Annotated in this window: 55 protein-coding genes and 2 pseudogenes (2 of these 57 only partly in view); 21 read left to right on the top strand and 36 right to left on the bottom strand. The window is 63.1% G+C overall.

Features of this window, described 5'->3' with window-relative positions; genetic code table 11:
• Positions 1 to 2373, top strand: the 3' portion of a protein-coding gene (locus V1273_RS18810; protein ID WP_334410527.1) for an adenylate/guanylate cyclase domain-containing protein. It extends 972 nt beyond the left edge of the window; 2373 of the gene's 3345 nt are visible here — the last part of the coding sequence; its start codon lies beyond the left edge, outside the window; it ends in the stop codon at positions 2371 to 2373.
• A 119-nt stretch (positions 2374 to 2492) separates the two neighbouring features.
• Here V1273_RS18810 and V1273_RS18815 read toward each other — a convergent pair whose 3' ends face one another.
• The 4 genes from V1273_RS18815 to V1273_RS18830 all read right to left on the bottom strand — a co-directional run bounded on the left by V1273_RS18815 (position 2493) and on the right by V1273_RS18830 (position 7255).
• A complete protein-coding gene (locus V1273_RS18815; RefSeq protein ID WP_334362812.1) occupies positions 2493 to 3002 on the bottom strand; it encodes a hypothetical protein in 510 nt (169 codons plus the stop codon).
• A 189-nt stretch (positions 3003 to 3191) separates the two neighbouring features.
• Positions 3192 to 5918, bottom strand: a complete 2727-nt coding sequence (gyrA, locus tag V1273_RS18820; RefSeq protein ID WP_334382141.1) for a DNA gyrase subunit A — start codon at positions 5916 to 5918, stop codon at positions 3192 to 3194.
• 203 nt (positions 5919 to 6121) lie between these two features.
• On the bottom strand, positions 6122 to 6520 hold the full coding sequence (locus V1273_RS18825) for a DUF2306 domain-containing protein (protein WP_334382140.1): 399 nt from the start codon (positions 6518 to 6520) through the stop codon (positions 6122 to 6124).
• Between the two features lie 246 nt (positions 6521 to 6766).
• The gene (locus V1273_RS18830) at positions 6767 to 7255 is read right to left on the bottom strand and encodes a single-stranded DNA-binding protein (protein WP_057841921.1); all 489 of its coding nucleotides are present in this window, start codon (positions 7253 to 7255) and stop codon (positions 6767 to 6769) included.
• A 505-nt stretch (positions 7256 to 7760) separates the two neighbouring features.
• Between V1273_RS18830 and V1273_RS18835 the strand changes: the two genes are divergently transcribed.
• The 4 genes from V1273_RS18835 to V1273_RS18850 all read left to right on the top strand — a co-directional run bounded on the left by V1273_RS18835 (position 7761) and on the right by V1273_RS18850 (position 13514).
• Positions 7761 to 8540 (top strand): outer membrane protein, encoded by a 780-nt coding sequence (locus tag V1273_RS18835; protein ID WP_334362814.1) that lies wholly within the window; start codon positions 7761 to 7763, stop codon positions 8538 to 8540.
• A gap of 278 nt (positions 8541 to 8818) precedes the next feature.
• Positions 8819 to 9475 carry an outer membrane protein gene (locus V1273_RS18840; RefSeq protein ID WP_334368910.1) on the top strand — a complete coding sequence of 219 codons (657 nt, stop codon included), beginning with the start codon at positions 8819 to 8821 and terminating at the stop codon, positions 9473 to 9475.
• A gap of 265 nt (positions 9476 to 9740) precedes the next feature.
• Positions 9741 to 12722: an excinuclease ABC subunit UvrA gene (uvrA, locus tag V1273_RS18845; protein WP_334362815.1), complete on the top strand. Its 2982-nt coding sequence runs from the start codon at positions 9741 to 9743 to the stop codon at positions 12720 to 12722.
• A gap of 6 nt (positions 12723 to 12728) precedes the next feature.
• Positions 12729 to 13514, top strand: coding sequence for a hypothetical protein (locus V1273_RS18850; protein WP_334362817.1), 786 nt, complete (start codon positions 12729 to 12731; stop codon positions 13512 to 13514).
• Positions 13515 to 13607: 93 nt separating this feature from the next.
• Here V1273_RS18850 and V1273_RS18855 read toward each other — a convergent pair whose 3' ends face one another.
• Positions 13608 to 13934, bottom strand: a complete 327-nt coding sequence (locus tag V1273_RS18855; protein WP_334362818.1) for a PRC-barrel domain-containing protein — start codon at positions 13932 to 13934, stop codon at positions 13608 to 13610.
• A 252-nt stretch (positions 13935 to 14186) separates the two neighbouring features.
• Positions 14187 to 14957 carry an AAA family ATPase gene (locus V1273_RS18860; protein WP_334362819.1) on the bottom strand — a complete coding sequence of 257 codons (771 nt, stop codon included), beginning with the start codon at positions 14955 to 14957 and terminating at the stop codon, positions 14187 to 14189.
• 79 nt (positions 14958 to 15036) lie between these two features.
• Between V1273_RS18860 and V1273_RS18865 the strand changes: the two genes are divergently transcribed.
• Together V1273_RS18865 and V1273_RS18870 are read left to right on the top strand one after the other, a co-directional pair.
• On the top strand, positions 15037 to 15360 hold the full coding sequence (locus tag V1273_RS18865) for a hypothetical protein (protein WP_334362820.1): 324 nt from the start codon (positions 15037 to 15039) through the stop codon (positions 15358 to 15360).
• A gap of 329 nt (positions 15361 to 15689) precedes the next feature.
• Entirely contained in the window at positions 15690 to 16355 is a 666-nt protein-coding gene (locus V1273_RS18870) for an outer membrane protein (RefSeq protein WP_334362821.1), read from the top strand.
• A gap of 154 nt (positions 16356 to 16509) precedes the next feature.
• On the opposite strand, the gene V1273_RS18875 is transcribed toward V1273_RS18870, so the two are convergent.
• Positions 16510 to 17367 (bottom strand): PCC domain-containing protein, encoded by an 858-nt coding sequence (locus tag V1273_RS18875; protein ID WP_334362822.1) that lies wholly within the window; start codon positions 17365 to 17367, stop codon positions 16510 to 16512.
• Positions 17368 to 17371: 4 nt separating this feature from the next.
• Positions 17372 to 19009 carry an acyl-CoA synthetase gene (locus V1273_RS18880; RefSeq protein ID WP_442894097.1) on the bottom strand — a complete coding sequence of 546 codons (1638 nt, stop codon included), beginning with the start codon at positions 19007 to 19009 and terminating at the stop codon, positions 17372 to 17374.
• A 133-nt stretch (positions 19010 to 19142) separates the two neighbouring features.
• Between V1273_RS18880 and V1273_RS18885 the strand changes: the two genes are divergently transcribed.
• On the top strand, positions 19143 to 19286 hold the full coding sequence (locus V1273_RS18885; protein ID WP_334362825.1) for a hypothetical protein: 144 nt from the start codon (positions 19143 to 19145) through the stop codon (positions 19284 to 19286).
• A gap of 63 nt (positions 19287 to 19349) precedes the next feature.
• On the opposite strand, the gene V1273_RS18890 is transcribed toward V1273_RS18885, so the two are convergent.
• Positions 19350 to 19751, bottom strand: coding sequence for an SPW repeat protein (locus tag V1273_RS18890; RefSeq protein WP_334362826.1), 402 nt, complete (start codon positions 19749 to 19751; stop codon positions 19350 to 19352).
• A 383-nt stretch (positions 19752 to 20134) separates the two neighbouring features.
• Between V1273_RS18890 and V1273_RS18895 the strand changes: the two genes are divergently transcribed.
• Entirely contained in the window at positions 20135 to 20407 is a 273-nt protein-coding gene (locus tag V1273_RS18895) for a GNAT family N-acetyltransferase (RefSeq protein ID WP_334410529.1), read from the top strand.
• Positions 20408 to 20564: 157 nt separating this feature from the next.
• Here V1273_RS18895 and V1273_RS18900 read toward each other — a convergent pair whose 3' ends face one another.
• Both V1273_RS18900 and V1273_RS18905 read right to left on the bottom strand, forming a co-directional pair.
• On the bottom strand, positions 20565 to 21356 hold the full coding sequence (locus V1273_RS18900; protein ID WP_334410530.1) for a fumarylacetoacetate hydrolase family protein: 792 nt from the start codon (positions 21354 to 21356) through the stop codon (positions 20565 to 20567).
• 158 nt (positions 21357 to 21514) lie between these two features.
• Entirely contained in the window at positions 21515 to 21895 is a 381-nt protein-coding gene (locus V1273_RS18905; protein ID WP_334382135.1) for a DUF3597 domain-containing protein, read from the bottom strand.
• Positions 21896 to 22191: 296 nt separating this feature from the next.
• Between V1273_RS18905 and V1273_RS18910 the strand changes: the two genes are divergently transcribed.
• From V1273_RS18910 to V1273_RS18930, 5 genes are all read left to right on the top strand, one after another.
• Positions 22192 to 23097, top strand: coding sequence for a DUF2189 domain-containing protein (locus V1273_RS18910; RefSeq protein WP_334410531.1), 906 nt, complete (start codon positions 22192 to 22194; stop codon positions 23095 to 23097).
• Between the two features lie 220 nt (positions 23098 to 23317).
• The gene (locus V1273_RS18915; protein ID WP_334382133.1) at positions 23318 to 24130 is read left to right on the top strand and encodes a lytic murein transglycosylase; all 813 of its coding nucleotides are present in this window, start codon (positions 23318 to 23320) and stop codon (positions 24128 to 24130) included.
• Positions 24131 to 24623: 493 nt separating this feature from the next.
• Positions 24624 to 24776 (top strand): DUF1127 domain-containing protein, encoded by a 153-nt coding sequence (locus V1273_RS18920; RefSeq protein WP_074278622.1) that lies wholly within the window; start codon positions 24624 to 24626, stop codon positions 24774 to 24776.
• 132 nt (positions 24777 to 24908) lie between these two features.
• The gene (gene trmFO / locus V1273_RS18925) at positions 24909 to 26342 is read left to right on the top strand and encodes a methylenetetrahydrofolate--tRNA-(uracil(54)-C(5))-methyltransferase (FADH(2)-oxidizing) TrmFO (protein ID WP_334410533.1); all 1434 of its coding nucleotides are present in this window, start codon (positions 24909 to 24911) and stop codon (positions 26340 to 26342) included.
• A 3-nt stretch (positions 26343 to 26345) separates the two neighbouring features.
• Positions 26346 to 27440: a serine/threonine protein kinase gene (locus tag V1273_RS18930; RefSeq protein WP_334382131.1), complete on the top strand. Its 1095-nt coding sequence runs from the start codon at positions 26346 to 26348 to the stop codon at positions 27438 to 27440.
• A gap of 116 nt (positions 27441 to 27556) precedes the next feature.
• Here V1273_RS18930 and V1273_RS18935 read toward each other — a convergent pair whose 3' ends face one another.
• Genes V1273_RS18935 through yajC form a run of 5 tightly spaced genes read right to left on the bottom strand, consistent with a single transcriptional unit; the run spans position 27557 to position 31850 of the window.
• The gene (locus V1273_RS18935; protein WP_334410534.1) at positions 27557 to 28420 is read right to left on the bottom strand and encodes a phytoene/squalene synthase family protein; all 864 of its coding nucleotides are present in this window, start codon (positions 28418 to 28420) and stop codon (positions 27557 to 27559) included.
• Positions 28417 to 28800 carry an Mth938-like domain-containing protein gene (locus tag V1273_RS18940; RefSeq protein WP_334382129.1) on the bottom strand — a complete coding sequence of 128 codons (384 nt, stop codon included), beginning with the start codon at positions 28798 to 28800 and terminating at the stop codon, positions 28417 to 28419. Before V1273_RS18940 ends, V1273_RS18935 begins: the two co-directional genes overlap by 4 nt.
• 2 nt (positions 28801 to 28802) lie before the next feature.
• Positions 28803 to 29825 (bottom strand): protein translocase subunit SecF, encoded by a 1023-nt coding sequence (gene secF, locus V1273_RS18945; RefSeq protein WP_334362836.1) that lies wholly within the window; start codon positions 29823 to 29825, stop codon positions 28803 to 28805.
• Between the two features lie 9 nt (positions 29826 to 29834).
• Positions 29835 to 31433, bottom strand: coding sequence for a protein translocase subunit SecD (gene secD / locus V1273_RS18950; protein WP_334410536.1), 1599 nt, complete (start codon positions 31431 to 31433; stop codon positions 29835 to 29837).
• A gap of 54 nt (positions 31434 to 31487) precedes the next feature.
• Complete coding sequence (gene yajC / locus V1273_RS18955; protein WP_028345926.1) at positions 31488 to 31850, bottom strand: preprotein translocase subunit YajC; 363 nt, start codon at positions 31848 to 31850, stop codon at positions 31488 to 31490.
• A gap of 194 nt (positions 31851 to 32044) precedes the next feature.
• On the opposite strand from yajC, the gene V1273_RS18960 reads away from it, so the two are divergent.
• Positions 32045 to 33043 (top strand): ATP-binding protein, encoded by a 999-nt coding sequence (locus V1273_RS18960; RefSeq protein WP_334410537.1) that lies wholly within the window; start codon positions 32045 to 32047, stop codon positions 33041 to 33043.
• 140 nt (positions 33044 to 33183) lie between these two features.
• Here the strand turns inward: V1273_RS18960 and V1273_RS18965 are convergent.
• Both V1273_RS18965 and V1273_RS18970 read right to left on the bottom strand, forming a co-directional pair.
• Positions 33184 to 34564 (bottom strand): annotated as a pseudogene (locus V1273_RS18965) (peptidoglycan DD-metalloendopeptidase family protein).
• Positions 34565 to 34673: 109 nt separating this feature from the next.
• A pseudogene (locus V1273_RS18970) lies at positions 34674 to 35319 on the bottom strand (protein-L-isoaspartate(D-aspartate) O-methyltransferase).
• A gap of 258 nt (positions 35320 to 35577) precedes the next feature.
• On the opposite strand from V1273_RS18970, the gene V1273_RS18975 reads away from it, so the two are divergent.
• Positions 35578 to 35955 (top strand): response regulator, encoded by a 378-nt coding sequence (locus V1273_RS18975; protein WP_334410538.1) that lies wholly within the window; start codon positions 35578 to 35580, stop codon positions 35953 to 35955.
• A 209-nt stretch (positions 35956 to 36164) separates the two neighbouring features.
• Here the strand turns inward: V1273_RS18975 and surE are convergent, their stop codons facing one another.
• The 3 genes from surE to serS all read right to left on the bottom strand — a co-directional run bounded on the left by surE (position 36165) and on the right by serS (position 38713).
• Complete coding sequence (gene surE, locus V1273_RS18980; protein WP_334410539.1) at positions 36165 to 36932, bottom strand: 5'/3'-nucleotidase SurE; 768 nt, start codon at positions 36930 to 36932, stop codon at positions 36165 to 36167.
• A gap of 96 nt (positions 36933 to 37028) precedes the next feature.
• Complete coding sequence (locus V1273_RS18985) at positions 37029 to 37310, bottom strand: hypothetical protein (RefSeq protein WP_334412239.1); 282 nt, start codon at positions 37308 to 37310, stop codon at positions 37029 to 37031.
• A 71-nt stretch (positions 37311 to 37381) separates the two neighbouring features.
• The gene (gene serS / locus V1273_RS18990) at positions 37382 to 38713 is read right to left on the bottom strand and encodes a serine--tRNA ligase (protein ID WP_334410540.1); all 1332 of its coding nucleotides are present in this window, start codon (positions 38711 to 38713) and stop codon (positions 37382 to 37384) included.
• 292 nt (positions 38714 to 39005) lie between these two features.
• On the opposite strand from serS, the gene V1273_RS18995 reads away from it, so the two are divergent.
• A complete protein-coding gene (locus V1273_RS18995) occupies positions 39006 to 39983 on the top strand; it encodes an IS110 family transposase (RefSeq protein WP_334408422.1) in 978 nt (325 codons plus the stop codon).
• 190 nt (positions 39984 to 40173) lie between these two features.
• On the opposite strand, the gene tatC is transcribed toward V1273_RS18995, so the two are convergent.
• The 9 genes from tatC to V1273_RS19040 form a co-directional block, all read right to left on the bottom strand.
• On the bottom strand, positions 40174 to 40995 hold the full coding sequence (tatC, locus tag V1273_RS19000) for a twin-arginine translocase subunit TatC (protein ID WP_213287475.1): 822 nt from the start codon (positions 40993 to 40995) through the stop codon (positions 40174 to 40176).
• Positions 40992 to 41507 (bottom strand): Sec-independent protein translocase protein TatB, encoded by a 516-nt coding sequence (tatB, locus tag V1273_RS19005; protein ID WP_028345917.1) that lies wholly within the window; start codon positions 41505 to 41507, stop codon positions 40992 to 40994. The genes tatC and tatB overlap by 4 nt, the downstream gene beginning before the upstream one ends.
• A gap of 121 nt (positions 41508 to 41628) precedes the next feature.
• Positions 41629 to 41868 (bottom strand): twin-arginine translocase TatA/TatE family subunit, encoded by a 240-nt coding sequence (locus V1273_RS19010; protein WP_028345916.1) that lies wholly within the window; start codon positions 41866 to 41868, stop codon positions 41629 to 41631.
• Between the two features lie 168 nt (positions 41869 to 42036).
• Complete coding sequence (gene scpB / locus V1273_RS19015) at positions 42037 to 42768, bottom strand: SMC-Scp complex subunit ScpB (RefSeq protein ID WP_334410541.1); 732 nt, start codon at positions 42766 to 42768, stop codon at positions 42037 to 42039.
• Positions 42769 to 42786: 18 nt separating this feature from the next.
• Entirely contained in the window at positions 42787 to 43614 is an 828-nt protein-coding gene (locus V1273_RS19020) for a segregation and condensation protein A (RefSeq protein ID WP_334362846.1), read from the bottom strand.
• Positions 43611 to 44633, bottom strand: a complete 1023-nt coding sequence (gene nagZ, locus V1273_RS19025) for a beta-N-acetylhexosaminidase (RefSeq protein WP_334410542.1) — start codon at positions 44631 to 44633, stop codon at positions 43611 to 43613. The genes V1273_RS19020 and nagZ overlap by 4 nt, the downstream gene beginning before the upstream one ends.
• A gap of 47 nt (positions 44634 to 44680) precedes the next feature.
• Positions 44681 to 46156 (bottom strand): SPOR domain-containing protein, encoded by a 1476-nt coding sequence (locus V1273_RS19030; RefSeq protein ID WP_334410543.1) that lies wholly within the window; start codon positions 46154 to 46156, stop codon positions 44681 to 44683.
• A 119-nt stretch (positions 46157 to 46275) separates the two neighbouring features.
• Positions 46276 to 48069 (bottom strand): arginine--tRNA ligase, encoded by a 1794-nt coding sequence (gene argS, locus V1273_RS19035; RefSeq protein ID WP_334410544.1) that lies wholly within the window; start codon positions 48067 to 48069, stop codon positions 46276 to 46278.
• Between the two features lie 9 nt (positions 48070 to 48078).
• Positions 48079 to 49287 (bottom strand): deoxyguanosinetriphosphate triphosphohydrolase, encoded by a 1209-nt coding sequence (locus V1273_RS19040; protein WP_334382116.1) that lies wholly within the window; start codon positions 49285 to 49287, stop codon positions 48079 to 48081.
• Between the two features lie 104 nt (positions 49288 to 49391).
• Here V1273_RS19040 and erpA point away from each other — a divergent pair, with 104 nt between their 5' ends.
• The gene (erpA, locus tag V1273_RS19045) at positions 49392 to 49721 is read left to right on the top strand and encodes an iron-sulfur cluster insertion protein ErpA (protein WP_028345909.1); all 330 of its coding nucleotides are present in this window, start codon (positions 49392 to 49394) and stop codon (positions 49719 to 49721) included.
• Between the two features lie 205 nt (positions 49722 to 49926).
• On the opposite strand, the gene V1273_RS19050 is transcribed toward erpA, so the two are convergent.
• Complete coding sequence (locus tag V1273_RS19050; protein ID WP_334362851.1) at positions 49927 to 50832, bottom strand: LysR family transcriptional regulator; 906 nt, start codon at positions 50830 to 50832, stop codon at positions 49927 to 49929.
• Between the two features lie 227 nt (positions 50833 to 51059).
• Here V1273_RS19050 and V1273_RS19055 point away from each other — a divergent pair, with 227 nt between their 5' ends.
• Together V1273_RS19055 and V1273_RS19060 are read left to right on the top strand one after the other, a co-directional pair.
• A complete protein-coding gene (locus tag V1273_RS19055) occupies positions 51060 to 52133 on the top strand; it encodes a tartrate dehydrogenase (RefSeq protein ID WP_334410545.1) in 1074 nt (357 codons plus the stop codon).
• Between the two features lie 78 nt (positions 52134 to 52211).
• The gene (locus tag V1273_RS19060; RefSeq protein ID WP_334410547.1) at positions 52212 to 53180 is read left to right on the top strand and encodes a tripartite tricarboxylate transporter substrate binding protein BugD; all 969 of its coding nucleotides are present in this window, start codon (positions 52212 to 52214) and stop codon (positions 53178 to 53180) included.
• A gap of 75 nt (positions 53181 to 53255) precedes the next feature.
• On the opposite strand, the gene V1273_RS19065 is transcribed toward V1273_RS19060, so the two are convergent.
• From V1273_RS19065 to V1273_RS19075, 3 genes are read right to left on the bottom strand one after another with little or no spacing between them, the layout of a single operon-like run.
• The gene (locus tag V1273_RS19065; RefSeq protein WP_334410549.1) at positions 53256 to 53480 is read right to left on the bottom strand and encodes a GDCCVxC domain-containing (seleno)protein; all 225 of its coding nucleotides are present in this window, start codon (positions 53478 to 53480) and stop codon (positions 53256 to 53258) included.
• Positions 53481 to 53484: 4 nt separating this feature from the next.
• Entirely contained in the window at positions 53485 to 53769 is a 285-nt protein-coding gene (locus V1273_RS19070) for a cation transporter (RefSeq protein WP_334362855.1), read from the bottom strand.
• Positions 53770 to 53782: 13 nt separating this feature from the next.
• Positions 53783 to 54169, bottom strand: a complete 387-nt coding sequence (locus V1273_RS19075; RefSeq protein ID WP_334410550.1) for a mercuric transporter MerT family protein — start codon at positions 54167 to 54169, stop codon at positions 53783 to 53785.
• 48 nt (positions 54170 to 54217) lie between these two features.
• On the opposite strand from V1273_RS19075, the gene V1273_RS19080 reads away from it, so the two are divergent.
• The gene (locus tag V1273_RS19080; RefSeq protein WP_334410551.1) at positions 54218 to 54643 is read left to right on the top strand and encodes a MerR family transcriptional regulator; all 426 of its coding nucleotides are present in this window, start codon (positions 54218 to 54220) and stop codon (positions 54641 to 54643) included.
• 23 nt (positions 54644 to 54666) lie between these two features.
• On the opposite strand, the gene V1273_RS19085 is transcribed toward V1273_RS19080, so the two are convergent.
• A complete protein-coding gene (locus V1273_RS19085; protein ID WP_334410552.1) occupies positions 54667 to 55521 on the bottom strand; it encodes an amidohydrolase family protein in 855 nt (284 codons plus the stop codon).
• Positions 55518 to 56122 carry the 3' end of an efflux RND transporter permease subunit gene (locus V1273_RS19090; RefSeq protein ID WP_334410553.1) on the bottom strand. Its footprint extends 2524 nt past the window's final position, so only the last 605 of its 3129 coding nucleotides appear in the window; its start codon lies beyond the right edge, outside the window — the gene reads right to left on this strand; its stop codon occupies positions 55518 to 55520. The genes V1273_RS19085 and V1273_RS19090 overlap by 4 nt, the downstream gene beginning before the upstream one ends.

Consider the following 56122-nt stretch of genomic DNA (forward strand, 5'->3'; position numbering starts at 1 on the left):
CTTCAAGCCGAACCGTACTCGCGCTTGCGCTGCTTCTGCTCGCCGCACTACCAGGGCAGCGCGCTGTACCCCGTCATCAAGCAACTGGAGCGGGCGGCCCGGTTTACCCGGGACGATCCGCCGATGGTCAAGTTGGACAAACTCGAGGCGCTGTTGGCGGGCGCAGCGACCGCCACCGAGGACGTGCCGCTGTTGGCGGAACTGCTGTCGTTGCCCTCCGACCGCTATTGCCCGGTGTCGCTCAGTCCGCCAGCGAAGAAGGAGCGCACGCTTCAGGCGCTGGTCCGGCAAATGGAGGACCTGTCTCGGCGCAACCCCGTGCTGTGGGTCTTCGAAGATGTGCACTGGATCGACCCGACCTCGCTCGAGCTCCTGCAGGTGATGGTCGACCGCGTGCAGCACCTGCCGATTCTGCTACTCCTCACCTTCCGACCGGAGTTCCCGCCACCGTGGATCGGCCAGCCGCACGTCACGATGCTGGCGCTCGGCCGCCTGAACAGGCGTGACACCGCCGCCCTCGTGGAGCGGGTGGTCGGCGACAAGGCGCTTCCCCCTGCGATTGTTCATGAGATCGTCGACCGCACGGACGGCGTGCCGCTGTTCGTGGAGGAACTGACCAAGGCTGTGCTAGAAGCGGGAGCCGAAGGGGATGGCAGGGCCGTGCTTTCGCGAACCTCGCCGGGTGCACTCGCCGTCCCGGCTACCCTGCACGCCTCGCTCCTGGCCCGTCTCGACCGTCTCAGTCCGGAAGCCAAAGAAATCGCCCAGAGCGGTGCGGCCATTGGCCGGGAGTTCACCGACGATCTGATACGGACCGTGTCGCCGCTGCCGGAGGCGCCCTTGCAATCGGCCCTCGAACAGCTCGCTGCATCACAACTGATTTTCCGTCGTGGCTCATCGGCTTACAGCTTCAAGCACTCCCTCGTTCGGGACACTGCCTACGGCACGTTGCTGCGCGGCAAGCGGCAAGCGCTGCACGCGCGCATCGCCCGGGCGCTCGAGGAGAAGTTCGCGGACATTGCGGCTACCCAGCCAGAGGTGCTGGCGCACCACTTCACCGAGGCTGACCTCACGGAACACGCTGTGGCCTACTGGCGCAAGGCTGGCCAGCGTGCGGCCGAGCGCTCGGCGCACGCGGAGGCGATCGCCCATCTCCGCAAGGGGCTCATGCTCGTCGATCGGATCGCCGAGCCAGCGGAACGCGCCCGCCGCGAACTCGACCTGCAGCTCGTGCTTGCGCCGGTGCTGATCAGCACCAAGAGCTGGTCGGCACCGGAGGTGGAGCAAGCCTACTTGCGTGCGCGTGACCTATGCCGGCAAGCCGGCGATGTGGCGCAGCTCTTTACCGTGAGCTGGGGGTTGTGGCTCGTTTACCAGCAACGCTGCGAGTTCAAAACCGCTCGCGATCTGCTGGACGAGCTGTTCGCACTCGCTCGGCGCAGCGCCGATCCGGCGCTCCTCCTGCAGGCGCATCATGCCGCATGGACAACTCTTCTCAATCTCCCGGATCTGACCGCGTGCAGGGCGCATCTCGAGGCGGGATTGGCGCTCTATCGGCCGGACGCGTACCGTGCCCATAAATTCCTCTATGGCAGCCACGACGCGGCTGTCTGCAACCGATACACCGCGGCAGCCGCGCTGTGGCCGCTTGGCTTCCCCGAGCAGGCGCTTGCCGCTGCGCGCGAAGCTGTGAGCATGGCTCGGGAGCTGTCGCATCCTTTTAGCCTTGTTCTCGCGCTTGTGTACGCGGCGATGATCTACCAGCATCGGCGGGAAGCGGAGCCGACCCGGGAGCAAGCGGAAGCCGCGATCGCGGTATGCGCCGAGCATGGCATCGCACCGCACCTGGCGGCGGCGGGAAGCATCTTGCGGGGCTGGGCGATCGCGGAACGCGGACAGGCTGTGGAAGGGATCGCGGAGGTTCGCGGCGGTCTCGTCGCCGTCGAGCCCACGGGCGTGCGCATCCGTCGGCCCTTTTATCTCGCGCTGCTGGCTGAAGCTTCGGCGCGCGCCGGAGAAATCGAGCAAGGATTGAATGCGCTAGCCGAAGCTGCGGCCGCTGTCGAGGAGACAGGCGAGCGGCGATGGGAGGCGGAAATTTATCGCTTGATTGGGGAGCTGACGGTGGCGAGGCCAGGCGGCGACAGGACCGAAGCGGAAGCGTACTTTCGGCGAGCGCTTGACGTGGCCGGTCGCCAGAGCGCGAAGACGCTGGAGTTGCGCGGCACCACGAGCTTGGCCCGGCTCTGGCGTGATCAGGGCAAGCAGCAGCAGGCCAGTGATCTCCTCGCGCCGACCTATGGCTGGTTCACGGAAGGGTTCGATACCCCTGATCTGCGGGAGGCCAAGGCGCTGCTTGATGCGCTCCAGTGACGCTCCTGTGCGTCAATCTGCGCCGAGGTTGAACCTAGATCGGCAATGCTCCGGAGAGTCCGGCGTGATCTGAAGTTTGTGCCAATCGCGGCAAAGCACCGACACGTTGGCAGGCCGGTTCAATTCTGTGACTGGGCTACGGGGCCGGCGCTCTCGCGAGGGTTGGAGGCGACTTGTGGCAAAGCAAGAGTGAAGGCATCGACCAGCCGGCGTCGCCAGGGTTGCGTTAGCATCGATAGCTTGCCTTCGAGCAGAGCTGCCCTTTCCCGGGCGCCCACGCTTTCCGTGCTCACTTTGAGCAGTTCGGCCAACAGCTTGTTCGTGCGTTCGCACTCTCTCTCAAAGTCGGCCCGGTGGCCGCTGGCAATCACCTTCATCTCTGCCAGCTCAGTCTGCAAGGCCTCAATTCGTTGCTTTAGGGCGGTGACCACCTGGTGACCGGCCTGCGTTTGCGGCTGACGGGGTATTGGCGAATGACTGAATTCGGTGAGATCGACCTGGACAAGCGTCTTGCCGTCGTTGGAGCGGGAGCGCGGCCATCGGTGTCGTTTCACCAGAGCGCGGGCGGCCTCTGGGGAAATCTTGAGCCGTTCGCCCAGATCGGCATACGTCAGCATCTCGACGGGCATGATATCCGCTCCCGTTTGGCCGGACGGTCACCACCCGGACACAGCAAATGTGTAGCAATCTATAGTTAAGGGCTGGTTTACCGCGTGCGCAGCACGCAGGCCCGGAACCCATCGCGCTGCAAACGCAAATGGCGGGATGGATTCCGGGCTCATCACATTCGCGATGCCCCGGAATGACGGTGGACGGCGCTAACCGCCGTTCCCGTTCACGCCGTTCTCGTCTTCCGAGATATGCTCGACCGACACCACGTGCTCGTCCTCCGCCGTATCGAACACGATGACGCCTTGGGTCGAGCGGCCGGCGATGCGGATGTCCTCGACCGGACAGCGGATGAGCTGGCCCTTGTCGGTGACCAGCATGATCTGATCGCTATGCTCCACCGGGAACGACGCCACCAGCTTGCCGTTGCGGTTGTTGACGCTCATCGCGACGATGCCTTTGCCGCCGCGGCCGGTGGTGCGGTACTCGTAGGACGAGGTGCGCTTGCCGTAGCCGTTGACGGAGACCGTCAGCACCACCTGCTCCTGCGCCGACATTTCGGCGTAGCGCTCCTGCGAGAGCTGCAGCGAACCCGAAGTCTCCTCGCCCTCGGCATCAACAGGCTCTTCAACCGCGGTTTCGCCGGCGACCGCGCGGCGCATCTTCAGGTAGGCCGACCGTTCGTCCGAGGTGGTCTCGACATGGCGCAGGATCGCCAGCGAGATCAATTTGTCGCCTCCCGCCAGCGCAATGCCGCGCACGCCCATCGAGGTGCGCCCCGTGAAGACGCGCACATCGGTGACGGGGAAGCGGATGCACTGCCCGCCGGCCGCCGTCAGCAGCACGTCGTCGCGCTCGGTGCAGATCTGCACGTCGACGATCGATTCACCCTCCCCGAGCTTCATGGCGATGATGCCGGAGCGGCGGACGTCGACGAAGTCGGACAGCTTGTTGCGGCGGACCGTGCCCCCGGTGGTAGCGAACATCACGTCGAGATTGCCCCAGGAGGATTCATCCTCCGGCAGCGGCATGATGGTGGTAATGCGCTCGCCCTGCTCCAGCGGCAGGATGTTGATCATCGCTTTGCCGCGGGCGTTCGGCGCCGCCACCGGCAGCCGCCAGACCTTTTCCTTGTAGACCTGGCCGCGCGAGGAGAAGAACAGCACCGGCGTGTGGGTCGAGGCCACGAACAGCCGGCTGACGAAATCCTCGTCGCGGGTCTGCATGCCCGCGCGGCCTTTGCCGCCGCGCCGCTGCGCCCGATAGGTCGAGAGCGGCACGCGCTTGACGTAGCCGGCGTGCGAGACCGTGACCACCATATCCTCGCGCTGGATCAGGTCCTCGTCCTCGACCTCGCCTTCCTGCTCGACGATCACGGTTTTCCGCGGGGTGGCGAATTCGTCTTTCACCGCGGCAAGTTCGTCCTTGATGATCGCCTGCACGCGCGCGCGCGAGCGCAAGATTTCCAGGTAATCGGCGATTTCCACCGCGAGCTTGTCGAGCTCTTCGGAAATCTCCTCGCGGCCGAGCGCGGTCAGGCGCTGCAGGCGCAGGTCGAGAATGGCCCGGGCCTGCTCCAGCGACAGCCGCGCAGTGCCGTCCGGCGCCATCCGGTGACGGGGGTCGTCGATCAGCGTGATCATCGCTTCGACGTCCTTGGCCGGCCAGTCGCGCGACATCAACGTATCCCGCGCCGTGTTCGGATCGGGCGAAGTTCTGATGACGCGAATGATCTCGTCGATATTCGCAACCGCAATCGCAAGACCGACCAGGATATGGGCGCGGTCGCGCGCCTTGTTGAGCAGGAACTTGGTGCGACGGGTGACTACCTGCTCGCGGAACGCGATGAACAGCGTCAGCAGATCCCTTAGGTTCATCGTCTGCGGGCGGCCGTTATCCAGCGCCAGCATATTGGCCGGGAAGTTCGATTGCAGCGGCGTGAAGCGATAGAGCTGATTCAGAACGACATCGGCCATCGCCTCGCGCTTCAACTCGACGACGACACGGAAGCCGTCGCGGTCGGATTCATCGCGCAGGTCGGCGACACCTTCGATCTTCTTTTCGCGCACCAGTTCGGCGATGCGCTCGACCATGGTGGCCTTGTTTATCTGATAGGGAATTTCAGTGATGATGATCGCTTCGCGATCCTTGCGGATGGTGTCGATCGTGACCTTGCCGCGCATCACGATCGACCCGCGGCCGAGGTGGTAGGCCGAGCGGATGCCCTGGCGGCCGAGGATGATGCCGCCGGTCGGGAAATCCGGCCCCGGAATGATGTTGATGAGATCGTCGATGCCGAGCGCAGGATTGTCGATCAACGCCACGCAGGCGTCGACGACTTCGCCCAGATTGTGCGGCGGGATGTTGGTTGCCATGCCGACGGCGATGCCGCCGGCACCGTTGACCAGCAGGTTCGGGAACCTCGCCGGCAGAACCGACGGCTCCTTCTCGGAATTGTCGTAGTTCGGCTGGAAATCGACAGTGTCCTTGTCGATATCGCCAAGAACTTCCAGTGCGGACCGGGTCAGACGGGCTTCGGTATATCGATAGGCCGCGGGCGGATCGCCGTCGACCGAGCCGAAATTGCCCTGGCCGTCGATCAACGGCACGCGCATGGAGAAATCCTGCGCCATCCGTACCATCGCGTCGTAAATCGACTGGTCGCCGTGCGGATGATATTTACCGATCACGTCACCGACGACGCGCGCGGATTTGACGTACTTCTTGTCCGGCGTGTGCCCCTGCTCGTACATCGAATACAGGATGCGCCGATGCACGGGCTTCAGCCCGTCGCGCGCGTCCGGCAGCGCCCGCGCCACGATCACGCTCATGGCGTAATCGAGGTAGGAGCGTTTCATCTCGTCGAGGATGGAAACGGGGCGAATGTCGGAGTGCTCCGGCGGCTCGCCGGGCTTGTCGTCTTCGTTGTCGGACAAAGGGGAATCCAGTCAGTTCTCAGCTAAGAATCATATAGCGCATCGAGGGTCTGATAACCACCCCGAAGCCGTCAGGAGGAAGCTGTTTTTCCGCTCGTTTTTTCATGGACTTACGAGGATCGGAGACAGCTCTCCCGAGCCCTGCCGGAACCACCGTTTCAGGGCCGGAAGACAGTGTCAAAAACGATGTTCCCACGACAGGCCTAGTGGCCGAAAACCACCGCATGCATGATCCGTCCCGGCAGGAAGGTGAACAAGCCGGCGACGACGAGCGCTCCAAAGAAGATCGACACCATCGCTTTGCGGTGACCGCCGACATTGTGCCGGCGGGCATGCAGGACCGCGAGCGTCAGCATGATCGGCACAAAGATCGACAGCAGATGGATCGGGCTGAACAGCCCGAACATCCGAATCTCATGGATCCAGAGCGAACTGATCGCGACCGCCGCCATCAGCACGACCCAGATCCAGCCGATGGTCCGGTGCGGCAGGGTTCCCTTCGGTGCTGCGAATTGCACGATGCCAAGCGCAAACGCCGCCATGGCTGCGAAGGCATGCAACGGGATCGTCCCGGGCGCCTCTAGCAGCGGTGCGAGGCTCATGGTGGGCGCTCCAGATCCGGTTGGCGTTCAAGGCTGGAGCAGTCTAAGTGAAATACCTCATGCGAATATTAATAGCATGACGGCTGAGCGAGCCGACCGCACACTCGGCGCAACGCGCCCGTAGATAGGTTTTCAGCCGAATGCAGCGGATTCCCGCGGCGGCACATTAGCTGTAATGGCAGGCGTGAACGCCCCCTCTCGCAAGCGAATTTCTTGCTAGCCGATGCGCCGGCCGAAGGCTCGGCTCTAGAACGGGATGTCGTCGTCCATATCGCTGTTGCGGCTGCCCGCTGCGACCGCCCGCCGCGGCGCCGAGCTAGCCGGACCGCTCGAGCCGAAATCACCGGAATCATCGGACCCGAAGCTGCCGCCCCCGCCGCCGCTGCGGCCGTCGAGCATGGTCAGGTTCGAGTTAAAGCCCTGCAGCACGACCTCGGTCGAGTATTTGTCGACCCCGCTCTGGTCGGTCCATTTGCGCGTCTGCAACTGACCCTCGATGTAAACCTTGGCGCCCTTCTTCAGATACTGTTCGGCGACCTTGCAGAGCCCCTCGTTGAAGATCACCACGCGGTGCCACTCGGTCTTTTCCTTGCGCTCGCCGGTGCCTTTGTCGCGCCAGGTCTCCGATGTCGCGATGCTCAGATTGGCGATCGGTCGCCCGTCCTGTGTCCGCCGGATTTCAGGATCCTTGCCGAGGTTTCCGACCAGAATCACCTTGTTCACGCTTCCCGCCATCGCCGCTCTCCACTCGATATCGCCGGCAAAAATCACTGGTTCGGCCGCTTCCGTGCCGGCCGTCTTCAATTCTTGACCTGTCGCTTGTCCGTTTCCGCGTCCGCTCCCGGACATCCGGACCTATACACTGACAGACCCCGCTGACTTGGCGATCCCTCGGCAAGTCGCCGGTTATCCACATATAGCATCGCCTACGTGCGCGTTCCAGCTTTGTTCCGGATAACGCCCTATATGCGCCTGCTGGCGGCTTTGCAATCTCCAAGCGAACCCCGGAAACCCACGGGAGAACCGAAAGAAGCGAAATGGAACCCGAAAGTTCCCGTCTCGGTTCCAATTATACCAGATAAATCATAAGCTTCGTTCCATAAACTTGGTTGGCGCCTGTTGCATCCAGGACACGCCATTTCCGGTCGAGTCGCGCTATAGAATGCTTCAGTGGCGCGGGCGCTCGCGTCACAACAACGCTTCAGGCCTAGCGGGAAGCGGACAAAACTGGGGATAGATCATGAAGAAGTATCTGTTAGCTTCGGTTGCTCTCATTGCGTTCGCTGCACCTGCGGCGGCGGCCGACCTCGCTGCGCGCCCTTACACCAAGGCGCCGCCTGCTCCGGTCGCTGCCGTGTATGATTGGACCGGCTTCTATATCGGTGCCAACGGTGGTTGGGGTTCGGGCCGCAAATGTTGGGACCTCACCGCCGACGCTGGGGGTCCGTTCATTCCGCCCGTGGCCGAAGGCTGCCACGATGCGACTGGCGGCACGGCCGGTGGTCAACTCGGCTACCGCTGGCAGGCCGGCACCTGGGTGTTCGGCGTGGAAGGGCAAGGCAACTGGGCTGACTTCACGGGTTCCAACACAAGTCTGGCCTTTGTCCCTCTCGTCGAGAATGAGTCGAGGATCAACGCGTTCGGGCTGATCACCGGTCAGGTTGGCTATGCCTGGAACAACGTCCTGCTCTACGTAAAGGGCGGTGCTGCGGTGACCAGCGACAAGTACAAGGGGTTCGATGTCGCGACCGGGCTGCTGATCGACAGCGCCAAGGAAACGCGTTGGGGCGGCGTCGTTGGTGCCGGTCTCGAAGTCGGCTTCGCCCCGAACTGGTCGGTTGGCGTCGAGTACAACCACCTGTTCATGGGTGACCGCGACGTCGACTTTGCTGCATCCGGCAACTTTGTTGGTGTTCCGGCCGGCTCGTTTTCGAGGACTAGTAACATCAGCCAGGACGTCGATCTCGTCACGGTCCGCGTCAACTACCGCTGGGGTGGCCCAGTCATCGCGAGGTACTGATCGCAAAGCCAGCGCGGTACTACGGAAAGGCCGGCTTCACGCCGGCCTTTTTGTTTGCGGTGATAACCAGCACTGAAAAGGCCGGCCTTGCGCCGGCCTTTTTGTTTGGTTGTAGACCGGCACACCCGACACCCGGAACGGTTGTATTTCCATGCTTTTGCCGCTGATGTGGTATTTCCGCGACAGCATTTTTCGGGAACTTCGCGCTATATCGCCAAGCAACCTCAAATTGACGGCTGAGGAAAGTTGCGTTGGAGAGCCGCGAAAGGAAAAAGAAAATGAAGAAGATTCTGCTGACCACCACTGGCCTGATCGCGCTTGGGATGGCGCCTGCGATGGCCGCCGATCTCGCTGCCAGGCCCTACACCAAGGCGCCGGCCGCAGCGATTGCGATCAATAACTGGACCGGCTTCTACATCGGTGCGATGGGCGGCTACGCACAACAAACCGATTCGACCCTGGGCCTGGGCAAGGTGAAGGGCGGCTTCGCCGGCGGTACGCTCGGCTACAACTGGCAGACCGGCAACCTTGTCCTCGGCGTCGAGGCCGATGCCGCCTGGGCGGATGTTGGCTTCACTGTGGGCAACCCGGCGCTTGCCGCATTCGAGACCCGGATTCGCGACATGGGCACCGTTCGTGGCCGCATCGGCTACGCCTTCGACCAGGTCCTCATCTACGGTACCGGCGGCTACGCCTGGGCCGACAACCGTGTAACGGCGTCGCTGGGCGGCTTGAGCGCATCGGATAGCAAAATTCACTCTGGCTGGACGCTCGGTGCTGGCGTCGAGGTCATGTTCGCACCGAAATGGTCGGTCAAGGCCGAGTACCTTTATCGCAGCTTCCAAGGCGAGACCTACTTCGCAGGCGTCGCTCCTCTTGCGAGCGGAACGCTCGATCTCAACAGCGTTCAGGTCGGCGTGAACTACCACTTCTAAGGCTTCCTGCTGAAGTGACAGCGCCTCCGTTCCGGCAACCCGGAACGGAGGCATTTTTGTTTTTGAGTATCTTCGATGAGATCTGCTGCCTGCTGCTGCCAAAAATATGACAGCACAAACAATCCGTTGATGATTCGCGCGCGGTACTGGAAATTCCCCGCCGTTCTTCCTATGTTCCGACTTTCAATCAACGGCGCCTGATCCCGGTCCCTCGCCGGCAATGCGCGCCCAACGTGGCGCGTGCCTCGCGCCTGGAAATGCCGATATGGATGAAGTGCTAAGGGCGAAGCGCCAACAGAACGCCGGCTCCGCATCGCGTGCGATCACCATACGCGGCGCACGCGAGCACAATCTCAAGAATGTCGATCTCGAGATTCCCCGCGACAAGCTCGTGGTGTTCACCGGCCTCTCCGGCTCCGGCAAATCCTCGCTCGCCTTCGATACCATCTATGCCGAGGGCCAGCGCCGCTACGTCGAATCGCTCTCGGCTTACGCGCGCCAGTTCCTGGAGATGATGCAGAAGCCGGACGTCGACCAGATCGACGGGCTGTCTCCTGCGATCTCGATCGAGCAGAAGACCACGTCGAAGAACCCGCGCTCCACCGTCGGCACCGTCACCGAGATCTACGACTACATGCGCTTGCTATGGGCGCGCGTCGGCGTGCCCTACTCGCCGGCCACGGGATTGCCGATCGAAAGCCAGGTCGTCTCGCAGATGGTCGATCGCGTGCTGGCACTGCCCGAAGGCACTCGGCTCTATCTGCTGGCGCCGGTCGTGCGCGGCCGCAAGGGCGAGTACAAGAAAGAGCTAGCCGAATGGCTCAAGAAGGGTTTTCAGCGCGTCAAGATCGACGGCACTTTCTATGAGTTGTCCGAGGCGCCGGCGCTCGACAAGAAATTCCCGCACGACATCGACGTCGTGGTCGATCGCATCGTGGTCCGTCCCGATCTCGGCCAGCGGCTCGCCGAAAGCTTTGAGACGGCACTGAAGCTCGCCGAGGGGCTCGCCGTGATCGAATATGCCGATGCGCCGGCGGGCGCGCCTGCGGCCGAGGACAAGAAGAAGACCGCCAAGATCCACGACAAGAGCGGGCCGGAGCGGATTCTGTTCTCGGAGAAATTCGCCTGCCCGGTCTCCGGATTCACGATTCCCGAAATCGAGCCGCGGTTGTTCTCGTTCAACAATCCCTATGGCGCCTGCCCTGCCTGCGGCGGCCTCGGCATCGAGCAGCATATCGACGAGGACCTCGTCATTCCCGACAAGGAATTGACCTTACGCAAGGGTGCGATTGCGCCCTGGGCAAAGTCGTCCTCGCCCTACTACATCCAGACGCTGACCGCGCTCGGCAAGTTCTACAAGTTCACGCTCGACACCAAGTGGAAGGACCTGCCGAAGAAGACGCAAGCAGCGCTGCTGCATGGCTCCGGCGACGACGAGATAAAGTTCTCCTACGAGGATGGCGTCCGCTCCTACGATACCAAAAAGCCGTTCGAGGGCGTCATCACCAACCTCGAGCGCCGCTACCGCGAGACCGAGAGCGAATGGGCGCGCGAGGAACTGGCAAAGTATTTCTCCGACATCCCCTGCGAGGCCTGCAAGGGCCATCGGCTCAAGCCCGAGGCGCTCTGCGTCAAGATCGGCGGCAAGCATATCGGCGAGATCTCCGAACTGTCGGTGAAGCGCGCCGGCGAATGGTTCGAAAGCGTGCCGAAGGCGCTCAACGACCAGCAAAACGAGATCGCCGCGCGCGTCTTGAAGGAGATCCGCGAGCGGCTGTCCTTCCTGCTCGACGTCGGCCTGAACTACCTCACGCTCTCCCGCTCTTCCGGCACGCTCTCCGGCGGCGAAAGCCAGCGCATCCGCCTCGCTTCGCAGATCGGCTCCGGGCTGACCGGCGTGCTCTACGTCCTGGACGAGCCCTCGATCGGCCTGCACCAGCGCGACAATGCGCGCCTACTGGAGACGCTGAAGCGGCTGCGCGACCTCGGCAATACCGTGATCGTGGTCGAGCACGACGAGGACGCGATACGTCTAGCGGACTACGTGCTCGACATCGGTCCCGGCGCCGGCATGCATGGCGGCCACATCGTGGCGCAAGGCACGCCCGCCGACATCATGCGGAATCCGAAATCGCTGACCGGCAAATACCTCACCGGCGAGTTGTCGGTGCCGATCCCCGAGCGCCGGCCGCCGAACCATCGCCGCACCATCAAGGTCGTCAACGCCCGCGGCAACAATCTGAAAAACGTCTCGGCGGAAATTCCGTTGGGGCTATTCACCTGCGTTACCGGCGTTTCCGGCGGCGGCAAGTCCACGCTGCTGATCGACACGCTCTACCGTGCCATCGCGCGCAAACTCAACAACGCCAGCGAAGGCGCCGCCCCCCACGACCGCATCGAGGGGCTGGAGCATATCGACAAGATCATCGATATCGATCAGTCGCCGATCGGCCGCACCCCGCGCTCCAACCCTGCAACCTATACCGGCGCCTTCACCCCGATCCGCGAATGGTTTGCCGGCCTGCCCGAAGCCAAGGCGCGCGGCTATGAGCCCGGCCGCTTCTCCTTCAACGTCAAGGGCGGCCGCTGCGAGGCCTGCCAGGGCGACGGCGTCATCAAGATCGAGATGCACTTTTTGCCCGACGTCTACGTCACCTGCGACACCTGCAAGGGCAAGCGCTACAACCGCGAGACGCTCGAGGTCCTGTTCAAGGGCAAGTCGATCTCGGACGTGCTCGACATGACGGTGGAAGAAGCCGCCGAATTCTTCAAGGCGGTGCCGCGTGTGCGCGAAACGTTCAAGACGCTGCACCGCGTCGGCCTCGACTACATCCATGTCGGCCAGCAGGCCACCACCCTCTCCGGCGGCGAAGCCCAGCGCGTCAAGCTCGCCAAAGAGCTCTCAAAGCGCGCCACCGGGCGCACGCTCTACATCCTGGACGAGCCGACGACGGGACTGCACTTCCACGACGTGGCAAAGCTCCTGGAAGTGCTGCACGAGCTCGTCGCCCAGGGCAACACGGTCGTCGTGATCGAGCACAACCTCGAGGTCATCAAGACCGCCGACTGGGTCATCGACCTCGGCCCCGAAGGCGGCGACGGCGGCGGCGAAATCGTCGCCTGGGGCCCGCCGGAGGACATCGTCAAGGCGCCGCGAAGCTATACGGGGAAGTTTCTGGCGCCGGTGCTGAAGAAGGCGGAGGGCAAGCCGCGGAAGAGTGCGGGAGCGAGTGAGGCGGCGGAGTAAGGACGCATGGCCGCAAAGAAACTGGAGCTTCGAAATTTTATCCAGATCGATGAAAAACAGATCGACTCAATCCTGGCTCAGCTTTCAACTTCGTATTCGGTGATTGAGAATCTCAAAGCTAAGTTCGGGTTTTCATATGCGAGCGCTACGTTTGAACTCGAAGCCAACTCAAGAAGAGACACAAGCGTGGTCAGGAAGATTGCTCGACTTGAGCGCTATTTGGAGCGCAACCGTCTCATCAGCACGGCACGCCCACGACGGATGCCGCACGCGCTTTTGAATTCATCCCAATATTGGTGGGTGAAGGAAACATTCACTGCGCGAAGAGTGACTATTCCGGCATCGTCCATACTCAAGACCTCTGGTGCCGAGGTACTGACGGTATGGGTATCTGACCCAAAGCGTGCTCCTAAGCCGAGGCACGAATGGGACTTCACTGGCAGCTTTTTATTCTTACCAACCATGCACTACGACGAAGGAAAGACTAGCACTGTCTGGTCTGGTTGCTCGGCTTTGCGGTTCATCGCAAATGCAGCGCTGGGACAGCCGCTAACCGCTACCGATCCCAACGAGAGTCTCGGGAGGTTCAGCACTAAGCATCCAATTGAAAAACTCGCTGAACTCAACGCTACGGTGCACGAAGCACGGAGGCTCGAAAGCCTCTATTACGTAAGATACATCACGAACGAACAGACTTACCTAGTGAAGGACCGCGAAGTGAGAGTGAATGATGTAGTCGGTTATCCGATTTACATCTCAGCGTACCCTGAGCTCTTTAGATCCGCTTCATAAGCCTTGGACAGTACGTGGGATTAGTAGAGCGCAGCGAAACCCATCACCGTCGTAAAGCGGTGGGGTTTCGCTACGCTCTACCCCCGTACGGCCCTACACCCCCCAATAATGCGGATGCGGTCGCGAGCGGTCGCCCCAGTCGAAGGCGTCGTCGTCGAGTTCGGACGGGCCTGCGCGCAGATCCTCCAGTGTCACGTCGGATTGGTAGGCCTGACGCGCGGGATCAAATCGGAGTGCGTCCCACCGGATCGGACAATGATGGTGGCTGCCGAGTAGCCCTCCGGTCTTGATCACGGCGTAGGCAACCGTTCCGCTCACCTTGTCGAGCATCAGCCGCTCGATCGAGCCGAGCTTTGTGCCGTCGCGCCCATACACGCTCACGCGCTCGACGCGATCACTAGGCACCAGGGTATGAGGCATGGCGACCTCCCTGCTTTCCCTTGTTCGGTCAATATATAGCACAACAGCGGACCGGCTTGGATGATCCAACCTGCGACAAAGTTTGCAGTTGCTGTGGGATGGGTGGAGCGACTTGTCCGCCCAAGCCCAACGAGCATAGGCGGAAGCGATACCCATCGAAGTTGCCGCGCGATGCACAATGGTGATTTCGCGGAGCTTATCATCGGGCCGGCCGACAGGCCGGCCCCGTTGGCTCCGCCCACCCACAAACCCTCACTCCTCGATCGCGGCCTGCACAAATCCATCCGGATCGTCGCAAAACTCGCGCAGCACCTTGTAGTGGTCGGTCTCGCGCACCGTCACCGGCTCCAGCCCGTACTTCGTCAGCCGCAGCAGCGTCGCGTTCGGATACGCCATCAGCACTGGCGAATGCGTGGCCATGATGATCTGGCAATGGCCGATCTGGTCCATCCGCCGCATCAGTTTGAGAAACTCGATCTGCCGCGATGGCGACAGCGCGGATTCCGGTTCGTCGAAGATGAAGATGCCCTGGCGCTGGCAGCGCTCCTCGAAGAAACGCAAAAAGCCTTCGCCGTGGGAATGGGAGAGAAAGTCAGGCGGAGGTGGCCCGGGCGTTCCGATGGCGGCCTCATCGAGGTATCGCGCGACGGAGAAAAAACTCTCAGCGCGGAAGAACCAGCCATGGGTGATCTTGGGCAGCCAACTTGCGCGAAGCGCAGTTGACAGCGTGCCACCCATTTTCTCCAACGCCTTCGAATGATCGACGGGCATGTATCCCTTGCCGCCACCGGCTTCGTCGTAGCCGGCGAGCACAGCAATGCCTTCGAGCAAGGTCGATTTGCCGGTGCCGTTCTCGCCGACGATGATCGTGATCGCCTTGTTGAAACTCAGTTCGAACTCATCGCGCAGCAGCGGCAGGCAGAACGGATAGACCTCGCGGTTGGTGATGCGTGCCGGCTCCAGCCAGATGCGCTTGAGGTACGGCGCCGGCAGATTGATCGCACGATTGCGCTTGTAAGCCATGGTTCGCAGCCCCGCGGAACAAAGTCATTCGGAAGGGTTATACAGACAATGCCGCACAATCCTAGATGGTACCCTGCCGATGCCGAGCGCCGCCTACACCCTCTTCCGCAATGCCATCCTCGGCGAGCAGCAGGTCGTCTGCGTTTATGACGGCCGCGTCCGCGAACTATGCCCGCACATCATCGGCGCCAACAAGAGCGGTGAAGAGGTCGTGCTGGCCTGGCAGTTTGCCGGCGAAAGCAGTGGCCCGCTGCCGCAATGGCGCTGCCTGAAGCTCGCGAATGTCAGGGATGCGCGCACGCGCCCGGGCCGCTGGCACGAGGGTCGCTCGCATCGCACGACGCAGACCTGCGTCAACGAGATCGATCTCGACATCAACGTTCACGTTCGAAAGCGGCGCTGACGCGAGGCCTGCCTGCCCTCTCTCTCTCTCTCGCGCGCGCGCAAATCGAGAACGCACTCCACGCCACACGTCGCCGCACTGCTGTCGAAATAGCAACCTGTCCGCGCCAATGAGCGAACGCGCTTCGGTCCAATTTTTGCCGGCATACATGACGTATGGTTAACCTGCGAACGACGTTCTCACATCCGCGCAAACGTCGCTTGCAGACGGCTCTTTGGGGGCGCATTCGCGCCCGCTTTCCGAAAACGATACGTCACCATGCCGGTGCAATCGGTCCGCTATGGGGCCTGCAGGGGGTTATACGAGTGTTCAACTTCAGGGGACAAAATATGAAACGACTACTTTTAGCTGGTGTGGCTCTTTCGGTCGCGAGCGCGGCCTCGGCCGCCGACCTTCGGGCGCGGCCCTATCCCAAGGCCGCCCCGGCGACGGTGGTTGCCGCGTATAACTGGTCCGGCTTCTATATCGGCGCGATGGGCGGCTATGGCTGGGAGAGCGAGGGCGATGGCGGCGGCGGCTTCGGCGGCGGCACTATCGGCTACAACTGGCAGCTTCCCGGTAGCCAGTTCGTATTCGGTGTCGAAGTCGACGCCGCCGGCGCCAGCATCAAGGACAGCCTCACCGCAGACATCGGCGGGGGCGTCCTGGCCACGGAGGAACTCAAGATCAACTCGTTCGGCAGCGTGACCGGCCGCGCGGGCTTCGCATTGGATGCGGCCCTCATCTACGCCAAGGGCGGTTTTGCGTGGGCCAACAGAAAGGACTCCCTTTCAGTGCCCGCGCTCGGCGTGTCGCTTTCGGATAGCCAGTCTCACACCGGATACACCATCGGCGGCGGCCTCGAATATTTGTTCACGCCGAACTGGTCGGCCAAGGCCGAATACATGTACACCAGCCTCGGCAGCGAGACCTACAATCTGGGCGGCGACGTGTTTGACTCCGGCACGATCGATTTTCACACCATCAAGGTCGGCGTGAATTATCACTTCAGGTGAGCCGAGAATTGTAACTAATACGAACCGTCGTCACCCGCGAAAGCGGGTGACCCAGTATTCCAGAGACAGCGGTGTTTGGCCGATAAGCCGCGGCGTACTGGATACCCCGCATTCGCGGGGTATGACACCGAGTTTGTAACGAACAACGGACCGCTCAAAGCACCTCGAGCACTAGCTCCATCGTCATCAGCACCGGATTGTCACCGCGCATCAGCCGCCCCTCGGCGATGCCGCCGAGATAATCGACCAGCGCGACATCGAGCTCAGCCTGCAGTATGCCGTCGGCGCCGGGCGCGATCAGGCCGTCCCTGATCGCAAGCTCGGTTGCAAACGGCACCACGGTTCGGCCATCGGTGAAATGGGCGCCGATGGTGGAGCCGACGCCGCCGTGAATCCGCGCACGCAGGAATCCGTGCTGCCGGCAGAACGTCTCCAGCGCCGCTGCAAAATCCTGGTTCGGCCGCAGCCGCAACGCAAAGGCGCGGCTGGTGGTCTCGCCGGCCGTGCTCGCGCACGCCACCGGCCCGAACAATTTGAAATTGGTCTCGGGATCAGGCTCAGCCACAAACATCGCGCCGTCGATGCCGAATGCTTCCACCGCGAACGATTCGGCGACGACGCTTTCCTCTGGAAGAATGTGGCCGCCGTGCAGATGTCCGTCCGTCTCGGTCCACAGCCCGTGGCAATGGAAGAACGGCGCGCCGTCGCGCCCGCCGAGCGTCATCGCGCCGAGCTTCAGTCGCGTGATGCCGGCGGGCCGAAACGTGTCGCTGTAGAACGCGGCATTGGCGCCGGTCTTCGACAGCGCCGGCATCACATAGGCAAACGGCCCGAGTGCCCCTCCCCGCATGCTCAACACGCCGCCGGAAAATCCGGCTTCGGCAAAGCCGCGGCGCGCGGCCTCGAGCAGCGGCAGGCCCGCCTGCAGCGTGAACGAGAACGCCCGTCCCCGCGCCTCAACCCATTGGATGCGCTCGGGCGCGGGCGGCCCGGGCTGCGCGACGCTGCGCATCGCCTCAGCTATCCGTCTTGGAGATAAGGTCAAGCAGTCCCCTCGCCTCCAGTTCATCGCGAACCAGCCGCTTCGGAATCTTGCCGTAACCGGATTTCGGCAGCGCCTCCCAGAAGAAGAAGCGCTTCGGCATTTTGTAGCGCGGCACCTTGGGCGCCAGGAATGCGGCAAGCTCCGCTTCGCTCACGGCGCCAGCGCCCTCGTGCGCGACGCAGACGGCGACGCCGACCTCGCCCCAGAACGCGTCGGGCACGCCAAGCACCGCCACCTCGCCGATCGCGGGATGGGTGAGAATCTTCTCCTCGACCTCGCGCGGATAGATGTTGGAGCCGCCGGAGATGTACATGTCCGAGGCGCGGCCGGTGATGTAGACGAATCCCTCCTCGTCCATGTGGCCGAGATCGCCAGTGCGAAACCAGCCGTCGCGAAACGCCTTCGCGTTGGCCTCGGGGTTGTCATAATAGCCGGCGAACACGGCGGGGCCGATCACGCAGATCTCGCCGGTCTCGAACGGTTTGAGCTCGCGCCCGTCATCGCCCTGGATCGACACCTGCATGCCGGTGCGCTCGAAACCGCAGGTGCCGATGCGGGCCTGCGGACCGTCCTCCGTGTCGTGCAGACTGGCCGGCATCACCGTGATGTTGCCAGTGACCTCGCCGAGGCCGAAATACTGCACGAGCACCTTGCCGAGTTTGTTCAGCGCGGCCTTCTGGTCCTCGCGATACATCGGCGCGCCGGCATAGATCACGAAGCGCAGCGAGGAATGATCATATTTGTCGACCGCCGGATGCTCGACCATCATCTTCAAAATCGTCGGCACGGTAAAGATGTTGCTGACGCGATGAGCCTCAATCAACCGGAACGCCTCGGCGATGTCGAATTTTTCCGACGGCAGCAGGATGGTCGGTACGCCGCGCGCCGCCTGCACGAGCTGGTGCACGCCGGCGCCGTGCGACAGCGGCGCGACCACCAGCGAGGCATCCGTCTCTATCGTGCCCGGCATCAAATCGGCGAGATGATTTGTCACCACAAAGGCCATCTGACCATGGGTAAGAACCGCGGCCTTGGAGCGCCCGGTCGTGCCTGAGGTAAAGAAGAACCAGCAGGGATCGTCGTAGTCGACCGCCGCATTCTCGACCTTGGCGCCGGCATGCTCGGCGATCACGTCACTGACTGCCCTCTCGCCGAGGGCGCCCTCGCCGATCCGCCAGATGAATTCGAGCGCCGGATTAGCCGCCGCCGTAGCGTGATCGGGGAAATCGCCATGGCACAAAAAAGCCTTCGCACCGGAGGCGCTGGCGAGATAGGCGGCCTCGTCCGGCATCAGGCGGAAATTGGTCGGCACCCAGACTGCGCCGAGCCGAAACGCCGCGAACATCGACCAGAACATCTCGTCGCAATTTTTGGAATGGACGAGGATGCGGTCGCCCTTGGCGATACCGCGCGCGGCGAGGCCGGCGGCCAGAGCCGACACGGCACCATCGATCTCGCGCCAGGTCCAGGATTTGTCGCCCCAAATGAAGCCAATGCGGTCGCCATGGCGGCGGGCATTCTGGGTCAGCATATACGCCAGATTCATCACCCGGCGCGACATCCGCGCGAGACCGCCGCGCGGGATAGGAATGGTCACCGTTTCAGTCACAGGGAATCAACCATCACGCTTCGGAAAACAGAACATATCATGGCAACGATAGCAGAAAGCCCGCTGTGAGCTCAAATCCGCCGTCGCGGCTTACCGGCCATGATAGTCTCCCCGCCAGCGGGCCGACGTCACCATGATGCAGCCACGCGTTCGCGTCCATAAGCCAGCGCAAATGATTTTCGTCGGCCAATGGAAGATCGACGACATCAAGGGCGCGGTCAACGGCAGCGCGGTCGGTCGCGCGCTGCTCGTCGAGTCGTTCAAGTACCGGGATTGAATCGAGAGCCCGCCAGCCACGTGTGGGGCCGACGGGCTCTCCAGAATCTACTCTCTCCAGAATTTACTGCGGATGATTGGCCAGTTCCTGATCGCTCAAGCGCCAGTCCTGCCAGAGCTGAAGCGCGCCCAGCAGGACGACGATTCCACCGAGGGCGACGTGCCAGGCCCGAAGCATGTCGTCACCGGCGTAGCCGAACATGAAGGGCGAGGCGGCCAACCAGAGGCCGAGCGCGATCTCCCCCACCTCCTCCCAGCGCTGCAGTGCGACATATTCGAGCTGGGCCAGACCGAAGACCAGCATACCGATGACAAACGTATTGAGGATCATGGTGCTGCGTTCGGCGTCCATCACGTCGTGGCTGGAGAAGGGAAACCACGGCGATACCACGATCAGCACGCCAAGCAGCATGCCGAGCCAATCTTCCCATGTGCGATGCTTGCTGATGAAACCAAAGCCCGACATTGTAGACCTCCCCTTGAAAAGAGGCATACGTCGGCGGCCGCGATCATAGCATTTCCGATATTCGAACCCAGACCCGGCCGCCTCAGCGGCGTATGTCATTCTAAAGACGTAGGAACCTCACCCCCGGTTGCAAGACCTCGCCGGCAAAGTTCCTGTGCGATTACGCGTCCTTATTGCACTGCACCGAGGCGCTGCGCGCTCTCGCGCTTGCGCCAGCCAGCTCGTTGAGGTGGTCGGTTGCGACGGTATCACCGCGGTTCCCAGCAATGCAGGGGTCAAGGCTCAAGACAGCATATCAGCGAGGCAGTCATCCGTTCGTCGCCGGTTTGCATCGGCGGGTTCATGTCTCTAAATCGAACGGTGAATCATCCGGGAATCGCTGCATGGTCGCCGTCCGCGACAACAAGACTCAAAACCGCTTCGAACTCGTTGTCGATGGCGCCGTGGCGTTCGCGAATTATCGCATCACACCCGCGGCGGTCATCATCACCCATACCGAAACGCCGCGCGCCCTGCGCGGCCGCGGCATCGCTTCTGAGCTGGTCAGGGGCGCCCTCGAACTGATCCGCGCCGACGGACGCAAGGTCATCGCCGGCTGCGGCTTTGTCGTGGATTATCTGCGCAGAAATCCGGAATTTGCCGATCTGACGGGGTGACGTGGCACACCAAAGCACCGTCGTCCCTGCGAACGCACGCCGTGTAGTCAATTGCTGCGCTCGATGAAAGACAACGCGGGCGACATTCTCACCCATCATTGCCTTCCGTGGTCATGGGCCCCTGCTTTCGCAGGGGCGACGGCGATAGCTGGCACTCTCACGTAATCCGGATCGACATATCCGGCAGGCCCTCGAGCTTACACAGGATAACGTCGCCCTTCACGACGGGACCGACATTTTCCGGTGTGCCCGAGTAGATGATGTCACCAGCCTTGAGCTCGAAAGCTTCCGATAGCTTGGCGATTTGCTCCGCCACGTTCCAGATCATATTCCGCAGATCGGAGTTTTGCTTGACGGTGCCATTCACCGCCAGCGAGATCGCGCCCTTGGTAAAATGGCCGGTCTTCGTGGCTGGATGAATCGGCCCGAGCACCGCGGAGCGATCAAAGCTCTTGCCGATTTCCCATGGCTTCTTCTCGTCGCCCATTGCCCGCTGCAGATCGCGCCGCGTCATGTCGAGGCCTAACGCATAGCCGTAGACATGATCGAGTGCCTGCTCCACGGGGATCTTGGTGCCGCCAGATTTCAGCGCCGCCACCAACTCGACCTCATAATGATAGTTCTTGGTGAGCGACGGATACGGATGATCGCCAACCATTCCGATGGCGACATTCTGGATCGCGTCGGTCGGCTTTTGAAAGAAGAACGGCGGCTCGCGATTGGGATCCGAGCCCATTTCGCGGGCATGCGCGGCATAGTTGCGCCCAATGCAATAGATTCGCCGCACCGGAAAAACATCGGTCTCGCCGACGATGGGTATGGTCGTCGTGCCAACAGGAAAAATCGATTTCGGACCGGCCTGCGCTGCGGCCGTGCCCCCTTGCGCCGCCGTACCCGCCAGCGCCAGCGCGCCCGTGGCCAGAATGGTCCTGCGATCAACATTGCTCATTGGCATCCTCCTTGTTTTATGAGTCTTCTTGTCCGCCTGCATCTACAGCGTTTTCTCCACGAAGTAGATACCGTTTACGCGTTTGCTGCGTTACAATCGCACCAAAAAAGAAGGCCCGCGCCGCCGCGGACCTTCGCATGCCAGGACCGAGCGAAGCGTCAGTGCTTGATATCAGGCGGCAGCTTGCCGCCATTGGCGGCCAACTTGGCCATGACCTGCTTGTGCAGCCAGATGTTCATGCTGGCGGAATCGTTGCTGTCCCCGGTGTAGCCGAGCTCCTTCGCGAGCTCCTTGCGCGCGGCGAAGCTGGAATCGATGTCGAGCGCCTTCATCAGATCGACGATCGAAGTCCGCCACGCCAGCTTCTCGCCCTTGGCCCTCACCGCCTGGTCGAGGATCGGCGCGACGTCGACGGTCGCAGCGGCCGGTGTAGCGGCCGCACCAGATGACTCGGCCCCCGCGGCCGCGCCGCCGCCAGCCGGCGCAGCGTCTGCCTTGGTGCCGAAGATCGCGCTCATGATTTTTCCGAAAATGCTCATCGTTTTGCTCCCAATGACTTGAGGATGGGGTGAGTCTTTGGCGGCACTGTTTGACCGGCAGCACCACGCCGGGATCGCCTGCAAGTCTAGCCACCCAAGGGAAGCTTGCCAATGAAACATTCACCTAAGCGTGAGTGTGTTTGTTGCTGTTTGGAAGTATCCTGTCTCGACAGTTCGCGACACGGTCAGTTCCACCCTCTGTCTTCGCGTCTGGCCTGATCGTGATCGTTTTATGAAACGGCGCGTGTGCGTCTTTCGATTGGCGCGCAAATGCGACGACGAGGGAGACAGCGACCATGGCCACCTATCACGGCAATGTCACATCGATGGCGCAGCGCGCACCGGATGCCGCTGCCGCGCCAGTCATCCGAACCATCGGCTTTGCCGAACTCGGCCGCGCGTTGCGGCGAGGCTGGGAAGATTTCAAGGCGGTGCCAAGCCACGCCATCCTCCTGTGTGTGATCTATCCCGTTCTCGGACTGGTGCTGGCACGCGCCGTTCTCGGCTATTCTGTCATACCGCTGTTGTTTCCGCTGGCCGCCGGCTTCGCCCTGATCGGCCCATTCGCCGCGCTCGGCCTCTACGAGATGAGCCGCCGTCGCGAACGCGGTGAACCGGCAAGCGCTTGGCATGCGCTCGAGGTGGTACGCTCGCCTTCGTTCGGCGCGATGCTCGGACTTGGCGTGCTGCTGCTGGCACTTTTTGCGACCTGGGTGGCGACTGCGCAGGCGATCTACATCGCTGCGTTCGGCTATGCGGGAGTGACCGGCTTTTCCGATTTCGTGACGCGCGTGCTGACGACGCCACAAGGCTGGTGGCTAATCGTGGTTGGCTGCGGCGTCGGCTTCCTGTTTGCCCTCGTCGCGCTCTGCATCAGCGTGGTCTCGTTCCCACTGATGCTGGAACGTCATGCCAGCGCTGCCGATGCGATGGTGACCTCGCTGCGCGCGGTCGCACACAACCCGGTGCCGATGGCTGCCTGGGGCTTGATCGTCGCGGTGCTGCTGGTCGCGGGAACGTTGCCGTTCTTCCTCGGCCTTGCCGTCGTCATCCCGCTGCTTGGGCATGCTACCTGGCATCTCTATCGGGAGACGATAGAGCCGGAACTCGATCCGCAGCCGTTTCCGCCCCGCGCGCACCGCGAACGCAAGCCTGCTGCCGACTTCCCGGCCAATCTGTTCCCCTGGCGGCGCAGGGAATAACGTATAGGCCTGCACGGAACCTGATCGATCAATCCGCCGGTCGAATCCGACCGGCGGATTGGCAGTTCACCTCTCACTAACGATGAATTGAGCACATCCAACGGAATGGCATTGCGGGCACACCTACATAAGCCTTGTTTTGGCCGACCTTGCTTCGAACATTCGGCGTGGCGTCGACACTAATGCTGAAGACGCATCGATCGTGGAGCGAACGGGCACGATGATCTCTCGCCTTTCCCTACGCGCCCTGACCTTGGGCGCGCTGTTACTGACCTCTGCGGCCGCGCTCGGTGCGCCCTGCGGCACGGCCCCGTTCGAAACATGGCTGGAAGACTTCAAGAAGGAAGCGGCCTCCAAGGGAATATCGGCGTCCGCCATCCAGGCCGGCTTGACCGGCGTCACGCTCGACAAGAGCGTGTTGGCCCGCGACCAATCGCAAAAGGTCTTCAGCCAGAGTTTTGAGGAATTCTCCGGCCGCATGGTCCCGCCCCGGCTGACGCGTGGATCCAACATGCTCAAGCAATACGGCTCGGTGCTCGGGCGCATCGAACAGGCTTATGGCGTGCCCGGCGAAGTGCTGGTGGCGATCTGGGGCCTGGAAACCGATTTCGGCGTCAACATCGGAAAATTCCCGACGCTGCGCGCGCTGGCGACGCTGGCTTATGATTGCCGCCGCGCCGACATGTTCAAGGCCGAGTTGATGGACGCACTGCGCATCGTCGAACGCGGCGATATCGCGCCGCAGGAAATGCGCGGCGCCTGGGCCGGCGAAATCGGCCAGACCCAATTCATGCCGTCGTCCTACATCAAGTTCGCGGTCGATTTCGACGGCAACGGACGCCGCGACCTCCTGCGCAGCCCGCCCGACGTGCTGGCCTCGACCGCCAACTTCCTCGCCAACCACGGCTGGCAGCGCGGCAAGGACTGGGAACCCGGGAGCGCCAATTTCGCTGCGATCAAGGAGTGGAACAGGAGCGAGGTCTACGCAAAGACCATCGGCTATTTCGCGACGCAGCTTTCGCGGGCGCCTTAACGCGAACTCAGAGGGCCGGCCGTAGTAACCGGCCCTGCAGGCCGACCTATTCACCAAAGCTGCTATTGCGGCAGCCCCATTTACGACAGTCCACCGTAATAGTGAATATATATTCATTTCGTTTTGCAAACAACATGCGATTCACGCATAAGAAAATTTTGAAAGCGTCGGTATTTGCGGCACGTTTGTCGGCCCTTGAAAGCCCTCAAGCTGGTTTCTGACCTCCCTGGCCGCCAGTTAAGGGTAATCTGACGATTACGAGAAACCCGCAAATCTACGGCATTACTTTACATGTTTGGCGCGCGCCCATCGCGCTTCCGTCGGCTAATCCGCCACGATGTCGACTCGTTAAGCGGCCGTTACCGTCGTTATGCGTTCTGGGATTAGCTGCATCGCAACATAAGAAGTTCTGCACTGCAAAAAACCGAGCTATATTCATTTCAACGATGAAGCCGTCCTCCAAGGGCTGAATCGTAACTGCAAGGAGACTACCATGTTGCTCTCGCTCATCCGCATGATCCAGGCTTTCCGGGATTATCAGCGCAATGTCAGCGAACTGTCCCAGCTCAGCGATCGGGAACTGGCCGATATCGGCCTTGATCGTTCGGACATTCCGCGCGTTGCCGCCGGAAACTATAACGGCTGATCATTGCTCAGCCGCCTGGATGAACGGATAACGCCCGCCCCGCTGCGGGCGTTGTCGTTTGCACCAGGCCAGGCTTCGCTTGGAAGCGCTTCGTAGGTGCGCCGTGCGCGAAAACGCGCTAACCCTCCGCGCATGATTTCCAACACTCCCCAAACTGACACCGTCCATGTGATCGGCGGCGGCCTCGCCGGCTCGGAAGCGGCCTGGCAGATCGCCAATGCGGGCGTTCGCGTCGTCCTGCACGAGATGCGACCCTTGCGGATGACCGAGGCCCATCGCACCGAGGGCCTGGCCGAACTCGTCTGCTCCAACTCGTTCCGCTCGGACGACGCCGCCAACAACGCCGTGGGCCTGCTGCACGCCGAAATGCGCCGGCTGGGCTCGCTGATCATGCGCTCCGCCGACGCCAACCAGGTGCCTGCGGGCGGGGCGCTGGCGGTCGACCGCGACGGCTTTTCCGCCGCCGTCACCCGTGCCTTGCACGACCATCCCCTGATCGAGATCGACCGCTCGGAAATCGCCGGCCTGCCGCCGGCCGAATGGGGCAACGTGATCGTCGCGACCGGCCCCCTCACCTCGGCGCCGCTGGCGGACGCCATTCGCGAACTGACCGACGAGAACGCGCTGGCGTTCTTCGATGCGATCGCGCCGATCGTGCATAAGGACTCCATCGACATGTCGGTAGCGTGGTTTCAGTCGCGCTACGACAAGGTCGGGCCCGGCGGCACCGGCGCGGATTACATCAACTGCCCGATGACGAAGGAGCAATACGACGCCTTCGTCGCGGCATTGCTCGCGGGCGAGAAGGTGGACTTCAAGGACTGGGAGACCAATACGCCCTATTTCGACGGCTGCCTGCCGGTCGAGGTGATGGCCGAACGCGGCCACGAGACGCTGCGGCACGGTCCGATGAAGCCGGTCGGATTGACCAACCCGCACAATCCGACGATCAAGCCTTACGCCATCGTGCAGTTGCGACAGGACAACAAGCTCGGCACGCTCTACAACATGGTGGGCTTCCAGACCAAACTGAACTACGGCGCGCAGCAGCGCGTGTTTCGTACCATTCCGGGGCTCGAGAACGCCGAATTCGCGCGGCTCGGCGGCCTGCATCGCAACACCTTCCTGAATTCGCCAAAGCTGATGGATGGGCAATTGCGGCTGCGCGCGCAGCCACGGCTGCGCTTTGCCGGCCAGATGACCGGCTGCGAGGGCTATGTGGAATCCGCGAGCATCGGCCTGATCGCAGGTCTCTACGCTGCGGCAAATGCGCGAGGACAGTCGCTCGAACCGCCGCCTGCGACCACGGCGCTGGGCTCGCTGCTCGGCCATATCACCGGCGGCCACATCGAAACGATCGAGGCCGGAACACGCTCGTTCCAGCCGATGAACATCAATTTCGGCCTGTTTCTCCCGCTTGCCAGCGTGCCGACCAAGAAGGCCGATGGCAGCAGGCTGCGCGGCAACGAGAAGACGGTCGCCAAGAAGCAGGCGCTCAGTGCCCGTGCGCTGACCGATCTCGATCGCTGGATCGCCGATCATCTGCGCGTAGCGGCGGCGGCGTAATCCATGGGCTTGCCGAAAGACGACGCTGCCATTTTGTCGGCGCGATGGACCGAAGGCGTGCTGCTCAAGCGTGACGTCTTTTCGACCGTCGAACGCGGCCGATTTAGCGACGATGCCGGTGAGGTCGATGCCGTGCTGCGCCGGCTCGATCAGGTGCCGCCATGGTCCTATCCGCTCGCCCAACATCTGTTCGTCCGCGAGCGCCGCGCGCTGGCATTGGCACGCGATCTCGACGTCGGCCCGAGACTGCTATGGGCCGGTCGGCAGGCACTGGTGCGCGGCTTCATCGACGGCGTCGCGCTGCATCTGGCAAAGCCCCATGGCGACATCGCCTATTTCCGTTCGGCCAAGCTCGCTCTTCGCAAGTTGCACCGCGCCGGCATCTGCCACAACGATCTCGCCAAGGAGCAGAATTGGCTGGTGGGCCGCGACGGCCGCGCGTACCTCACCGATTTTCAACTCGCGGCGTGCTTCAAGTCCCGCAGCCGGCTATTCCGGATCGCGGCTTACGAAGATCTGCGGCATATGCTGAAGCACAAGCGCAGCTATGCGCCGGCGGCGCTGACGCCGATGGAGCGCAAGATTTTAGCGCGCAAATCCCTTGTCGCCAGTATCTGGCTCAAGACCGGGAAGAAGGTCTATCAGGCCATCACCCGCGGCCTGTTCAACTTCACCGATCGCGAAGGCGGCGGCCGCCGGCTGGTCAACGATGCGCCGGTGCTGAGCGCCCTGATCAGGAAAAATCCTGAAGTGCGCGATACCGCCATTGTCGCCTTCGCCGACCGCCGTACCGGCGTCGGGCTGTATGCCTTCGTCGAGGCCGACAAGGTCGCGCTGGAAAAGCAGCTACGCAGCGAGCTTTCCTCCGCCAAGGGCGTCAAACCGCCGGAGCACATCCAGGTGGTGCATGCCCTGCCCCGTGATGCCGCCGGCAAGCCGCGCACGGAGATCCTGCAGCTCGTCGCCATGAACCAGCTCGACCTGATCGAGCCGCTGATCACGAGCGATATCGACCGCGCGTTCCTGAAGGACATTCTGGAGAGCCGTAAGAATCTGCGCGATCGGTTCAATTTTGAGAGTAGCGAGTTGAATTCGTGACAGCCACTCCAGCGTCATTGCGAGGAGCGCAGCGACGAAGCAATCCATTCTTCCGTTATGCCGCGAGATGGATTGCTTCGCTCCGCTCGCAATGACGCTGCAAGAGCAGCGGCCACCTACCCGCCAAACTCCCGCGAGCGCGAAGCGCGCCAGAGCGTCCACAGCGTCCGGAGTCGTGACGTTACATGCGGCACGAACGGATCGACATCAGCCCGTGACATACGCTCCAGATCGCGGCGGACCATCGCCAGCGGAAGGAATACCGGCCGCGCTTGGGGCGGCACATGCGTGAGCAACTCGAAGGCCGTACGGAGATGTTTTTGCCCCTCTCCAATCAACTGATCGATCGCGGCACGCGCCTGCGGCGTCTGCTTGCCCGAAAAGACCTGCTCCATGCCGCTGCCATGTTGCTGCAGCAATTGCAGTGGCACGAACAACTGCCGCCGCGCAGCATCGAGCGGCAGCGCTGCGATCACCTGCGCCATGCCCTGGGCGAGACCCGCATGGCGGGAGAGATGGTCGATCGCCACCGACGGCTGTGCCGCAGTCCGCGCAGCCAACGAGAACAGCGCCGAGGCAGTGTCGGTGACATAGCCTTCCAGCGCCGCCATCGACGGCATTGGATCATTGTAGAGATCGAATTGGTGCTCCTCGATCAGCCGCGACAGCGGCTCGATCGGCAGGCGGAATTCGGCAATGGTCTGCAGGAGTTCGGCTGCAACCGGATTGCCTTCGACGCCGCCGCGGCCGGCGCCTTCCAGCATATCGGTCCACCATTGCAGCCGGATTTCGCCCGGCAACGGCTGGCTGACCTGCTCGCGCACGCGCAAAATCTCGACGTTGAAGGCATAGATCGACAGCAATGCGCGGCGCTGGATCTGAGGCAGGAACAGTGTCGAGGCATAGCGGACAAAGTCGTGCGTGCGCACCAGATCGGCGCAGAACGCAGCAGATTCTTTCGACGTCGCCGTGGCGCTCATAGCACGGCGATCAACGCCGCAGCGACGCGCCGCCGCTCGCCAAGCATGATATTGTAGGTGCGGATCGCCGGTCCGGTCTGCATCGGGTCCAGCACCACCCTGACCGCACGCAGCGCCTCGCGCAGCCCACGCGGGGGCAGCCAGATTTCGGTGCCGGTGCCGACGATCAGCGTATCGATGGAATTGGCCGCCTTGAACACGCGGTCCAGCGAATATTGATCGATCTCCGCGGGCTTTGTCACCGGCCAGGCCCAGATGCCGTCCGGCAGGCACAGCAGCGAGCCGCGATGCGACATGTCGGCGAAAGCGAAGCCGCCCTTGCCGTAGGCTTCGATCGGTGCCGGCCTCGGAAGATGCGGAGCGTCCGAGGATGTTGCCATGACTATTTCTTTGCCGGCGTATCCGGCTTCTTCGCAGGCGTATCCGGCGCCTCGCGGTGCTCGCCAACGCCGAGATAGATCAGGATCGGCGCGGCGATGAAGATCGAGGTGTAGGTGCCGACCAGCACCACGCCGAACATCATGACCGCCGTGAAGCTGTGAATCGCGTGGCCGCCGAACACCAGCAGCGCCAGCAACGCCAGCGTCACCGTGACGTGGGTGATGATCGAGCGCGACAATGTCGAATTGATGGATTCGTTGAGCAGTTGCGGCATCGGCATTTTCTTGTAGCGCCTTAGCATTTCCCGGATGCGGTCATAGATGACGACCGTGTCGTTCAGGGAGTAGCCGAGGATCGTCAATAGCGCTGCGATGCTGGTGAGGTCGAAATCGACCTGCGAGATCGACATGAAGCCGATCGTCAGCACGATGTCGTGGACGTTGGCGATCATGGCGCCGAGCGCGAACTGCCATTCGAACCGGAACCAGAGATAGATCAGGATCGAGAAGATCGCGAGCATCAGGCCGATCATGCCGTAGGCCAGGAGTTCACCCGAAACGCGCGGCCCTACCACCTCGACGCGACGGTAATCGACACTGTCGCCGAGCGCGCCGCGAACTTTCTGTACGGCCGCCTGCTGGGCGGCGTCGCCGCCCGGCTGCTCGGCCACCCGGATCAGCACGTCGTTCGGACCGCCGAACTGCTGCAACTGGACTTCGCCGAGCCCGAGCGCGCTCAAAGTCGTGCGCATCGCGCCGATATCGGCGGGACCGGACTTGTTCTGCACTTCCAGCAGCGTGCCGCCCCTGAAATCGATGCCGAAATTCAGCCCGTGGGTAAAGAACAACACGATCGCGACGATCGAAAGCGCCGCCGAGATCGGAAAGCTGATGCGCCGGAAGCGCGTGAAATCGAAATGCGTGTCGTCAGGGACGATGCGCAGCGGCGGCAACAGGTCGAGCACGGCAACTACCGTCAGAATGACGATCAGAACGCCCAACCCAATGAGAACGTAACTAGTCACAGCAAATCCTTAGATCGGCACGGTCTTCGGCCGCTTCCACCGCACCCAACCGGCGACAATCAGGCTCGTGAGCGTAAACGCTGTGAAGACAGTGGTGATGATGCCGATGCCGAGCGTAACGGCAAAGCCGCGAACCGGGCCGGTGCCGATATAGAACAGCACCGCGGCGGCGATGAAGGTAGTGATGTTGGAGTCCAGAATGGTCGACAGCGCGCGCCGGAAGCCGGCATCGATCGCCGAAATCGCGTTGCGGCCGCCGCGCAATTCCTCGCGGATGCGCTCGTAGATCAGCACGTTGGAATCGACCGCGATGCCGACCGTCAGCACGATGCCGGCGATGCCGGGCAGCGTCAGCGTGGCGTTCAGGAGCGACAGGATGCCGAAGATCATCGCAACGTTGATCGCAACCGCGATGTTGGCGAACACGCCGAACAGGCGATAGGTCACCAGCATGAACACGATGACCATGATCGAACCGACATAGGCCGCAAGCTCGCCCTTTTCGATCGAGTCCTGGCCGAGGCCGGGGCCGACCGTGCGCTCCTCGATCACGGTCAGCGGCGCCGGCAGCGCGCCGGCGCGCAACAGGATGGCCAGATCGTTGGCGGCCTGCACGGTAAAGCTGCCGGAAATCTGGCCGGAGCCGCCGGTGATCGGCTCTCGGATCACAGGGGCGGAAATCACCTCGTTGTCGAGCACGATCGCAAAGGGCTGTCCGACATTCTCGGTGGTCGCTTGGGCGAATTTTCGCGCGCCTGAAGTGTTGAAGCGGAAGCTGACGATCGGCTCGTTGGTACGCTGGTCAAACCCCGGCTGCGCGTCGGTGAGGTCACCGCCAGACACCAGCACCTGCCTTTTGATGACGTAAGGCACTTTTGGCGACGAGGCACTCATTAGCACCTCTGAGTCCGCAGGCACCCGGCCCCCCTGCGCCTGCTCTGGCGACACAGTCGGATCGACCATGCGGAATTCCATTTTGGCGGTCTTGCCGAGCAGATCCTTCAATCGCGTCGGGTCCTGCAAGCCCGGCACCTGCACCAGAATCCGGTCGGTGCCCTGCCGCTGGATCACCGGCTCCACGGTGCCGAGCTGGTTGACGCGGCGCTCGACGATCTGGATCGACTGTTCGATCGTTTGCCGGATGCGGTCGGTGATCGCAGCTTGCGGTACGGCAAGGCGGATCAGGCCGCCGCCGGCGTCCGAAACCTCGAGGCTGCGCTGCCCACTTGAGCCGAGCAGACCGCCAAGCGGCTGCGACAGTTCACGCACCTTGGGGAGCGCCGCCTGCAGGTCGCTCTCCTTGACGCGGACCTCGACGGCGTCGGCGCGCACGGCCAAGCCCGTATACCCGATCTTGGCGTCGCGCAGCACGCGACGGACTTCGTCGCGCACCTGATCGAGCTTTTCCTTCTTCACGTAGTTGGAATCGACTTCGAGCAGCAGATACGAACCGCCCTGCAAATCGAGGCCGAGCACAATGTGGCGCTGCGCCCATACCGGCCAGGTCCTCACCCGCTCCTGGGGGAAGAAATTCGGAACCGCGCAAAGGCAAACGATCAAGGCGGTCAAAATGATCGCCAGCGCCTTCCACCGCGTGAAATACAACATCGAGTAGACCCGTCAGATCCAGGAAAATGCGCCGCGGCAAGCGGCGCGGAAAACTCAGCTCGCGGACGTCTCGTCCTTGGCCTCACTCTTTTCCTTGGCCGGCTCGCCCTTGGCGCGAACGCCCGAAATCATCTGCCGCATCTGCCGCACGCGGACGCCGTCCGAAATCTCGAACTCGATCTGGTCGTCGTCCACCACCTTGGTCACCTTGCCGACCAGGCCGCCCGAGGTGACGACGGTGTCGCCGCGGCGGATGTTTTTGACCAGTTCCTGATGATCCTTGATCTTCTTCTGCTGCGGTCGCAGAATCAGGAAGTACATGATCACGAAGATCAGTGCGAACGGCAGCAGCGACATCAACATGCTGTTGGCATCGCCACCGGCTGCAGCCTGGGCGTACGCAGGGGTAATCAGCATTCGAACAATCCTCGTGAGACGGAAAAGAACCGGCCATGCCTGGGCACAGCAGCTTGGGCATGTCGCCGGTCCGGGTAAATTTGCGCGGACTATAGCGGCGGCGGGCCCAATTGCAACGTTGGCCGCCCCCTCATTTAGGCCGCTTGCGAGAGCTTCCAAGGCCCGTTAAGGCTGCCCCGTCAGGAACTCGGGAAATGTCGAAAAAAGCCAAGAAAACTGAGGCCAAAACTGCGGCTCAAACAGCGTCCCGCGCCGCCCCCAAGGCCGCCGCGCGAGGACATGGGAAAACCGCGACAAAAGGTCCGGCAAACAGGCTTAACGGCGCCACCGCCGAGCGGATTGCCATCGCGCTGGAAGCGATCGCCGGCCATCTCTCGGCGGCCTCGCCGGCGACGGGAGGCCCCGAGGCGTTCGGCTCGGCCGATGCCTTTGTCTGGCATCCGGAGGGGCGCCTTTCGCCGGTGCCGCGCGTCAGCCGCGTCGACCTCGGCCTGCTCAAGGGCATCGACCGGATGCGCGACATCCTGATCGAAAATACCGAGCGCTTTGCCGATGGCCTGCCCGCCAACAATGCGCTGCTGTGGGGCGCACGCGGCATGGGCAAGTCGTCGCTGGTGAAGGCCGCTCACGCCAGCATCAACATCGACCGCAAGCCGGCCGACCGGCTCAAGCTGATCGAGATTCACCGCGAGGACATCGAGAGCCTGCCCGGCCTGATGGACCTCTTACGCAGCTCCGATTTCCGCTTCATTGTGTTCTGCGACGACCTCTCCTTCGACGGCAATGACGCCTCCTACAAATCGCTGAAGGCGGTGCTGGAGGGCGGCATCGAGGGACGCCCCGACAATGTCATCCTCTACGCCACGTCGAACCGGCGGCACCTCTTGGCGCGCGAGATGATCGAGAACGAGCGCTCGACCGCGATCAACCCCGGCGAAGCCGTCGAGGAGAAGGTGTCGCTGTCGGATCGTTTTGGCCTATGGCTCGGCTTCCACCGTTGCAGCCAGGATGAATACCTCGCCATGGTGCGCGGCTATTGCGGCCATTTCGGCATCAAGATTGCCGACGAAGAGCTGGAACGCGAGGCGCTGGAATGGTCGACCACCCGCGGCTCCCGCTCGGGGCGCGTCGCCTGGCAGTTCACGCAGGAATTGGCGGGAAGGCTCGGCGTGAGGCTGGCCGGGAAGTCGTGAAGGACTGCGTTCCCCGGGCGCTGCGCTGCGCGTAGCGGTGCGCTGAAGAACCGGGGTCCAACTTCACACGGCGCGCTACTGCGATGGGTCCCGGCTCTGCGGCGCAGCGTCCCGGTGCACCGCGTCCGGGACACGAAGCCTCACGCCCCGTTCAGGAATTGAAGCGGGTCAACCGGTGACGATCCCTTGCGGATTTCGAAGTGGAGCTGCGGCGACCCCACCTCGCCCGATTGACCCGATTTGGCAATGATCTGGCCGCGCTTGATCGTATCGCCGCGCTTCACCAGCAGTTCACTCGCATGGGCATATGCGGTGACGTAACCGTTGGAGTGCCGCACCAGAACCAGATTGCCGTAGCCCTTGAGCTCGTTGCCGGAATAGGCGACCACACCATCTTCCGCGGCTTTCACCGGCGTTCCTTCCGGCACCGCCAGGTTGATGCCGTCATTCGACTTGCCGTTGGTCTTGGCGCCATAGCTCGTGATCACCTTGCCGCGCACCGGCCAGCGGAAGGTCGGCAGCGCGCCGGTGGCTTCGCTGGGCTTGATCGAGGCTTGCTCGACGACGGGCTTCTCTTCAGTGACGTTAGTGACGTTGGTGGTCGCCTGTGCCAGCCGGGCGCTCTGCGGCGGGCCGCCGGCGGCAGCCATCTTGGTGGCCGGTGCCGCAACCGCTGCGACCGGCTGGGCGGGAGCTGCGACAACGGGCTGCGCCGCCGGCGCTGCGGCCGCGGATTTCGACCCGGGCACGGTCAGCTTCATGCCGAGGCTGAGCTTGGCGGACTGATCGAGATTGTTGGCCTTGGCGAGCTCGCTGACCGAAACCTGATTGCGCCGGGCGATGCTCATCAGCGTATCGCCGCGATTGACGACATGGACGGTCGGCGCTGCCGCCGCGGCAACCGGCTTGCTGGCCGCAGGCGCGAGGGCCGGCGCGGGCGCTGCCGTCGCCGTCTGGCGCGGAATGATCAGTTGCTGGCCGGGCGACAGCACGCGCGGGCCCTTATAGCCATTGGCCTGCAGGATCGCAGCGGCTGAAACGTTGTAGCGCTTGGCCAGAATGTCGAGCGTGTCGCTGGTGCCGACGATGATCGTAGTGCCGCCCGGCGCGGATGGGCGCGCAGCGGCCACCGAGCGCGGCGGCACCGTGGCGGTGGTCTCGATGGGCGGACGGGAAGGCGGCGCATAGGACGAAATCCCCCGCCCTCCTCCCGACACCCCCGCCCGAGTTGGCGGGATAGGCCGGCGGCGCAGCAACGGCGGGCGGCGGCAGGTCCTGGGACTGATATTGCGGGGTCGAGGTCTGCGGCCGGGCATATTGCGGCGGCTCGCGGCGTTCGACGGCGGGAGCGCGCACCGAACCGGTCGCTTCGGGCTGAGAGGCAAAGGGATTGGAGAACGAGCTATCGGAAAAGCGCGTCTGCATATCGGCGCTGCAGCCGGCAAAGCCGACCGACATCAGCGCCAGCACCGCGGCCTGCGGCACCCGACGCGAGCGAAGCAACTCGGCGAGACGGGACATGGTTACTCACTCGTACGCAACAAAATACTGTTTTGAGTAAACACGTACCGAGTAAATAACCGCTTAACCCTTGGAATAAGATGTTGGCGGGAACCGCCAATCCGAGATTCTACAGTTCGCGCGCAATTCCCGGCAGGGCCGGGACGAAGCGGACATCGACCAATTCCTTGCGCTCAAAACCGCTGTCCGTTCGGGTCACCCTGACCAGCGTCTGGCTGCCATGATGGGGCCCGACCGGCGCGATCAGGATGCCACCCGGCAGCAGCCGCTCCAGCAGCTTTTCGGGGATTTGCTCCATCGCAGCCGTCACGATGATGCGGTCGAAGTCGCCGGCGCCAGGCGGAATCTGGAAACCGTCGCCCAACATCACTTCGATATTGAAATAGCCCAGCGCTTCGAGCCGGTCGCGCGCGGTGTCCGCCAGCGTCCGGTAGCGCTCGATGGTCAGGACATGCGCGCATAGCCGCGACAGCACCGCGGCCTGGTAGCCGGAGCCGGTCCCGATCTCGAGTACCTTGTGGTGCTTTTGCAGTTGCAACTGCTCGGTCATGTAGGCGACCACGAAGGGCTGGCTGATGGTCTGCCCGCAGGCGATGCCGAGCGCGCTGTCACGATAGGCATGGCTGCGATCGCCAACCGCCACGAAAGCCTCGCGGGGCACCTCTTCCATGGTCCGCAGCACCGCCTGGTCGCTGATCCCCCCGCCGCCGCAGAGTGAGCTGAAACATCATCTTTTCGAGCGGTTCTTGGGACATCGCGGTCTCGTGGCGGGAGGCCTGCCGCCAATCCGGTGCTTCGGCCTCGCCGAGATGTAGTATAGCGTCCGCGCACTTAAGGAACGATTTCCTTAAAGATTGTTGTTCCTCGTCCGGAACTGGGACCGCGTCCCGACGTTAGGGGCCCGGAAAATCCTTCGCGAAGAGTCTTTACACAGCGCCTACCCGCCCATACCGACATTGCACCCGGGTCCTTTTTTTGCGAACCTCGACACTCGGAAGGGCAAGGAATCCATCATGGTAGCGACACGGCCGGCGGGCTGTTCAGTTTTCCTCGTTGAAGACGAGGTCATGATCCGCATGATGGTCGCTGACATGCTGGAAGAGTTGGGCCACAGCGTAGCCGCCGAGGCCGGCGAAATCGGTGAAGCGGTCAAGCTGGTGCAATCCACCGAATTCGATCTCGCCATTCTCGACGTCAACGTCAACGGCAAGGTGATCACGCCGGTGGCCGAACTGATCACAGCGCGCAACCGTCCGTTCATCTTTGCGACTGGCTACGGCTCCTCCGGCCTGCCGCAGGAATATCGCGACCGCCCCGCGCTGCAGAAGCCATTCCAACTGGAAACGCTGGCCCAGGTGATCGCCACTACGTTGAAGAGCGCGCCGATTTAGACGGAAGTTGCGCATCACGTGTCCCGGACGCGGTGCAGGGCCATAAGCGCGTTCACGCGCGTCTTCGACGCGCTATGGCGCTGCTCCGCAGAGCCGGGACCCACTCTTTCCCATGCACCATAGGCCCCGGCTCAGCAGCGCATCACCATAGTGCGTCGAAGACGCGCGTGGACGCGCTTTCGGTGCTGCGCTGCGTCCGGGGCACGAGCCTATTTCAACGTCGCCGTCAGCTCTTCCGAGAACGCTTCGTCGGTACGATCCAGCCGCAGCGGCGTGACTGACACGTAGCGCGCCGCGAGTGCCGCCAGATCGGTGCCATCGGCCGGTGCATCCATCGCCGCGGCGCGTTCGAACCCGATCCAGTAATACGGATTGCCGCGGCCGTCGTGGCGCTTGTCGATTTTCAGGAAGCCGAGATTGCGCTTGCCCTGCCGCGTCACCCGAACACCCTTGACCTGATCGGGCGTGCAGGCGGGAAAGTTGACGTTGATCACGGTATTTTTCGGCACGCCGGCGTCGATCACTTTACGCAGGATGCCGGGGCCGAATTTCAGCGCGGTGTCCCACAGCGGCGCGTGACGGGTCTCGATGGAAAATTCCTGGCTCAACGCAAACGATGGGATACCCAGGATCGTGCCCTCGAGCGCGCCCGCGATCGTGCCGGAATAGACGACGTCCTCGGCGACGTTGCGGCCCTTGTTGACGCCGGACAGCACGAGATCGGGCATCTTCTCGCCGAGGATATGGCGCGAGCCCATGATCACGCAATCCGTCGGCGTGCCCCGCACCGCGAAATGGCGCGGACCGATTTCGCGTAAGCGCAAGGGATCGTTCAGCGACAGTGAATGCGAGACACCGGACTGATCGAGCTCCGGCGCTACGATCCAGACGTCGTCGGACAGCGCGCGGGCGATCTCCTCGACGATCTTCAGACCGGGCGCATGAATGCCGTCGTCGTTGGTGCAGAGAATTCGCATCCGTCAAAATGCCTTCAGGTTCAGGTCGAGATAGGCTTTTGCCTTTGGCTGTCGTCTTATCCGGCTATCGCGGCTGAGGCAAACCGGCCTATTTCCTCATGTTTTCTTCATCCAGACACGCCAGGGGCGGGCAAATCTGGCGCCGCCATCGATTTTCATCTGCAGCTCCGGCGATGCCTGTTGCTCCGATTCGACAGGCAGAGAGGGCGCGCTCGCGTCCGGCGGTTTGTGCCGCGTCCGCGCAACCGCCAGCCCCCTGTCGAAGTCGGCGACGTTCATCCACTCCTTGGCATGCATGCGTTCGATCAGGTCGTCGTCCCACAGGCGGGCCACTTCGATATCGAAGGCGCCCATCAGCCGCTGGTCGATCAATTGCATCCCGTGGCCGGTGACAGCCCATTGCTTCCCGATCCAAAGGATGTCGCGATGCAATGCCATTTTGCTTTGCGCTATTTGTCCCGCTCGATCGTTTTGAGCCCGCCCATATAGGGCTGCAGCACCGCAGGCACCGCAATGGAGCCGTCTTCCTGCTGATAAGTTTCCATCAGCGCGATCAGCGCGCGGCCGACCGCCGTGCCGGATCCGTTCAGCGTGTGCACGAAACGCGGCTTGCCGTCGGGCCCGCGCGAACGCGCATCCATGCGCCGCGCCTGGAAGTCACCGCACACCGAGCAGCTCGAAATTTCGCGATAAGCGCCGCCCTCGCCCTGCCCGGGCATCCAGACTTCGATGTCGTAGGTCTTCTGCGCGGAGAACCCCATGTCGCCGGAGCACAGCGTCATCACCCGGTAATGCAGGTCGAGCCGGCGCAGCACTTCCTCGGCGCAGGACAGCATGCGCTCGTGCTCGTCACGGCTGGTCTCCGGCGTCGCGATCGAAACCAGTTCGACTTTTGTAAATTGATGCTGCCGGATCATGCCGCGGGTGTCTCGGCCGGCAGCGCCCGCTTCGGCGCGGAAGCACGGCGTCAGCGCGGTGAGCCGCATCGGCAGTTCTTTTTCGTCGACGATGGATTCGCGGACGAGATTCGTGAGCGAGACTTCGGCGGTGGGGATGAGACCCAGACGTTCAGTTTTCAATCGCTCATCCGGCGCTGCCAGCAGCTCCCCCTTGATGGCCCAGAACTGGTCGTCCTCAAATTTCGGCAATTGGCCAGTGCCGAACATCACGTCGTTGCGCACCAAGAGCGGCGGATTGACCTCAGTGTAACCGTGTTCGTTGGTGTGCAGATCGAGCATGAACTGCCCAATCGCGCGCTCCAGCCGCGCCAGGCCCTTCTTCAGCACCACGAAGCGCGCGCCGGAGAGTTTCGCAGCGGCTTCGAAATCCATGTAGCCGAGCGCGCCGCCGAGATCGTCATGCGGCTTTGTCGTGAAGGCGTAGTTGCGGATCTTGCCGTAGACATGGCGCTGCACATTGCCATGCTCGTCTGCGCCTTCGGGCACGTCGTCGAGCGGCAGGTTCGGAATCGCGGCAAGTTCTTTCGCGAGTTCCTCGTCGGCCGTCTTCGCCGCAAGCTCAAGCTCCGGCATTGTGGTCTTGAGCTCGGCGACCTCCGCCATCAGCTTGTTGGCGCGCGCGTCATCCTTGGCCTTCTTCGCCTCGCCGATTTCCTTCGAAGCCGCGTTGCGCCGCGCCTGCGCCTGCTCGGACGCCAGGATCGCTGCCCGGCGCTTCTCGTCGATCGCCAGCAGCGAAGCCGACAACGGCGCCAGCCCCCGGCGCTTCAGTCCGGCGTCGAACGCCTGGGGGTTGTCGCGGATCGATTTGATGTCGTGCATGGGTGATCAATCCTGAATCGTGCCGAAAAGGCGCGATCCCAGTACCACACTGGTCATCGTCAGCGAAAGCGGGTGATCCAGTATTCCAGAGCAGCGGCCGTGAATCGAGAGGCCGCGGCGTACTGGATTGCATGATGGCGTCGCCATCCTGTTGGATGGGGCGCCGGCGGCCCCTCGAGTACTGGTCAGGTCCTGCAAGACCGTGGGAATCTTAGGACCGCCGGCGTTACGGTCTGACACGCGCACGGTAGAGAGGGCCTGAGCCCGCATTGCAATCCGGCGTGCCGACCAGATGCATATTCTGTCGGAGAACAGCCACATGGACAAGATGGTGATCGGGGTGGACGTTGCCAAGGAGTGGATCGACATTGCGATCGCGGGTGACAGTCGGGTCAAGCGGATCGCGAACAGTGAGCGAGCGATTGACGCTTGGTTTATGCAGATCGGGGCCGGCTCGATCGGCCTGGTCGCGTTCGAGCCGACGGGCGGCTATGAGCGGCTTCTGCGACGGTGTCTCCGCCGCGCGAAGGTCGCCTTCAAGCAGGTGCACCCGAACGAAGTCGTCGCCTATCGCAGGCGGCGTGGCATCAAGGCCAAGACGGACCGCATCGACGCCAAATTGTTGGCCGACTTTGCCGCCGAGGAGCTCGCTCGCCGCGACATCGAGTCGGTTCCAGAGGCCGATGAGGTCTTACGTGAACTCGCATCGCGGCGCCGGCAGTTACAGGCTCTGCTGCATGCCGAGACCTGCCGCTGCGACGTGGCAGACAGCGCCATTGTGCGCAAGAGCCTGCGGGCGGTCATTGCCGCCCTTGAGCGTTCACTCGCTACGGTCGACAAGGCCATCGCCGAACGCATCGCAAGCTCCGCGCATGCCGAGACCAGCCGGCGGCTGCAAACCTTCTGCGGTGTCGGCCCCGCCATCGCGGAAACATTGATCGCGGACCTGCCGGAACTCGGACATCTGTCAGGCAAGAAAATCGCGGCCCTTTGCGGCCTTGCCCCGCACACGCGCGACAGCGGCAAGCAGCACGGGCATGCGTCCATTGGTCATGGCCGCTCCAGCGTGCGCAAAGTGCTCTTCAACGGCGCCCGCAGCGCGATCCAGCACAATCCGGTCATGAAGGCCTTCTACCGACATCTGGTCGATGACAATCATCGCCTGGGCAAGGTCGCGCTCACCGCCGTCATGCGCAAAATGCTGGTGACGCTCAACGCCATGATCCGTGACCGATCAGATTGGAGACACGCAGCCAGGCCTGCGGCATGAGCCTTCGATCATGGCAAGCCAACGCGGCAGCGAGCGCAGCCGGTCAAGGCCGGCATCGCCGCCGCGCAGCGGTCGCCTTGACCGGCGAGCACGATGCCGCACTCTCGCCCATGATCGACCTCTTGACGAACATCACGGTAGATTCCCGCTTTCGCAGGGAATGACGGCTCTCGGAGAGGAGAATGGCGCCCTACTCGGCCGGATTAGCTTCTGGCGGCGGGCTTGCGGGCGGCGTCCCCGTGGACGCCCGCGCCGCGGCGGCCTTCTTTTCCACCATGCGGACCGCGACGATCGCACCCTCGTAGAGCGCCATCAGCGGGATCGCGAGCGAGGCCTGGCTGATGACGTCGGGGGGCGTCAGCACGGCGGCAATCACGAAGGCGATCACGATGAAATAGCGCCGCTTCTCGCGCAGCATCTGGGAAGTGACGATGCCGATCCGGCCCAGCAGCGTCAGGATCACCGGCAACTGGAACGCGACGCCAAAGGCGAAGATCAGCGACATCATCAACGACAGATATTCGCCGACCTTGGGCAGCAACTGAATCTGCGCACTCTCGTCGCCGCCCATCTGTTGCATGCCGAGCGAGAACCGCACCAGCATCGGCAGCACCACGAAATAGACCAGGAGCGAGCCGAGCACGAAGAAGAACGGAGTTGCGATCAGGTACGGCAGGAACGCGCCACGCTCGTGCTTGTAGAGGCCGGGCGCCACGAATTTATAAATCTGCGTCGCCACGATCGGGAACGAGATGAAGGCGGCGCCGAACAGCGCGAGCTTCAATTGCGTGAGGAAATATTCCAAGAGCGCGGTGTAGATGAATTTCGAATTTTCGGCGCCCGCCACCCAGACGAACGGCCAGACCAGCACGTTGTAGATCTGCTTGGCGAAGAAGAAGCAGAAGATGAACGCAATGCCAAAGCCGAGCAGCGCCTTGATCAGCCGCGAGCGCAGCTCGATCAAGTGGTCCATCAACGGCGCCTTGCTGGCCTCGATGTCTTCGATGGTCATGACGCTTTGGCGTCCTTGAGAATGTCGGGCGCCGCCGGCGCAATATCCTGCGGCGCGGCCTGAACTTCACGCGTGATCGCCAGCGGCTCGGAGGCCGCCACATGCGCCTCGGCCTCGACGAAGGTTTCCGGTGTGGGCAGCGCTGGGGTAGTTGGCGTGACGGGCTCGCCGGTCGCGGAGGCAACTTGCGCATCCACCGGCTTGTCGGCAGGCTTGTCGATATCCCCAATCTGCAGGGCGTCGTTGACGTCTTTTTGCAGCGAGGTCATGACGTTGGCCGGCGAAAGGCCCGTAGCCACGTCCTTGACCTCATCAAAGCTCTTCTTGAGGTCCGCCATTTCGGCCTCGCGCATGGCTTCCTGGAACTGGCCCTGGAATTCGGCGGCCATCTTGCGCGCCTTGCCCATCCATTGCCCGACCATGCGCAGCACACCGGGAAGCTCTTTCGGGCCGATGGCGATCAGCGCGACGACCGCGATGACGACCAGTTCACTCCACCCGATGTCGAACATGAATTCTTCCGCTCACGCGAGACGTCCGCGCCCCAATCCCTTTAGCAAAGATTTGGAGCCGCCCGCGTCTTTTCTCAACCGGCGTCTTTTCCCGGTGCCTGGTTCAAGATGTCTGGTTGGTTCAGACAGCCTTGCTGCCGACATCCGTCCGCGCTGTCGGCGCCGGCGTCGCATTGTGATCGATGGTCTTCACCGGTTCGGCGGGCTTTTCGGGCGCCTTCTCATCGTCCTGCATGCCCTTCTTGAAGGCCTTGATGCCATTTGCGACATCGCCCATCAGGTCAGAAATCTTGCCGCGGCCGAACAACAGCAGGACCACTGCGATCACGACGATCCAGTGCCAAATGCTAAGCGAACCCATCCTGCAACCCTCCAAAAGAGACGGCCGGCTTCCGGCCAAGCTTTCGCGGAAGGTAGGCCCGCGGGGTGTCAAAAACAAGGACCCCTGCCGCGGCAAATCGCTGTCGCGGCTACGTATTATGGCTATTATTAACCCCGCCTGAGAGGATAATCGGCGGAGCCATCGGAACTAGCTTTCGCTGCCGCCTTCAGGCTCGGCGGCCGGAGCCAGCAGCAGTTCCAAGTTGTCGCCAGCGTCCAGCGGATCCTCGTCCTCACGCAGCGCCACATCATCCGAAGGCGTCGGAACGCTGAAGCCGGAAGGCAGCCGCGAATCCAGGAGCCCCGTCCCCTTCAGCTCTTCCAGGCCCGGCAGGTCGCTCAGCGCCTCCAGGCTGAACTGCGAAAGGAACGCTTCCGTTGTGCCGAACGTCAGCGGCCGCCCCGGCGTCTTGCGGCGGCCGCGGGGCCGAATCCAGCCGGTTTCGAGCAGCACATCCAGCGTTCCCTTTGACGTGATCACGCCGCGGATCTCCTCGATCTCGGCGCGCGTCACGGGCTGGTGATAGGCTATGATCGCGAGCACCTCGATCGCCGCCCGCGACAGCCGCCGCGTCTCCGTGCTTTCGCGCGTCATCAGCCACGACAGGTCGCCCGCGGTGCGGAACGTCCATTTGTTGGCGACGCGCACCAGATTGACGCCGCGCGGCGCATACTCCGCCTGCAACTGCGCCAGCGCCGCCTTGACGTCGACGCCGTCGGGCATGCGCTTGGCAAGCGCCGCCTGATCGATCGGCTCCGCGGAGGCAAACAGCAACGCTTCGAGCAGCCGCAATTCCTCGGGCCGCACGGCCTGATCGGTATGTTGGTCGATGGGATGATCCTCGGCATCTTCCATGCGTTTTTCCGCCAGGCTTGCCATGGCTAGGTCTCCTTCCACTTACTCGACCGTCATATCCGGCGCAGGCATTGCGGCCTGCGGCGGACGCTTACGAAAATACAGCGGCGCGAACGCCTCTTTCTGGTTCAATTCCATCTCGCCTTCGCGCACCAGTTCGAGTGCCGCGGCAAAGCTCGACGCGAACACCGTCGCCCGCTGCGAGGGATCGACCACATAGCTGAGCAGGTAATCGTCGAGGCAGTTCCACTCCTCGGACTCGGCCATGCCGACCAGCCGCTCCAGCGAGGCGCGCGCTTCGGCCAGCGACCACACCGTGCGCTTGGCCAAATGCACCGTCGCCAGCACGCGCTGCTGGCGCTGCGTGGCATAGGCGGTGAGCAGGTCGAACAGCGTCGCCGTGAATTTGGGGTGCTTGATTTCGGCGATCGTTTCCGGATTGCCGCGCGGGAAGATATCGCGCTGGAACTGCGGCCGGTTCATCAACCGGTTGGCGGCTTCGCGGATGGCTTCGAGCCGGCGCAGCCGGTTGGCCAGGGCGGTGGCCATTTCCTCGGCGCTTGGCCCATCGGGCGTGGCCGGTTCGGGCAACAATAGCCGCGATTTCAGGAACGCAAGCCAGGCGGCCATCACGAGGTAATCGGCGGCGAGTTCGAGGCGGATCTTTCGCGCCGCCTCGATGAAGGTCAGATACTGGTCTGCCAGCGCCAGGATCGAAATCTTGGCGAGATCGACCTTCTGCTGCCGCGCCAGCGTGAGCAGCAAGTCGAGCGGGCCCTCATAGCCCTCGACGTCGACGACCAGCGCCGGCTCGCCTTCGGTGATTTCGGCGGGCCGTCCGGTTTCAAACGATAGAATCTCAGCCGTCATGCCGTTCCTACCCGATCCATCAACGCTTCAAGTTCAGCCCGCGCCGCCTGCCGGTCAAACGGCTCAGGCTGCTTTCGCGAGGACAGCGCCCGTGTGGCGCGGCTCAAGGCCTCGCCCGCCAGTCCCGGCGTCTCGCGCGCTACATCGCGCATTTCGTCGAGCTTGCCGTTGCAATGCAGAACTATGTCGCAGCCGGCGCTGACGATGGCGCGGGTCCGATCCGAGATCGATCCCGCCAACGCATTCATCGACACGTCATCACTCATCAACAAACCCTGGAACCCAATTACGCCGCGAATCACCTGCCGGATGATTGTCGCAGAAGTCGTCGCCGGTTGGACGGGGTCTAACGCGCTAAACACAACATGCGCGGTCATGGCCATCGGAAGGTCCGCCAGCGGCTGAAAGGCGGCGAAATCAGTCCGTTCCAGCTCTTCCCGCGCTGTATCAACGATCGGGAGCCGGAAATGGCTATCCGCATTTGCCCGGCCATGGCCGGGAACGTGCTTCAGCACAGGCAGCACGCCGCCCTGCTCCAGCCCCTCTGTGACGGCGCGGGCGATCGCTGAGACCTTGCCCGGCTCGGTTCCATAGGCCCGGTTGCCGATCACGGCGTCCGCGCCAGCCACCGGCACGTCCGCCAGCGGCAGGCAATCGACAGTGATGCCGAGGTCGATCAGGTCGACCGCGATCAGGCGCGAGCTCAAGCGCGCGGCTTGCAGGCCCAGCGTTGGCTCGATGTCGTAGAGCGCACCGAAGGTGGCGCCGGGCGGATATGTCGGCCAATGCGGCGGCCCGAGCCGGGCCACCCGCCCGCCTTCCTGGTCGATCAGGACCGGCGCATCCGCCTCGCCTACAAGACCCCGGAATTCATCAACAAGCGCAGATACTTGGTCCGGCGTCTCGACATTGCGTTTGAACAGGATCAGGCCCCATGGCCGTTCGCCACGGATGAATTCGCGCTCCGCGGCGCTCAGCTCCAGTCCCGATACGCCCGTGATGAATGCGCGGCTTGTCATGGGGGCCGATTAGGCCCCTCACGGCCCCGGGGTCAAGGAAACCGCCGTTAATTCCTTTGGACGAAGCACTGCCCGCCGGCAGATTTCAGGCTGCTGCAGACCTGTGCTGCCTCTTCGGACGAGCCGAACGGGCCGGCGAATGCGCGGTAATAGACGCCCTTCTCGCCGAGATCGACGCGTTTCACCAGCGACGAGTGCGATCCCAGCACGCTCGGGAACTTGCTCTGCAGCGCCCGGTAGGAGGCCTGCGCGTCGGCCTCGTTCTTCTGCGAGGAGACCTGGACCAGGTAGCCTCCGCCGGTCGGGGCAGCCGGCTGGGCCGGATTGGTGGCCGCCATTCGGGTTGGCGGGGCGGGATCGGCCTGCGGCGCGATTGACACCGGCGTATTGGCGCTGGCATTGGCTGAAGCCGGATTACGTGCTGGCGGTGTTACGGGAGCCGCAGCCGGGGCAGCCGCGCTTCGCGTCGTCGGTGCCGGCCTCGGCGGCGGCGCGCTGGCCCCTGCCGGAATGCCGCCATTGTCAGCGGGGTCGCCCTTGACGGCGAGCGTCCTGATCCTGCGCGGCTCGTTGTTTGGCATCGTACCGTTCACGCCGGTCTGCGGCGGCGGGCCGGACGGCGAAACGCTCGCGACCGGCGGCGGATTGCTATTCGGATTCAGCGGCGGAAACACCACGCGCGGCGCGCCGGACCTTGCATTGACGTCGACCGGCGTCTCTTCGCGCGACACCAGCTTCTCGCCGCCATCGCCCGGCAGCATGCGGTCAGGGGCCTTGGCGGCGCCCACGTCGGACGGTGCCGGCATTACCTTGGTCGGGCTATTGTCGGCCCTGATGATCGGCGGCTCGCCCGAGCGGGGCGAACCGATGTAAGTGCGATAGCCAAAGGCAGCGCCCGTCCCGACCACAGCCAACGCCAGCACCGCAGCGACCGTCATCAGGCCGCTCGAGCGCTTCTTCGGAGCGGGCTCCTCCTCCTCATATTCGCCCTGATACGCATAGGGATCGTCCGGATAGGCCGGATCGCGCTGATAGTCGTGCTCGCCATTTTCGAGCCGTCCATACAGCGCTTCGTCGTAGCGCGACGGGTCCTGCTGCGGCTCGTCGGCATCTTGCTGCGGAGCCTCGTAATAGTCCTGCGAGTCCTGCGCGGGCGCCTGATGCTGGGCCGCGTAGCGGTGCAAGGGATGCACCGGCGCCGGCTGGTAATCCGGCTCGTCGTCGTAAGCCTGATCCTGCGGCAAAGGCGATGGAAGTGGCGGCGGCGGGGTTTCCTGGCGCGTTTCCTGGCGCGCGCGCTGCATCCATGCCGGCGGGGCTGGAGGCGCGTCGAGATCTTCCGGTGGATCATACCGCTGTGGACGCACATTCGCCCGCGACTGCAGCGGATGCGGTGCCGGTTTGGCGGCAGCCCCGTACGGGTCGTTCTGCCCGATCAGCCTTGCGAGCTCGGCAAGCGGATCGCTCTCGCCGCGATCTTGGTCGGCGGAGGGAAAATGTCGGTCCTGATATCGATCAGCCATCGTGATGATGCATCCCCTACGGGACAGCGCCAACCCGCCATGTCAAACAAACCATGACGAGCGTGGCCCCTGCCAGATACCCCCACGAACCCCCATTCGTGAAGGGCCTTCGCCCCTGCCTACCGCATCTCGGTCGGAGCGTGGACGCCGAGAACGGCTAAGCCCGATGCCAGAACCGAGACGACGCCCTGGACCATAGCCAGTCGCGCCCTCGTGATCTCTGCATCATTAGTTATAATGAAGCGTAAATAGGGCAAATCCCGCCCCTTCGTCCACAACGCGTGAAATTCACTGGCTAAATCATATAGATAAAAAGCGATTCGGTGCGGTTCATGTGCGACCGCCGCCGCCTCGATTATCCGGGGATAGAGCGCCAGCCGCTTCAAAAGGTCAAGTTCGGCCGGATCCGTCAGCCGCTCCACCGGGGAATCCCCCAAATAGGCCGTCCGGGCCGCGTCATCCTCGGGGAGGTCTGGAACCACCTCGCGGGCATTCTTGAAAATTGAGTGGCCGCGGGCGTGCCCGTACTGGACGTAGAAAACCGGATTGTCCTTCGATTGCTCGAGCACCTTGGCGAGATCGAAATCGAGCACGGCATCGTTCTTGCGGAACAGCATCATGAACCGCACCGCATCGGACCCGACTTCGTCGACCACTTCGCGCAGCGTGACGAAATCGCCGGAGCGCTTCGACATCCGCACCGGCTCGCCGGCGCGCAGCAGGCGAACGAGCTGCACCACCTTGACGTCGAGCGCCGCCTTGCCGCCGCTGACGCCCTTCACCGCCGCCTGCATGCGCTTGATGTAACCGCCATGGTCGGCGCCGAACACGTCGATCATGTCGAAGAAGCCGCGATCGACCTTGTTCTTGTGATAGGCGATGTCGGAAGCGAAGTAGGTGTAAGAGCCATCCGACTTGATTAACGGACGATCGACATCGTCGCCGTAGGCGGTGGCGCGGAACAGCGTCTGGATCCGGTCCTCGTAATCCTCGACCGGCTTGCCCTTCGGCGGCGGCAGGCGGCCCTCGTAGATATCGCCCTTGGCGCGCAGGAAATCGATGGTCTCGGTAACCTTGTTGTTGCCGGTCTCGATCAGCGACCGCTCCGAGAAGAACACCTCGTGCCTGATATTGAGCGCGGCGAGATCGCCCTTGATCATGTCCATCATCATGGCGATCGCCTTGGCGCGCACGATCGGCAGCCAGGCAGCTTCAGCCATCGCCTTCAGCCTGTCTCCGTGCTCGGCCGCAAGCGCCTGCCCGACCGGCACGAGATAGTCGCCGGGGTAAAGCCCTTCCGGGATCTCGCCGATGACTTCGCCGAGCGCTTCCAGATAGCGCAGGTAGGCCGAGCGCGCGAGCACGTCGACCTGCGCGCCGGCGTCATTGATGTAATATTCGCGGGTGACGTCGTAGCCTGCAAAATCCAGCAGGCCGCACAGCGCGTCGCCGAACACCGCGCCGCGGCAATGGCCGACATGCATCGGCCCGGTCGGGTTGGCCGAGACATATTCGACGTTGACCTTGGCGCCGGCGCCGACTGCGCTTTTGCCATAGGCCGCGCCTTCGCGCAGCATGGTGCGCAATTCGTCGGCCCAGACCTGGGGCTTCAAGGTGAGATTGATGAAGCCGGGCCCAGCGACCTCGACGGCGGCAACCAGATCGTCGGCGCGCAATTTTTCCGCGATCTTGTCGGCGAGTTCGCGCGGCTTTGCCTTGGCGTCCTTGGCCAGCACCATCGCGGCGTTGGTCGCCATGTCGCCATGGCTCGCGTCGCGCGGCGGTTCGACCACGACGCGGGAGAAATCGATGCCGGCGGGCCATTGGCCCTCGGCTGCGAGCGCGGCGCAGATCGCCTGCACGCGCGCCAGCGCGTCGGCGAACAGATGCTGTGTGGCTGGCTGATCGGACATGCCCGCCGCCTAACGCAAATCCGGGGTCGAGTCAAAAAGCCGCTGGTGCTCCATCAGGGCGTAGCGGTCGGTCATCCCGGCGATGAAATTGCCAATCCGGCGCGCCCGCTCGCCATCCGTGACGCGCTCGGTACCCTCCACCCATTCGGCCGGCAGGTCCCCCGGCGAATTCTGGTAGCGCGCGAACAGGTCGAACAGGATGCCTTCCGCCTCGCCCATCACCCGCATCACCCGATTGTGGCGGTACATGCGCTGCTTCAGGAACGCCTTGATGGCGGCCTCCTCCTCGGCGACGTCAGGCGGAAAGGCGATCAGCGGCTGGTGATGGTGGCGGACGTCATGAGCCGATTGCGGTTTCGCTTCTGCCAAGCGCCTGCCCGCCTCCGACATGACCGCCATGATCATGTAGGAAATTAGCTCGCGTACCAGTTCCGCGCCGCGCCTGGCGTCGTCAAGGTTGGGATAATGCCGGTCGATTTCGGCGATGATCGCCTCAGTCAGCGGCATCACCTTGAGATCGTCGACAGCAAACAGTCCGGCGCGCAGGCCGTCGTCGATATCGTGGGCATCATAGGCGATGTCGTCGGCAAACGCTGCGGCCTGCGCCTCCAGCGAGGCGTAGCTCCACAGCTCGAGATCGAATTTTTGATCGAAGTCGGAAATGCCGATCGGGATGCCGCGGTCGCGGTAAGGCCCGGCCGGGGCCCCGTCTCGCTCGGTCAGCGGGCCGTTGTGCTTGACGATGCCCTCCAGCGATTCCCAGGTCAGGTTCAGCCCGTCGAACTCAGGATAGCGATGCTCCAGCGAGGTCACGACCCGCAGCGCCTGCGCGTTGTGGTCGAAGCCGCCGTGATCCCTGAGGCATTTGTCGAGCGCCCGCTCGCCAGCATGGCCGAACGGGGGATGGCCGAGGTCATGGGCCAGCGCCAGCGTTTCGGTAAGATCCTCGTCGAGGCCGAGCTGGCGGGCCAGCGCGCGGGCGATCTGCGCCACTTCCAGCGAATGGGTCAGCCGGGTGCGGTAGTGGTCGCCCTCGTGGAACACGAAAACTTGTGTCTTGTGCTTCAGCCGGCGGAACGCGGTGGAATGGATCACCCGGTCGCAATCGCGCCGGAACGGGCTGCGGGTCCGGCTCGGCGGCTCCGGAAACAGCCGGCCGCGGCTCCGGTCAGGGTCGCAGCCATAAAGCGCGCGGGGGGCAGCCATTCCGACCGACACGGTTTTTTAGTCCTTATCCATTTGATTCCGCGAGATTGCGCACTTAACTATGTCTAACGCGCCATACCAAATGAATTGGGTATGACGGGGCCGGAGACCATGCAATGACCACTGCCATCACCGTCAGCGAGCGGGCCGCCCGCCGCATCGGGGAAATCCTCAGGAATGAAGGCGACGGCGCCATGCTGCGCATCTCCGTCGAGGGCGGCGGCTGCTCTGGCTTCCAGTACAAGTTCGACGTCGACCGCGCCAAGGCCGAGGACGACCTCGTGATCGCGCGTGAGGGCGCGGTGGTGCTGGTCGATCCAGCCTCGGTGCCGTTCCTCGCCGGATCCGAAGTCGATTTCGTCGACGACCTGATCGGCGCGTCGTTCCGCGTGGTCAATCCGAATGCCACGGCGTCGTGCGGCTGCGGGACGAGCTTTTCGGTTTGAGAAGGGACGCGAAGGCGTCTCCACTTGTCGTCCCTGCGAACGCAGGGACCCATAACCACCGCCGCCAATCGTTGAAGCACAGCCGGCGACCACCCTCCCCGGATAATATCCGCCGCGGCGTATGGGTCCCGGATCGCGCTCGCTACGCTCGGGACGACGGGTGGTGTAGATCGTCGCTCTACCCATCCTACAACAAACAAGCGCTCTACGCCTCGCGCGCGTAGCGCGGCAAATCGGCTTTTAGCATTTCGAGAACGTCATCCCTGACCGGATCGCGCGTGCCCCGCGTCCAGGCAGCCGCTAGCGGCAGCTTGTTCATGTCGGAGGCGGCAAGGCGGATGAAGCGGACGCCGCGCGTCGCCATGCGCGATGTCCAGCGCGGGACGATTGCGACGCCAAGGCCGGTGGAAACCAGGTTGACGATGGTCTGCTTCTCGTCAGCGATTTGCGACACGCGCGCCTCACAGCCCGCCTCGGCGAACAGTTTCATGGTGAGGTCGTGGCTGTGCGGACGCGAGCGTCGTTCGGGCACGATCAACGGCTCGCGCTCGAGATCGGCGATGGTCACGCGCTTGCGCTGTGACAGCGGATGCCGATCGGCGACCGCGACGACGGCCGTCTCGTGCAGCAGAAACAGAAACTCCAGACGCTTGTCGGGCCGCTCCGGCGGGCGCACGAAGGCGAGATCGAGCCGGCCGGACAACAGCCGCGGCAGCAGGCGCACGGTCTTGTCCTCGACCAGTTGCACGGTGACGTCAGGCCGCCGCCCGCGGAAATCGTGCAACAGCCGCGGCAACAGCCCGGCGGCGGCGCTGTCGATGGCGCCGACGCGAATGATCGCGGCGCGCTTGCGGCCGCCGGTGCGAAACCGCCCTGCAAGCGCATCGGCCTGCGTCAACAGCGCCCGCGCCTCCTTGAGCAGTTCGGCGCCATCATCTGTCAGCGCGACGCTTCGCGTCGTGCGCGTCATCAGCCGCGTGCCGAGATCCTCTTCAAGCAGGCGGATGAAACGGCCGAGCGCCGACGGCAGCATGTCGAGCCGCTGCGCTGCCCGGCCAAAATGCAGTTCCTCGGCGGCAGCCACGAAGCAACGCAAGTGATGAAGGTCCATCGCTCCTCCCCACCAGGATTATATCAATTTTTTGTATAAACGCGAGCCGGTTGTCCATCGGCGGCGGCCGCCACAGGATGCTCCGAGCAAGGCCCGCAGGGTGCCCCTGTCATTGCGAGCGCAGCGAAGCAATCCATAGCTCCGCACGTGGAGCGATGGCTTGCTTCGTCGCTTCGCTCCTCGCAATGACTGGTCTACGAGCGGAGATCGTTTCCAAGGAGAGTTCGATGCGTGAATATTCAATCGCCGCCATTCCGGCCGATGGCATCGGCCCGGAAGTTATCGCCGCCGGCGTCACTGCGCTCGAAAACCTCGCGAGGCGGCTCGGCGACGTGAAATTCAACGTCGAAACCTTCGATTGGGGCTCGGCCTATTATCGCCAGCACGGCGTGATGATGCCGGCCGACGGCCTCGCTACGCTGAAAAAATTCGACGCGATCTATTTCGGCGCGGTCGGCGCGCCCGACGTGCCCGATCACATCACGCTGTGGGGCCTGCGCCTGCCGATCTGCCAGGGCTTTGACCAATACGCCAACGTGCGGCCGACCCGGATCCTGCCCGGCATCACCTCGCCGCTTCGCCATGCCGAGGCGGGCGACCTAGACTGGGTGATCGTGCGTGAAAACTCCGAAGGCGAATATGCCGGCTGCGGCGGACGGGTGCATCGCGGCCTGCCGGAAGAAGTCGGCACGGAAGTCGCCGTCTTCACCCGCGTCGGGGTCCAGCGCATCATGCGCTACGCATTCCGCCTGGCGCAATCGCGGCCGCGAAAACTGCTCACGGTTGTGACAAAATCGAATGCGCAGCGGCATGGCATGGTGATGTGGGACGAGATCGCCGAGCAGGTCTCGAAAGAGTTTCCTGACGTCATCTGGGACAAGATGCTGGTCGATGCGATGACGGTGCGGATGACGCTGAAGCCGCAGAGCCTTGACACCATCGTCGCGACCAACCTTCACGCCGATATCCTGTCCGATCTCGCCGGTGCGCTCGCCGGCAGCCTCGGCGTAGCGCCGACGGCGAACATCGATCCGGAGCGGCGCTTTCCCTCAATGTTCGAACCGATCCACGGCTCGGCGTTCGACATCACCGGAAAGGGCATTGCCAACCCGGTTGCGAGTTTCTGGACGGCATCGCAGATGCTCGACCATCTCGGCGAGGCCGAAGCCTCGGCGCGGCTGATGCGTGCCGTGGAAAAGGTCACGGGCGCCGGCATCACGACGCCCGATGTCGGCGGCACAGCGACGACCAAGGATGTCACCGCGGCCGTTGTGGAGGCGATCCATAGCTCCAATGTGTGAGGCCCGCACGGCAAACCGGTCGTGCGGCAAGAGGCCTGCGTTCAAAGCCAAACAAAACAAATTCTCCGGGAGGCACGTATGAGGAAAACAGCCGTCATCACCGCAGCGCTTACGATGCTCAGTTCGACCGCTTTGGCGCAGAACTATCCCAACAGGCCTATTACGTTGCTGGTCCCGTTCGCCGCCGGCGGCGCCACCGACACGGTCGCGCGGGTGACGGCGCAATCGATGTCAAAACTCCTGGGCCAGACCATCGTCATCGAGAACGCGACCGGCGCCGGCGGCACCATCGCGGCCACGCGCGCCTCACGCGCGGAGGCGGACGGCTACACGCTCCTGATCCACCATATCGGCATCTCCACAGCCGCCACGCTGTATCGCAAGCTGCCTTACGACACCAAGACGGCATTCGCGCCGATCGGCCTTGTCACCAATGCGCCGATGACGATCATCGGCCGGCCCGATTTGCCGCCGAACACACTCGCCGAACTCGTTACCTACATCAAGGCCAACGGCGACAAGATGACGTTCGGCAATGCCGGCCTCGGCGCCGCGTCGCACCTCTGCGGCATGCTGTTCATGACTGCGGTCGGCAAGGAAATCCTGACCGTGCCCTACAAGGGCAATGCGCCCGTCATGAACGATCTGATCGCCAAGCAGATCGACCTCTCCTGCGACCAGACCACCAACACCACGAGCCCGATCGCGTCGAAGATGGTCAAGGCTTACGCCATCACGACGAAGACACGGCTCGCGTCCATGCCCGATCTGCCTGCCGCCGACGAAGCGGGCCTGAAAGGCTTTGAAGTCGGCGCATGGCACGGCATCTACGCGCCGAAGGGTACGCCCGACGAGATCGTCCAAAAACTCTCCAAGACGCTGCAAGAGGCGTTGCGCGATCCGGATTTGGTGAAGCGGTTCAACGACATCAACACGGAACCTGTCCCGCAAAGCGAAGCGACGCCTGAGGCGCTGAAGACAAAACTGATCAGCGAGGTCGATCGCTGGGCGCCGATCATCAAGGCGGCGGGGCAGTTCGCGGATTGAGGAAAAGCTGTCAGATCGCGCGCCCGCCGCCGCGCGGGCCGCGCGTGATGTCAGTCGTTGATGTGTTATCAGCAACTACGAGCAACACGCCGCGCCGTCCGACTCGCCGATTCGCTGGGCCTGAACAGGTGGACACGGTATCGACCCGTAGGAACAGAACACGCAACAATCGCCCGCTTTCGGCTTCAGCTTCGTGCCGCAGCCCGTGCATTCATAGAAAAACTGACAGGCATCGGTGGGCATCCTCTCCATTTTTGAAACGGCGCAGTGCGGACATGTGATCGTCGATTCCAGCATCATGGCATCAGCTCTTCGGCGCTGACGGATAGCCGGCGTTGGTCGTCGCCGACATCAACCGGCTCACATCGGTTTTGGCATCGTCATAGACGATCGTTGCCGTCTTGTCCCTGAAGGACACGGCAACCTTGGCGACGCCGGGAACGGCTTGCAAGCTGCTCTTGACGATGGAAGGGCATGACGCGCAGTCCATGTTGACCACGGCCAGGGTGATCGTTCTGTCTTCGGCCAATGCTGCTGGCGAAGCGATGATGCCGATTGCAAATGCTGTGCGGGCGAAAACCTTATGCATGGCAGTTCTCCGGTCACGAATTGAGAAACAGTCGCGCGATGAGGTCGAGGCCAATCGCGGCGGCGACGAGGATCGTCGCCAGGATAAGCGTCGTTTTGACGATGCGATCCGAAACCGGGCGCGCGCACGCTTCCAAATCGGCGCAGGCGCGCGTTGAAGATCGGTAAACCAGCCAATAGCCGTATCCGAGGAGCATGAGCGTCGCAGCGATGAAGAAAGGCTGATAGGGGGCGATCCGGGTGAAATTCCCAATCCATGCACCGCTGACGCCAAGACCGAACAGGACCAGCGGCAGGATACAGCAGGAGGACGCCGCCAGCGCCCCAAGCAGGCCGCCCGCGGCAACCAGACTTTGCCGCCGTCGGCGATCGTCAAAGTGATCAACTTCGTTGAATTTCATGGGCTAAAGCGTGCATCCTGTAGTCACTACAGGATCAAGGACAATATCATGCTCACCATCACGACTTCGCGAGCCGAAACTCTTTCGATCGGCGAGCTGTCCCGGCTTAGCGGCGTGAACATTGAGACCATCCGCTACTACGAGCGGATCAAGATGCTGCCGACACCACCCCGAACGACGAGCGGCCGGCGGGTTTACGGACCAGCCGAAAAACGGGCATTGGGTTTCATCCGTCGTTCTCGCGAACTCGGGTTCACGCTAGAGGAGATCCGGGCCTTGCTCGCCCTGGGCGGTCCAGCGCGGGCCTCCTGTGCCGACGTACACAAGATCGCAAGCACTCATCTGAACAACGTTCGCAGCAAACTTGCGGACCTCGTTAAGCTCGAGTCCGTTTTGGCGGAAACAATTGCGCAATGCAGTGACGGAACGAGTCCCGATTGCCCGGTGATCGATATTCTGGATGCAGACAGGTAAGGCAACGTAACTCTTTAACGTCCTCACCGCTCCGAGCCGAATAACGCCCGCGCATTCCCATTGGCAATTTGCGCCGCGATCTTCGGCGGCAACTGCGCAAGCCACGCCCGATATCCGGCGATGATCTCGCCGTAGCTCTCCCAGCGCTCGTTGATCCAGGTGTCGGAGCCGAGCAGAAAGCGGTCCGGGAAGCGCTCGAACAGCGCGCGCCATTCCGCCGTCAGCTTGCCGCTGCCGTTGGTGATGCCGCCGCGGTAGGACAACTCGCCCCACAGCTTCGGATATTTCGACAGCATCTCCGCGACGCGGTCGGTCGAGAGACCGAAACCGGTATGGGCCCAGATGATGCGGGCGCGCGGATTGTGGCGCATCAGGATTTCGACGGCCACGTCATCGGCGTGGGCGTGCAGATAGAGGTCGTGCTCGACCGCGAAATCGACGGTCTTCTTCACCCACTCGGTATCGGCCGCCTTGCCCGAAATGTGGAACTCGCCGATGCCGCGGTAATAGCCGAGTTTGAACTCGTCCTGCACGAGGTCGAAGATGAAGGGGTCGCCGAACCAGGTCTGAATGTCGGCGCGCACCCGATAGGGCCGGATGAACGGCACGATCCAAAGACCCTGCGGCTTGGCATCCATGAGCGCATGCGTGCCGGCGTTCGGACGGCTGGTCGCGAGGATGCCGGTGACGCGGTGCCTTTTGAACAGCGCCAGCACCTCGTCGACGCCAAAATGCGGTTTTGGCTCCCAATTGTAGTGCAGATGGGCGTCGAAGATTTCGATCGGCTCGTCGGCGTTGGCGCAATCGATCGTGCCCGCCGCCCATGCGAGCGCGACCAGCAAGGCGATGAATCGCGATGCCCGCCCGAACGTCGTCATTCGGCGGCGACCACGTGCGGCCGCTCGCCCTCGCCCGCTTCCTGCAGTTGCGGTTCGAGCTTGCGCCGCAGGCGGCGATCGATGCGGTCGAGATAAATGTAGATCACGGGCGTGATGTACAGCGTCAGCAGTTGCGACAGGCAGAGTCCGCCGACCACGGCGACGCCGAGCGGCTGGCGCAGCTCGGCGCCGGCACCGGCGCCAAGCGCGATCGGCAGCGTGCCGAAGATCGCGGCGAACGTCGTCATCATAATCGGACGGAAACGCAAGAGCGCCGCTTCCCGGATCGCGTGCTCGGCGCTTAAGCCGACGCGGCGACGCTCCAGCGCGAAGTCGACCATCATGATGGCGTTCTTCTTGACGATGCCGACCAGCATCACGATGCCGATCATCGCAATCACGGACATTTCCATCCCGAACATCATCAGGGTCAGGATCGCGCCGATACCGGCCGACGGCAGGCCGGAGATGATGGTGATCGGATGGATGAAGCTCTCGTAGAGAATGCCGAGGATGACGAAGGCGGCGAACACTGCGGCGAGGATCAGGACGCCCTGCCCGCGCAGCGAATCCTGGAACACCTGCGCGGTGCCTGAGAATC

Origin of the sequence: Bradyrhizobium sp. AZCC 1721 (assembly GCF_036924715.1) — a bacterium.
Lineage (GTDB): Bacteria > Pseudomonadota > Alphaproteobacteria > Rhizobiales > Xanthobacteraceae > Bradyrhizobium.

Bases quoted from the DNA above. Each gene is read 5' to 3' on its own strand.
- V1273_RS18960 (WP_334410537.1), top strand. From the start codon at position 32,045: ATGTCGAAAAAAGCCAAGAAAACTGAGGCCAAAACTGCGGCTCAAACA.
- V1273_RS18935 (WP_334410534.1), bottom strand. From the start codon at position 28,420: ATGAGCGCCACGGCGACGTCGAAAGAATCTGCTGCGTTCTGCGCCGAT.
- V1273_RS19070 (WP_334362855.1), bottom strand. From the start codon at position 53,769: ATGCATAAGGTTTTCGCCCGCACAGCATTTGCAATCGGCATCATCGCT.
- V1273_RS18830 (WP_057841921.1), bottom strand. From the start codon at position 7,255: ATGGCGGGAAGCGTGAACAAGGTGATTCTGGTCGGAAACCTCGGCAAG.
- V1273_RS18940 (WP_334382129.1), bottom strand. From the start codon at position 28,800: ATGGCAACATCCTCGGACGCTCCGCATCTTCCGAGGCCGGCACCGATC.
- V1273_RS18985 (WP_334412239.1), bottom strand. From the start codon at position 37,310: ATGCAATTGATCGACCAGCGGCTGATGGGCGCCTTCGATATCGAAGTG.
- V1273_RS19075 (WP_334410550.1), bottom strand. From the start codon at position 54,169: ATGAAATTCAACGAAGTTGATCACTTTGACGATCGCCGACGGCGGCAA.
- V1273_RS18930 (WP_334382131.1), top strand. From the start codon at position 26,346: ATGGGCTTGCCGAAAGACGACGCTGCCATTTTGTCGGCGCGATGGACC.
- erpA (WP_028345909.1), top strand. From the start codon at position 49,392: ATGACCACTGCCATCACCGTCAGCGAGCGGGCCGCCCGCCGCATCGGG.
- V1273_RS19060 (WP_334410547.1), top strand. From the start codon at position 52,212: ATGAGGAAAACAGCCGTCATCACCGCAGCGCTTACGATGCTCAGTTCG.
- secD (WP_334410536.1), bottom strand. From the start codon at position 31,433: ATGTTGTATTTCACGCGGTGGAAGGCGCTGGCGATCATTTTGACCGCC.
- V1273_RS18995 (WP_334408422.1), top strand. From the start codon at position 39,006: ATGCATATTCTGTCGGAGAACAGCCACATGGACAAGATGGTGATCGGG.
- scpB (WP_334410541.1), bottom strand. From the start codon at position 42,768: ATGGCAAGCCTGGCGGAAAAACGCATGGAAGATGCCGAGGATCATCCC.
- V1273_RS19010 (WP_028345916.1), bottom strand. From the start codon at position 41,868: ATGGGTTCGCTTAGCATTTGGCACTGGATCGTCGTGATCGCAGTGGTC.
- V1273_RS18865 (WP_334362820.1), top strand. From the start codon at position 15,037: ATGCCGAGCGCCGCCTACACCCTCTTCCGCAATGCCATCCTCGGCGAG.
- V1273_RS18920 (WP_074278622.1), top strand. From the start codon at position 24,624: ATGTTGCTCTCGCTCATCCGCATGATCCAGGCTTTCCGGGATTATCAG.
- V1273_RS18870 (WP_334362821.1), top strand. From the start codon at position 15,690: ATGAAACGACTACTTTTAGCTGGTGTGGCTCTTTCGGTCGCGAGCGCG.
- V1273_RS19050 (WP_334362851.1), bottom strand. From the start codon at position 50,832: ATGGACCTTCATCACTTGCGTTGCTTCGTGGCTGCCGCCGAGGAACTG.
- V1273_RS18975 (WP_334410538.1), top strand. From the start codon at position 35,578: ATGGTAGCGACACGGCCGGCGGGCTGTTCAGTTTTCCTCGTTGAAGAC.
- V1273_RS18850 (WP_334362817.1), top strand. From the start codon at position 12,729: ATGGCCGCAAAGAAACTGGAGCTTCGAAATTTTATCCAGATCGATGAA.
- yajC (WP_028345926.1), bottom strand. From the start codon at position 31,850: ATGCTGATTACCCCTGCGTACGCCCAGGCTGCAGCCGGTGGCGATGCC.
- nagZ (WP_334410542.1), bottom strand. From the start codon at position 44,633: ATGACAAGCCGCGCATTCATCACGGGCGTATCGGGACTGGAGCTGAGC.
- V1273_RS18900 (WP_334410530.1), bottom strand. From the start codon at position 21,356: ATGAGCAATGTTGATCGCAGGACCATTCTGGCCACGGGCGCGCTGGCG.
- V1273_RS18910 (WP_334410531.1), top strand. From the start codon at position 22,192: ATGGCCACCTATCACGGCAATGTCACATCGATGGCGCAGCGCGCACCG.
- V1273_RS18875 (WP_334362822.1), bottom strand. From the start codon at position 17,367: ATGCGCAGCGTCGCGCAGCCCGGGCCGCCCGCGCCCGAGCGCATCCAA.
- uvrA (WP_334362815.1), top strand. From the start codon at position 9,741: ATGGATGAAGTGCTAAGGGCGAAGCGCCAACAGAACGCCGGCTCCGCA.
- trmFO (WP_334410533.1), top strand. From the start codon at position 24,909: ATGATTTCCAACACTCCCCAAACTGACACCGTCCATGTGATCGGCGGC.
- tatC (WP_213287475.1), bottom strand. From the start codon at position 40,995: ATGACCATCGAAGACATCGAGGCCAGCAAGGCGCCGTTGATGGACCAC.
- V1273_RS18825 (WP_334382140.1), bottom strand. From the start codon at position 6,520: ATGAGCCTCGCACCGCTGCTAGAGGCGCCCGGGACGATCCCGTTGCAT.
- serS (WP_334410540.1), bottom strand. From the start codon at position 38,713: ATGCACGACATCAAATCGATCCGCGACAACCCCCAGGCGTTCGACGCC.
- V1273_RS18915 (WP_334382133.1), top strand. From the start codon at position 23,318: ATGATCTCTCGCCTTTCCCTACGCGCCCTGACCTTGGGCGCGCTGTTA.
- V1273_RS18860 (WP_334362819.1), bottom strand. From the start codon at position 14,957: ATGGCTTACAAGCGCAATCGTGCGATCAATCTGCCGGCGCCGTACCTC.
- V1273_RS19085 (WP_334410552.1), bottom strand. From the start codon at position 55,521: ATGACGACGTTCGGGCGGGCATCGCGATTCATCGCCTTGCTGGTCGCG.
- surE (WP_334410539.1), bottom strand. From the start codon at position 36,932: ATGCGAATTCTCTGCACCAACGACGACGGCATTCATGCGCCCGGTCTG.
- V1273_RS18895 (WP_334410529.1), top strand. From the start codon at position 20,135: ATGGTCGCCGTCCGCGACAACAAGACTCAAAACCGCTTCGAACTCGTT.
- V1273_RS18840 (WP_334368910.1), top strand. From the start codon at position 8,819: ATGAAGAAGATTCTGCTGACCACCACTGGCCTGATCGCGCTTGGGATG.
- V1273_RS19080 (WP_334410551.1), top strand. From the start codon at position 54,218: ATGCTCACCATCACGACTTCGCGAGCCGAAACTCTTTCGATCGGCGAG.
- V1273_RS19030 (WP_334410543.1), bottom strand. From the start codon at position 46,156: ATGGCTGATCGATATCAGGACCGACATTTTCCCTCCGCCGACCAAGAT.
- argS (WP_334410544.1), bottom strand. From the start codon at position 48,069: ATGTCCGATCAGCCAGCCACACAGCATCTGTTCGCCGACGCGCTGGCG.
- tatB (WP_028345917.1), bottom strand. From the start codon at position 41,507: ATGTTCGACATCGGGTGGAGTGAACTGGTCGTCATCGCGGTCGTCGCG.
- V1273_RS18905 (WP_334382135.1), bottom strand. From the start codon at position 21,895: ATGAGCATTTTCGGAAAAATCATGAGCGCGATCTTCGGCACCAAGGCA.
- V1273_RS18885 (WP_334362825.1), top strand. From the start codon at position 19,143: ATGATGCAGCCACGCGTTCGCGTCCATAAGCCAGCGCAAATGATTTTC.
- V1273_RS18855 (WP_334362818.1), bottom strand. From the start codon at position 13,934: ATGCCTCATACCCTGGTGCCTAGTGATCGCGTCGAGCGCGTGAGCGTG.
- V1273_RS18890 (WP_334362826.1), bottom strand. From the start codon at position 19,751: ATGTCGGGCTTTGGTTTCATCAGCAAGCATCGCACATGGGAAGATTGG.
- V1273_RS18815 (WP_334362812.1), bottom strand. From the start codon at position 3,002: ATGCCCGTCGAGATGCTGACGTATGCCGATCTGGGCGAACGGCTCAAG.
- V1273_RS19020 (WP_334362846.1), bottom strand. From the start codon at position 43,614: ATGACGGCTGAGATTCTATCGTTTGAAACCGGACGGCCCGCCGAAATC.
- V1273_RS19055 (WP_334410545.1), top strand. From the start codon at position 51,060: ATGCGTGAATATTCAATCGCCGCCATTCCGGCCGATGGCATCGGCCCG.
- V1273_RS18835 (WP_334362814.1), top strand. From the start codon at position 7,761: ATGAAGAAGTATCTGTTAGCTTCGGTTGCTCTCATTGCGTTCGCTGCA.
- V1273_RS19065 (WP_334410549.1), bottom strand. From the start codon at position 53,480: ATGATGCTGGAATCGACGATCACATGTCCGCACTGCGCCGTTTCAAAA.